Annotated in this window: 51 protein-coding genes; 44 read left to right on the plus strand and 7 right to left on the minus strand. The window is 46.9% G+C overall.

Features of this window, described 5'->3' with window-relative positions; genetic code table 11:
* Positions 1–375 precede the first annotated feature (375 nt).
* The 5 genes from pgtP to ELAC_RS02405 all read left to right on the plus strand — a co-directional run bounded on the left by pgtP (position 376) and on the right by ELAC_RS02405 (position 8,209).
* Positions 376–1,707 (plus strand): MFS transporter, encoded by a 1,332-nt coding sequence (pgtP, locus tag ELAC_RS02385; protein ID WP_098037676.1) that lies wholly within the window; start codon positions 376–378, stop codon positions 1,705–1,707.
* A 22-nt stretch (positions 1,708–1,729) separates the two neighbouring features.
* Positions 1,730–5,494, plus strand: coding sequence for a DNA polymerase III subunit alpha (gene dnaE / locus ELAC_RS02390; protein WP_098037677.1), 3,765 nt, complete (start codon positions 1,730–1,732; stop codon positions 5,492–5,494).
* Positions 5,495–5,726: 232 nt separating this feature from the next.
* Entirely contained in the window at positions 5,727–6,791 is a 1,065-nt protein-coding gene (gene bamD / locus ELAC_RS02395) for an outer membrane protein assembly factor BamD (RefSeq protein WP_158227784.1), read from the plus strand.
* A 10-nt stretch (positions 6,792–6,801) separates the two neighbouring features.
* Positions 6,802–7,434 (plus strand): hypothetical protein, encoded by a 633-nt coding sequence (locus tag ELAC_RS02400; protein ID WP_098037679.1) that lies wholly within the window; start codon positions 6,802–6,804, stop codon positions 7,432–7,434.
* Between the two features lie 325 nt (positions 7,435–7,759).
* On the plus strand, positions 7,760–8,209 hold the full coding sequence (locus tag ELAC_RS02405; protein ID WP_158227785.1) for an ATP-binding protein: 450 nt from the start codon (positions 7,760–7,762) through the stop codon (positions 8,207–8,209).
* Positions 8,210–8,228: 19 nt separating this feature from the next.
* Here the strand turns inward: ELAC_RS02405 and ELAC_RS02410 are convergent, their stop codons facing one another.
* Positions 8,229–8,657: a hypothetical protein gene (locus ELAC_RS02410; RefSeq protein ID WP_098037681.1), complete on the minus strand. Its 429-nt coding sequence runs from the start codon at positions 8,655–8,657 to the stop codon at positions 8,229–8,231.
* Positions 8,658–9,011: 354 nt separating this feature from the next.
* Here ELAC_RS02410 and ELAC_RS02415 point away from each other — a divergent pair, with 354 nt between their 5' ends.
* On the plus strand, positions 9,012–10,376 hold the full coding sequence (locus ELAC_RS02415; RefSeq protein WP_098037682.1) for a D-alanyl-D-alanine carboxypeptidase family protein: 1,365 nt from the start codon (positions 9,012–9,014) through the stop codon (positions 10,374–10,376).
* On the opposite strand, the gene rsmA is transcribed toward ELAC_RS02415, so the two are convergent.
* Positions 10,317–11,192, minus strand: coding sequence for a 16S rRNA (adenine(1518)-N(6)/adenine(1519)-N(6))-dimethyltransferase RsmA (gene rsmA, locus ELAC_RS02420; protein ID WP_098037683.1), 876 nt, complete (start codon positions 11,190–11,192; stop codon positions 10,317–10,319). The genes ELAC_RS02415 and rsmA overlap by 60 nt on opposite strands.
* Before the next feature lie 550 nt (positions 11,193–11,742).
* Between rsmA and ELAC_RS02425 the strand changes: the two genes are divergently transcribed.
* Positions 11,743–13,521 carry a hypothetical protein gene (locus ELAC_RS02425; RefSeq protein ID WP_098037684.1) on the plus strand — a complete coding sequence of 593 codons (1,779 nt, stop codon included), beginning with the start codon at positions 11,743–11,745 and terminating at the stop codon, positions 13,519–13,521.
* A 214-nt stretch (positions 13,522–13,735) separates the two neighbouring features.
* Here the strand turns inward: ELAC_RS02425 and ELAC_RS02430 are convergent, their stop codons facing one another.
* From ELAC_RS02430 to ELAC_RS02440, 3 genes are all read right to left on the minus strand, one after another.
* Positions 13,736–15,382, minus strand: a complete 1,647-nt coding sequence (locus ELAC_RS02430) for a hypothetical protein (RefSeq protein ID WP_143406416.1) — start codon at positions 15,380–15,382, stop codon at positions 13,736–13,738.
* 219 nt (positions 15,383–15,601) lie between these two features.
* Positions 15,602–16,669 (minus strand): peptidylprolyl isomerase, encoded by a 1,068-nt coding sequence (locus ELAC_RS02435; protein ID WP_098037686.1) that lies wholly within the window; start codon positions 16,667–16,669, stop codon positions 15,602–15,604.
* A gap of 118 nt (positions 16,670–16,787) precedes the next feature.
* The gene (locus ELAC_RS02440; RefSeq protein ID WP_239414328.1) at positions 16,788–18,050 is read right to left on the minus strand and encodes an RsmB/NOP family class I SAM-dependent RNA methyltransferase; all 1,263 of its coding nucleotides are present in this window, start codon (positions 18,048–18,050) and stop codon (positions 16,788–16,790) included.
* Positions 18,051–18,338: 288 nt separating this feature from the next.
* On the opposite strand from ELAC_RS02440, the gene ELAC_RS02445 reads away from it, so the two are divergent.
* The 35 genes from ELAC_RS02445 (at position 18,339) to ELAC_RS02615 (ending at position 43,414) form a co-directional block, all read left to right on the plus strand.
* Positions 18,339–19,298 (plus strand): macro domain-containing protein, encoded by a 960-nt coding sequence (locus ELAC_RS02445; protein WP_098037687.1) that lies wholly within the window; start codon positions 18,339–18,341, stop codon positions 19,296–19,298.
* An 82-nt stretch (positions 19,299–19,380) separates the two neighbouring features.
* Entirely contained in the window at positions 19,381–19,815 is a 435-nt protein-coding gene (locus tag ELAC_RS02450) for a DoxX family protein (protein ID WP_098037688.1), read from the plus strand.
* A 4-nt stretch (positions 19,816–19,819) separates the two neighbouring features.
* Positions 19,820–21,514 (plus strand): apolipoprotein N-acyltransferase, encoded by a 1,695-nt coding sequence (gene lnt / locus ELAC_RS02455; protein ID WP_158227786.1) that lies wholly within the window; start codon positions 19,820–19,822, stop codon positions 21,512–21,514.
* Positions 21,515–21,999: 485 nt separating this feature from the next.
* Positions 22,000–22,890 (plus strand): UDP-3-O-acyl-N-acetylglucosamine deacetylase, encoded by an 891-nt coding sequence (gene lpxC, locus ELAC_RS02460; protein WP_098037690.1) that lies wholly within the window; start codon positions 22,000–22,002, stop codon positions 22,888–22,890.
* Positions 22,891–22,963: 73 nt separating this feature from the next.
* Positions 22,964–23,425, plus strand: coding sequence for a 3-hydroxyacyl-ACP dehydratase FabZ (fabZ, locus tag ELAC_RS02465; RefSeq protein ID WP_098037691.1), 462 nt, complete (start codon positions 22,964–22,966; stop codon positions 23,423–23,425).
* A gap of 22 nt (positions 23,426–23,447) precedes the next feature.
* Positions 23,448–24,287, plus strand: a complete 840-nt coding sequence (lpxA, locus tag ELAC_RS02470; RefSeq protein ID WP_098037692.1) for an acyl-ACP--UDP-N-acetylglucosamine O-acyltransferase — start codon at positions 23,448–23,450, stop codon at positions 24,285–24,287.
* A gap of 15 nt (positions 24,288–24,302) precedes the next feature.
* Positions 24,303–25,247 carry a methionyl-tRNA formyltransferase gene (gene fmt / locus ELAC_RS02475; protein ID WP_098037693.1) on the plus strand — a complete coding sequence of 315 codons (945 nt, stop codon included), beginning with the start codon at positions 24,303–24,305 and terminating at the stop codon, positions 25,245–25,247.
* Between the two features lie 195 nt (positions 25,248–25,442).
* Positions 25,443–26,153, plus strand: a complete 711-nt coding sequence (locus tag ELAC_RS02480) for a hypothetical protein (protein WP_098037694.1) — start codon at positions 25,443–25,445, stop codon at positions 26,151–26,153.
* 27 nt (positions 26,154–26,180) lie between these two features.
* A complete protein-coding gene (locus tag ELAC_RS02485; RefSeq protein WP_098037695.1) occupies positions 26,181–27,224 on the plus strand; it encodes a hypothetical protein in 1,044 nt (347 codons plus the stop codon).
* Positions 27,225–27,305: 81 nt separating this feature from the next.
* The gene (locus ELAC_RS02490) at positions 27,306–27,842 is read left to right on the plus strand and encodes an SLBB domain-containing protein (protein ID WP_158227787.1); all 537 of its coding nucleotides are present in this window, start codon (positions 27,306–27,308) and stop codon (positions 27,840–27,842) included.
* A gap of 637 nt (positions 27,843–28,479) precedes the next feature.
* Positions 28,480–29,145: a 50S ribosomal protein L3 gene (gene rplC, locus ELAC_RS02495; protein ID WP_098037697.1), complete on the plus strand. Its 666-nt coding sequence runs from the start codon at positions 28,480–28,482 to the stop codon at positions 29,143–29,145.
* A 26-nt stretch (positions 29,146–29,171) separates the two neighbouring features.
* Positions 29,172–29,888, plus strand: coding sequence for a 50S ribosomal protein L4 (rplD, locus tag ELAC_RS02500; protein ID WP_098037736.1), 717 nt, complete (start codon positions 29,172–29,174; stop codon positions 29,886–29,888).
* A gap of 12 nt (positions 29,889–29,900) precedes the next feature.
* Positions 29,901–30,242, plus strand: coding sequence for a 50S ribosomal protein L23 (rplW, locus tag ELAC_RS02505; RefSeq protein WP_098037698.1), 342 nt, complete (start codon positions 29,901–29,903; stop codon positions 30,240–30,242).
* A 22-nt stretch (positions 30,243–30,264) separates the two neighbouring features.
* Positions 30,265–31,107, plus strand: a complete 843-nt coding sequence (gene rplB, locus ELAC_RS02510; RefSeq protein WP_098037699.1) for a 50S ribosomal protein L2 — start codon at positions 30,265–30,267, stop codon at positions 31,105–31,107.
* A gap of 2 nt (positions 31,108–31,109) precedes the next feature.
* Positions 31,110–31,400 carry a 30S ribosomal protein S19 gene (gene rpsS, locus ELAC_RS02515; protein ID WP_098037700.1) on the plus strand — a complete coding sequence of 97 codons (291 nt, stop codon included), beginning with the start codon at positions 31,110–31,112 and terminating at the stop codon, positions 31,398–31,400.
* 10 nt (positions 31,401–31,410) lie between these two features.
* Positions 31,411–31,746, plus strand: coding sequence for a 50S ribosomal protein L22 (gene rplV / locus ELAC_RS02520; RefSeq protein WP_098037701.1), 336 nt, complete (start codon positions 31,411–31,413; stop codon positions 31,744–31,746).
* 10 nt (positions 31,747–31,756) lie between these two features.
* Entirely contained in the window at positions 31,757–32,404 is a 648-nt protein-coding gene (rpsC, locus tag ELAC_RS02525; protein ID WP_098037702.1) for a 30S ribosomal protein S3, read from the plus strand.
* A 5-nt stretch (positions 32,405–32,409) separates the two neighbouring features.
* On the plus strand, positions 32,410–32,826 hold the full coding sequence (gene rplP, locus ELAC_RS02530) for a 50S ribosomal protein L16 (protein ID WP_098037737.1): 417 nt from the start codon (positions 32,410–32,412) through the stop codon (positions 32,824–32,826).
* A gap of 9 nt (positions 32,827–32,835) precedes the next feature.
* The gene (gene rpmC, locus ELAC_RS02535; RefSeq protein ID WP_098037703.1) at positions 32,836–33,039 is read left to right on the plus strand and encodes a 50S ribosomal protein L29; all 204 of its coding nucleotides are present in this window, start codon (positions 32,836–32,838) and stop codon (positions 33,037–33,039) included.
* Positions 33,040–33,055: 16 nt separating this feature from the next.
* Positions 33,056–33,304, plus strand: coding sequence for a 30S ribosomal protein S17 (rpsQ, locus tag ELAC_RS02540; RefSeq protein ID WP_098037704.1), 249 nt, complete (start codon positions 33,056–33,058; stop codon positions 33,302–33,304).
* 53 nt (positions 33,305–33,357) lie between these two features.
* On the plus strand, positions 33,358–33,726 hold the full coding sequence (rplN, locus tag ELAC_RS02545; RefSeq protein WP_098037705.1) for a 50S ribosomal protein L14: 369 nt from the start codon (positions 33,358–33,360) through the stop codon (positions 33,724–33,726).
* The gene (rplX, locus tag ELAC_RS02550) at positions 33,727–34,083 is read left to right on the plus strand and encodes a 50S ribosomal protein L24 (protein WP_098037706.1); all 357 of its coding nucleotides are present in this window, start codon (positions 33,727–33,729) and stop codon (positions 34,081–34,083) included.
* Between the two features lie 12 nt (positions 34,084–34,095).
* Positions 34,096–34,653, plus strand: coding sequence for a 50S ribosomal protein L5 (gene rplE / locus ELAC_RS02555; protein ID WP_098037707.1), 558 nt, complete (start codon positions 34,096–34,098; stop codon positions 34,651–34,653).
* Between the two features lie 19 nt (positions 34,654–34,672).
* Positions 34,673–35,074, plus strand: coding sequence for a 30S ribosomal protein S8 (gene rpsH, locus ELAC_RS02560; RefSeq protein ID WP_098037708.1), 402 nt, complete (start codon positions 34,673–34,675; stop codon positions 35,072–35,074).
* 17 nt (positions 35,075–35,091) lie between these two features.
* The gene (gene rplF, locus ELAC_RS02565; RefSeq protein WP_098037709.1) at positions 35,092–35,631 is read left to right on the plus strand and encodes a 50S ribosomal protein L6; all 540 of its coding nucleotides are present in this window, start codon (positions 35,092–35,094) and stop codon (positions 35,629–35,631) included.
* Between the two features lie 24 nt (positions 35,632–35,655).
* The gene (gene rplR / locus ELAC_RS02570; RefSeq protein WP_098037710.1) at positions 35,656–36,027 is read left to right on the plus strand and encodes a 50S ribosomal protein L18; all 372 of its coding nucleotides are present in this window, start codon (positions 35,656–35,658) and stop codon (positions 36,025–36,027) included.
* A gap of 17 nt (positions 36,028–36,044) precedes the next feature.
* Positions 36,045–36,635 (plus strand): 30S ribosomal protein S5, encoded by a 591-nt coding sequence (rpsE, locus tag ELAC_RS02575; RefSeq protein ID WP_098037711.1) that lies wholly within the window; start codon positions 36,045–36,047, stop codon positions 36,633–36,635.
* Entirely contained in the window at positions 36,632–37,087 is a 456-nt protein-coding gene (gene rplO, locus ELAC_RS02580; protein ID WP_098037712.1) for a 50S ribosomal protein L15, read from the plus strand. The genes rpsE and rplO overlap by 4 nt, the downstream gene beginning before the upstream one ends.
* 31 nt (positions 37,088–37,118) lie before the next feature.
* The gene (gene secY, locus ELAC_RS02585) at positions 37,119–38,489 is read left to right on the plus strand and encodes a preprotein translocase subunit SecY (protein WP_098037713.1); all 1,371 of its coding nucleotides are present in this window, start codon (positions 37,119–37,121) and stop codon (positions 38,487–38,489) included.
* 67 nt (positions 38,490–38,556) lie between these two features.
* Entirely contained in the window at positions 38,557–38,925 is a 369-nt protein-coding gene (gene rpsM, locus ELAC_RS02590) for a 30S ribosomal protein S13 (RefSeq protein WP_098037714.1), read from the plus strand.
* 21 nt (positions 38,926–38,946) lie between these two features.
* Positions 38,947–39,366: a 30S ribosomal protein S11 gene (rpsK, locus tag ELAC_RS02595; RefSeq protein ID WP_098037715.1), complete on the plus strand. Its 420-nt coding sequence runs from the start codon at positions 38,947–38,949 to the stop codon at positions 39,364–39,366.
* 49 nt (positions 39,367–39,415) lie between these two features.
* Positions 39,416–40,543: a DNA-directed RNA polymerase subunit alpha gene (locus tag ELAC_RS02600; protein ID WP_098037716.1), complete on the plus strand. Its 1,128-nt coding sequence runs from the start codon at positions 39,416–39,418 to the stop codon at positions 40,541–40,543.
* A gap of 37 nt (positions 40,544–40,580) precedes the next feature.
* Positions 40,581–41,009 (plus strand): 50S ribosomal protein L17, encoded by a 429-nt coding sequence (gene rplQ, locus ELAC_RS02605; RefSeq protein WP_098037717.1) that lies wholly within the window; start codon positions 40,581–40,583, stop codon positions 41,007–41,009.
* Between the two features lie 185 nt (positions 41,010–41,194).
* Positions 41,195–42,220 (plus strand): type I glyceraldehyde-3-phosphate dehydrogenase, encoded by a 1,026-nt coding sequence (gap, locus tag ELAC_RS02610; protein WP_098037718.1) that lies wholly within the window; start codon positions 41,195–41,197, stop codon positions 42,218–42,220.
* 186 nt (positions 42,221–42,406) lie between these two features.
* Positions 42,407–43,414: a hypothetical protein gene (locus ELAC_RS02615; RefSeq protein WP_098037719.1), complete on the plus strand. Its 1,008-nt coding sequence runs from the start codon at positions 42,407–42,409 to the stop codon at positions 43,412–43,414.
* Between the two features lie 58 nt (positions 43,415–43,472).
* On the opposite strand, the gene ELAC_RS02620 is transcribed toward ELAC_RS02615, so the two are convergent.
* Positions 43,473–45,056: a coiled-coil domain-containing protein gene (locus ELAC_RS02620; RefSeq protein ID WP_098037720.1), complete on the minus strand. Its 1,584-nt coding sequence runs from the start codon at positions 45,054–45,056 to the stop codon at positions 43,473–43,475.
* Between the two features lie 205 nt (positions 45,057–45,261).
* Here ELAC_RS02620 and ELAC_RS02625 point away from each other — a divergent pair, with 205 nt between their 5' ends.
* Together ELAC_RS02625 and ELAC_RS02635 are read left to right on the plus strand one after the other, a co-directional pair.
* Positions 45,262–45,642, plus strand: a complete 381-nt coding sequence (locus ELAC_RS02625) for a hypothetical protein (protein WP_098037721.1) — start codon at positions 45,262–45,264, stop codon at positions 45,640–45,642.
* 385 nt (positions 45,643–46,027) lie between these two features.
* Positions 46,028–46,417 (plus strand): hypothetical protein, encoded by a 390-nt coding sequence (locus ELAC_RS02635; RefSeq protein ID WP_098037723.1) that lies wholly within the window; start codon positions 46,028–46,030, stop codon positions 46,415–46,417.
* Positions 46,418–46,473: 56 nt separating this feature from the next.
* On the opposite strand, the gene ELAC_RS02640 is transcribed toward ELAC_RS02635, so the two are convergent.
* On the minus strand, positions 46,474–46,851 hold the full coding sequence (locus tag ELAC_RS02640) for a hypothetical protein (RefSeq protein ID WP_098037724.1): 378 nt from the start codon (positions 46,849–46,851) through the stop codon (positions 46,474–46,476).
* Positions 46,852–47,171 lie beyond the last annotated feature (320 nt).

Genomic DNA, 47,171 nt, shown 5'->3' on the forward strand with positions numbered 1-47,171 from the left:
AATGGTCGATCAAAGAAGAATCTTTAAAAGAAGCTTGAATGAAAGGCTTTTAAAAATTTTTTATGTGTGAAATCTATCTGCCGATTCTGTAAAATGCCAAGCGGCGGCAATTAGATGTGTCGATGGATTGAAACTGCTGCTGGCTATGGAAACCGGGCCATCGTTGTAGGAGGCGGCATGAACCTTGTTTGTTGCCGCTCCGGAGTGCCTTAGATATGATCCTTTCTCGGGTGGAGTATGCTCGCGCAAGGAAAAAAGGCAAATTGAGTAATGTTTTCCAAAAAATCGACGAAGTCACGTCCGGTAAAGGCTCTTCACATTCAGAGAGCGCCTTTTTCCACAGTTTCTTCAATCGGGAAGTTATAGGAGTCGTCAATGACATCAATACTTAACGTTTTCAAGCCGGATCCCTATCTGCCGGAGATCCAGGATGAGAACAAAGTCAAATCGATGTATCAATACTGGAGGATTCGCATCCTCTATTCAATGTTCATTGGCTATGCTCTTTACTATTTCACGCGGAAAAGTTTTATTTTTGCCCAGCCTGGAATTATCGAAGATCTCCATTTTACTAAAGGGCAGCTTGGCTACATCAGCTCTGTTTTTTCCATTTCCTATGGGCTCAGCAAATTTTTAAGCGGTATTTTGTCCGACAGATCCAATCCCCGTTACTTTATGGCGTTTGGGCTTTTCATGACGGGTGTTGCCAATATCTTTTTTGGCCTCTCCTCGTCGTTCATTGTTTTCGCCATCTTCTGGGGTCTTAACGGCTGGTTCCAGGGTTTTGGCTGGCCGCCCTGCGCCCGCTTTCTCACACACTGGTACTCGCAGTCGGAAAGGGGATCGTGGTGGTCGACCTGGAACGTTTCGCACAATGTCGGTGCTTTCATGATCCCTTGGGTTGTAGGCGGCGCTTTGCAGTATCTCGACTGGAGATATGCCATGTACATACCCGGCGTCATCTGTATCGCCGGCAGCCTGTTTTTGATAAATCGCTTGAGGGACACTCCCCAATCGCTTGGGTTGCCTCCGATTGAAAAATTCAGGCAAGACTGGGTCGGTGCAAGCAAGTCTGAGGTCGAACACGAGCATGAACTGTCGACCCGCGAGATCCTAATGGATCACGTTCTTAGAAATCCCTACATCTGGCTGCTTGCGGCATCCTATTTCTTTGTCTATGTTGTCCGTACCGGAGTTAACGACTGGTCGGCTATCTACCTGATCGAAGAGAAAGGGTACACGAAACTCGGCGCTAATGGAACAGTGTCCCTGTTTGAAGTGGGGGGATTTGTCGGCAGCTTAGCTGCTGGGTGGTCTTCCGATTACCTGTTCAAAGCGATGCGAGGGCCGGTCAACGTGATTTTTGCGGTGCTGGTTCTTTTATCAATTCTTCTTTTCTGGTACGCTCCTACCAGCGTGCCCTACATCGATTCGGTTTCCATATTCCTGCTTGGAGTGACGATTTTCGGCCCTCAGATGCTGATCGGGGTGCATGCCGCTGAACTTGCTCATAAAAAGGCAGCAGCGACGTCGACAGGTTTTATCGGCCTGATGGCGTACATTGGTGCCGCGACTGCCGGAGGCCCCCTGGGCTCGATCATCGAGTCGTTCGGATGGGAATCTTTCTTCATCTGTATGGCCGGCTGCAGCGCGATTTCCATTTTCTTCCTGCTTCCTCTGTGGGGCGTAAGGGAAGTAAAACATTAATCGAAAGTAAAAGAGCCAAAACATGTCTGCTCCTTCCCTCTGGGTACCCTTGCGCGTACACTCGCAATACTCCATCCTGGACGCATCGTCCTCTGCCAAGGAGATTGCTAAAAAGGCGGCGAAAAATGGATTTTCCCACGTCGCACTGACCGACCATGCCAATCTTTACGGAGCGGTTGAATTCTACAAAGAGTGTAAAGAACAGAAGATTGCCGCGATCATCGGCTGCGATTTTTATGAAGCGCCTCTTCAGAGAGGGCTTAAGAAAATGGATCCGACGGGCAGGGCGGCTTTTTCCCTGGTTCTCTTGGCCAAGGACAATAAAGGCTACAGGAACCTCTGCAAGCTAAGTTCTCTGGGGTTTTTAGAAGGATTCTATTACTGCCCCCGCATTGATCGTGAGGCCATTTCAGAATACAAAGAAGGGCTGATTTGCCTTGTGGGGGGCATGGACTCAAGGCTTGCCTACGAGTATTTCTCTGGAACGCCTGAATCGTTCAAGGCAGCTGCACTTTGGTATCTGGAGCTTTTTGGAGAAGACTTGTTCTTCGAAGTCCAACGCCACCGCATGAGGGAAGAAGATATTGCCAGAGACGGCCTGAGGGAAGAGGCGTGGGTTCTCAAGCAGCATCTGGATTTTGTCGAAAAGCAGGAACGATTGAACAAGGCCATCGTAGATCTTGCAAAAGAGCTCAATGTTCCCGTTGTTGCCACCAATGACAGCCACTACATGGAGCGCGCCGACTGGAAAGCCCATGAGATTCTCATCAACGTCCAGTCAGGTGAGCCGTGCGAGATCTGGGAAAGAGACTCTCTTGGAAACCCCAAGTGGCGCGTTCCCAATCCCAAGAGAAAGACCTACCCTTCCCACGAGTTCTACTTCAAGTCCGCCGAAGAGATGGCAGCCCTTTTCTCCGATATGCCTGAAGCTCTTCAAAACACACTGGAAGTGGCTAAACGGTGCAAGGTGGAGATTGATTTAAAAACGAAGCACTACCCTGTCTACTTGCCCCCGGCGCTGGAAGGCAAGTCGCCGACCGATGAAGAGCGTGCCCGCGAGGTGGAAAAGTTTTTATGGGACCTTTGCCGGGAAGGAATCAAGAACCGTTACACACCCGAGAGGCTTGCCAAAGTTGCGGAGGTCTGTCCAGGAAAGGATCCTTTGCAGGTCGTGGAAGACAGGCTTAAGCTTGAAATGAGCATCATTGCCCCCAAGGGGATGTGTGACTATCTTTTGATCGTATGGGACTTTATCAACTGGGCAAAGCGAAACGGTATTCCGGTAGGCCCTGGAAGGGGATCGGGTGCCGGTTCCATCGTTCTTTACCTGATCGGTATCACCGATATCGAGCCCCTCCGGTTTCATTTGTTCTTCGAAAGGTTTATCAATCCCGAGAGGATATCCTATCCTGATATCGACGTCGATATCTGCATGGATCGCAGGGATGAGGTAATCCAGTACACGCTGAATAAATACGGCAAGGAGAACGTAGCGCAGATTATAACCTTCGGCACGATGAAAGCTAAGATGGTTATCAAGGATGTCGGAAGGGTTCTTAGCGTTCCCCTGCAAAAGGTCAACGAGATTGCTAAACTGATTCCTGAGGATATCGGGATCACTCTGGAGGGAGCTCTTGAGAAAGATCCGGAGCTTGCCAAATTATGCGAAGAGGATGAAGAGGCCAGAAAGATCATAGACCTCGGTCGTAAGCTGGAAGGGTCCATTAGGAACACGGGCATCCATGCCGCCGGACTTATCATCAGCGGCGAGCCTTTAACGGAGTTTATTCCGGTCTGCATGAGCAAAGACACGGACATGCCCGTTACCCAGTTTTCCATGAAGCCGGTCGAGCAGGTGGGTATGCTCAAGATCGACTTTTTGGGCCTCAAGACCTTGACGGCGATCGTACACACGGTCGATTCGATCCGGGAGAGCCGCGGCATTGACATCGACTGGGTTAACCTCCCACTCGAGGATAAACCTACCTTTGACCTCCTTAACCAAGGAAAGACACTCGGTATATTCCAGCTTGAATCGGGTGGCATGCAGGATCTGGCAAGACAGTTGCATTTGGACAAATTTGAAGAGATCATCGCTGTCGGCGCCCTTTATCGCCCCGGTCCCATGGACATGATTCCTTCTTTCATCAATAGAAAGCACGGCCGCGAACCTATCGAATATGACCATGAGTGGATGAAAGATATCCTGGCAGAGACATATGGTATTATGGTCTACCAAGAGCAGGTCATGCAAATTGCCCAGAAGCTTGCCAGCTACAGCCTTGGCGAAGGGGACGTCTTAAGGCGCGCCATGGGTAAAAAAGACCGCGACGAGATGAACAAGCAGAGGGAGAAGTTTAAGCAAGGCGCTCTAAAGAATGGAATTGCCGAAGATTTGGCGATGAGCATTTTCGATAAGATGGAGAAATTTGCCTCATACGGGTTCAATAAGTCCCATGCGGCTGCCTACGGCTATTTGTCTTACGCGACGGCCTATTTCAAGGCCAACTATCCAAGAGAGTGGATGGCATCGCTCCTGACGTGCGACAGCGACGACATCTCGAAAGTCGCCAAGTTTATCGGTGAGTGCCAGTCGATGCACATTCCTTTGCTTCCGCCCGATATCAATGAAGCAGGTAAAACATTTGCTGCTACATCTTCTGCAATCCGCTTTGCCATGAACGGTATCAAGGGAGTGGGTGAGGGGGCAGTTCTTGCCATTATCGAAGAGAGAAAAAAGCGGGGGCCATACAAGTCCCTTTATGACTTTATCAAGAGGATCGACAAACGCACCGTTGGAAAGAAGGTGATAGAGCATCTCGTTGAAGCGGGGGCTTTTGATTTTACACGCTGGTCCCGCGACGAACTGAAGGTGTCGATTGAGGCTATGTTCGAGGCGGCTCTTTCGGAAGAGAAGGATGATAAATCCGGTATCATGACCTTTTTCACGATGATGGGTGAGACCAAGGAGAAGCAGTTTGAAAAACCTCCTAAAGTATCGGTGCATTCCTCTCCGCTGGACAGACTTTTTAAGGAAAAGGAACTTTTGGGCTTCTTTTTATCTGGCCATCCTCTCGATCTCTACCGAGACTTTTTGACGCAGCTTTCTTGCGTTCCTCTCGACAAGATCGAAGGGCTTGATCCTGATTCGGTCATTCGTACAGCGTTTTTAGTGGAAGAGGCGGATGTCAGAATTTCCAGGAGCCAGAAAAAATTTGCGATCCTTAAAATTAGCGACGGCCTGATGCACTACGAGGTACCTGTTTGGTCGGACCTCTATGAGGAAAAGCACTTGCTGCTCAAGAAAAACCAGCTTCTTTATGCTGTTTTGCATATTGAAAAGAATGACGGTGCTTTGAAAATCGGCTGCCGGTGGCTTGATGATCTGACCAAAGCGGATGAATCGATGGTCCACCGCTGCGACCAGGCTTTTGACAAGGCCAAGCAGTTCATCAAAAACTTAAAACAGCGGCAAGCTGCCGAGGCCGGGAAGCCAAAAAAAGAAGGAGCTCCTGCTAAAGTGAAAGAGAAAGAGCCGCCTAAAGTCAAGAATGTCAAAATTTCATTTGAGGCTAAAAAAGCCAGGCTTAGTGATATTCTTAAAATCAAAGAGACCTTTGCCGCTTTCCGTGGAGATACTCCCGTTGTGATCCAATTTTTCTCCGGAGATAAAAATCTGGCGAAGATCGAAATCGACTCATCCTGGGGTGTCTCTCCCTCCAATGCACTGATTTCAGCTTTAAAAAGCGTGACGCCTGTTTTTAAAGTCGAAGAGGAGAGGGTCTAGAGTCAATGCTATACCGTAAGTGTGTCATAGAGACAATTCCGGTATAGCGTTTTGCCCAATATACTTATATTACCCCAAAAATTGAATCGAAAAGCGGCTCGAAAGAACTTGCAAATCGACAGAAATTTAACTCAGAGGATGTCTCCTAAGCTTCAATGAGTTTTTTAAGTACAACTAATTTTCCTGTTTCGAGATAATGCACGCAAACAGTTGCCCTCATAAAGGATTTCAGATGATTCGCCGTTTTTCGCTAAAAGCCCTGTTTCTCTTTCTGGCTCTCGGTTCCATTCAACCGGTCTTCGGAGGTTATGTGCTTATCGATGGCACTCTCTACCACTCCGATGAGATTCCTTCCTTCTCCGAAGAAAAGCACTATGAGTTAGCGACAAACGCATTCTATTCCTGTGACTTTGAAGAGGCCGCAAAACAGTTCAGGATTCTTGCTATCAACTGGCCTGGATGCACTTATGGCCAGGACGCCTGGTTTTTCGCAGCGGTATCCTACTATGAGACTTGTGATCTGGATTTTTCCAACTGCGCACTCACAGCTTATCTGCGTTGCCAGACGGCACCACGCTATTTTGAAGAGGCTGTGTATTATAAGTTGCTGATCGCAGACCGGCTTGCCGCAGGCGAGATGATCCATCCGATCGAGAGCACGAAGCTTCCCAAGTGCATTCCTGCCAAAGGCTTGGCTATGGAAATTTACGATGAAGTGATCTCGCTGATGCCGACCAGTGAACTTGCAGCGCACGCGATGTTTAGGAAAGGATGTTTGGAGTGGTCCTTTGGACAGTACCGGGAAGCGATTGCTACCTACCAGTCGTTGATCAGGAAGTTTCCAAAACATGAATTGGCGCCGGATGCGTACCTGAACATGCTGAGAGTCTATCTGGCAGAAAGTCGGATCGAGTATCAGAACCCGGACATCTTGTCGTTTGCCGACATTACATTACGTAAATTCAGACAGGACTTTCCTAAGGATGAACGCATCGACGAAGGAGAGGTTGTTGTCGCCACGATTTATGAAGTTTTCGCATCAGGCATCTATAATATCGGTGAGTTCTACTTGAGAACTAAGCACCCAAGAGCAGCTGTTATTTATTACCAGATGGTGATCGCGAAGTTTCCGACGACCAAAATGGCGGAGCGGGCGATGTGCCGATTGCAAAATATCTGTCCTGAAGGACTGGAAACGGTAATCGAACGATGCCGGGCGAGAGCCGCTACTGCAGAAGGAACCTCTCTTCCTGAGGGAAACGGGGAGTTTTTCCACTTTGAAGATTTAGCCGATTGATTGGCAAAGCATGAGAATTTACCGGAACCACCTTGTCGCTTGTCTTGAATCCGAACGCCGGGGGATGGCCTGTTTTTCCTTTAACGCTTTAGTCAGACTTTTTTCTTTTACCTTAATCGCCTTCCTTTCGAACTCTTGTGGATATCAGATGGGGACAGGCGAGACGGTCTCCCCTTACAAAACATTACAAATTCCGCTGGTGAAAGGAGACATTGACGGCTCTTTAACTCAGGAAGTCGTCAAAGAACTCGCCCAGCGAGGTTGTGCGATCAGCCAGACCAGCTCCTGCGGCCTTATTTTACACATCAATCTGTTAGAGATCCGGGATGAAGATATCGGCTTTCGGTATGACCGCAACAAGAAAGGAGAGCTGACACACTCCATTGTTCCGGTGGAAACGCGTGTTTTTGCCAAAGCAGAAGTTTCCCTTGAGGATGGCCGGCAAGGCTGCACCTTGCTTGGACCCGTCCGCATCGAGGCGTGGCACGACTACGACAATGACTATTACTACAGCCAGAATGGAGTCAACGTTTTTTCATTGGGAGAGCTCAGTGATTACGAAACATCCAAGGAGGCTGCGAAACGTCCCCTCTATCGCGCGCTATCAAGAAAGATCGCTGACTATGTCCTTGTCAGCTGGTAGCGGTAGCAGAAACCCCTTTATATCAAACTTGTCTTGAAATATGGCTTTTCTGGAAGCCTTCAGCAGAAAGATTGCAAGTCACCTACTATTAGAAATATGAGATAGCTTGTAATCTGTCAGTCTTGGAGAGCTTCCAGAAAAGCCACAAAGCCAAATTTCGAGACACGTTCGGTATAGCTTGACAAATACAAGTGGTTACCGTTTTTTATAGGTAAGGCCTTGCATCGGATAAAGCGCATTCGATCTATGGCTTATGCCAAAATCTCAAATTTTTGAGACACTTTCGATATATCGCTAAATGGCTGGTTGTCATGGGTTGGGTGTAATGGATAAATCGTTTCCTGCTACGATAGAAAAGCTATATGAGATGCTAGAATATATTCGCTTTTACGCTATCGAGGCAGGTTTTGAGTCAAATACGATCAAGAACATTGAACTGGTAGCTGAAGAGGCGTTAGTTAATGTGATTATCCATGGCTACAAAGACACCGCGGATGGCAATGTGCAGATTGCCGTTGAAAATTTGGCCGATCCAGGGATTCGCATCATCATCAAAGACCAAGGCAAGCCATTCAATCCCCATACTTACATCGTCAAAGATGATGTCCTCATCCCCAAGAATTTGGCGGATGATAACTCCGGTGTCGGGGGATGGGGACTATTTCTCATCTACAAAATGATGGACTCGGTTGAGTACAAAAGAGAGGGGCAGGATAATGTCCTTATCCTTGCCAAGACTGTCAGCTCCGCTCGTAGCGAACCCGGGAATATGTAAGCACCTTGCGCAGATTGATTTAAGGATCTAAGAGCTTCAGATCAGTCAGGACATCCTCGTTTTCCAAAATCTCGTGCAGATACCTTTCTAAAACTTTTAAGACTAGGCGCGATGTATTATAAACCCCGGAGGTTGCGAACGCGACTTCAGGATGGGGAAAGGCTTCCTTATTCAGGGCTATGATGGTGTAAGTGATAGGAACCCCGTCGACCAAGTCGGGAACAATCCAGACAACGAACTGCTCATTGACAAGGGTGATTTTCTCTTGCGACTCGATCACATGAAAATAACGAGTTAACTCGTCGTCTTCCTCTTCATTGTTGACATTCAGTAGATTAAGTCTTTGTAAAAGATCAATGTCGACTTCCGCGATACCTTCGGGTATCCAATCTGTCAGGTTATTCGCTATTTTTTTGAAACACTCTTCAATTGCCTGAATGTCATCCATAATACCTGCTTTGGTTTAAGATTATTTTCATTTAAACCAAAGCAATTTTGATGCCAATTTGTTTTGTTTTTAAATTTTTAATTAAATCTATAACTAATCTGTTGTTTCTTATTTTATTGTTGGTGGAAACTGTTAGTTGGATTTGCTGTGCAAATAGGAAATATGATCTCCTTGTGCGTTTTTCGGTTGAAGGAAGGAGGATGTTAGTGTATTTTTTTCGAGAGCCCTATAGACTAGCGTGCTTTCTGTAGCCTCAACACTATAAGAGACTGCCCGCAAACTCAAATCAGCATGCTTTGCTGCTGAATTTGTCTATAAGTCTTGCAACATAAACAACCAAGCGGTCGCGTAGCAATGAGCGAAAAGCTCTTCCTTTTTTTTACTTATCAAGGAAGCCTGTTAATCTCTCTTTTATTGACCCTCTGCTTTCCCTCGTTTGCGTATGGGGGAAAACTTCAGGTAGCGGTAAACGCGGAATCCGCCATTCTCATCAATGCCGATACGGGCGCCATCCTCTACGAAAAAAATGCCGACCGTCCGCAATACCCCGCCAGTATCACTAAGATTGCAACCTGTCTTTTCGCCTTGCATGCCTTGGGCAATAAGCTTGAGGATGTGGTCAGTGCCGAAAATGATGCAATCGTAACGATCACCAAAGAAGCTAAAAGGCGGTCCGGATACTCTATTCCGGCCTGGTGGCTCGAGGTCAACTCATCCCACATCGGCATCAAGAAAGGGGAGGAGATGCGGCTTGAAGATTTGCTCTATGGCATGATGGTCTCCTCTGGAAATGACGCTGCCAACGTTATTGCTCAATATGTTGGAGGAACAATTCCTTCTTTCCTTGAAGAGATGAATAAATACATTAAAGACTTGGGCTGCAAGACAACAACCTTCTACAACCCGCATGGCCTGCACCATCCAAAGCATGTGACGACGGCACGTGATATGGCAATTATTACGCGGGAAGCTCTCCAAAAGGAAGAGTTTAAAACCATTGTGAAGACGGTCCGTTACACAAGGCCTAAAACCAACAAACAGCAACCGACAGTGCTTGTTCAAACGAACAAACTGCTGCGCAAGGGCAAGTTTTTTTATCCTAAAGCGATTGGAGTGAAAACAGGATATACCTCAGATGCCATGAACACTCTTGTGGCTGCAGCGGAAAATGATGGACGCGTTTTAATTGCTGTACTTTTGAAGACGAAAGAGAGAGATGATCTTTTCAAAGATGCTAAAAAAATGTTCGAAGTGGCTTTTAGCCAGCCTAAGCTTGAAAAGGTGCTGATCCGCAGCGGGGCACAAAAGCAGAAGATAAAAGTTCCGGGGGGAGCAAAGCCTTTGACAGCCCTTGTGGAAAAAGATATCTGCCTGCAGTTTTACCCGGCCGAAGAACCGCGTCTCAAATGCCTTTTGCATCTGGATGAGAAGTTAAAAGCTCCTATACACAAGGGTGAGTTGATCGGCGAGATCCGGCTCGTCAATGATGAAGAAAGAGTGGTAAAGACCTATCCTGTGCTCGCGCATGAAGACGTTCCTGAGACCTGGAGCCACTGGCTCAAGGAATCCCTATTCCCCAAGCGCAAAGAGGCTTCTCCGAATGGGGTTAAGCGTCCTGAGGGCATTGCCCGCTGGAAGACGCTTATTTTATTTGTGGTTTTAGGAGGCGGGCTTTTCGGGTTGCTCTTTTTCTACAAGAAGAAGAGAGCTGTAGAATAGAAGAAACTCATCTAACGAGAGCTCTTCCGCTCTTGCACAATCACTAAAGTTCGCTTGTTTTAGAGCTTTTACAACCAAGGCTTTTTCATGCTCCCGTTCCAGGGCTGACCTTAGGGTCTTTCGCCGTTGGTTGAAGGCAAGCCGAACCAAGTGTAAGAACCTTGTCTGCTGTTCTTCGTCTTGAATCGGTGGGTCTTTCGGATGGAAGATAACGATCGCGGAATCCACCTTAGGTTGAGGCATAAAGCAGCTTCTTTTGACCTTGAAACCGTAGCGTACATCGGCAAAGAAGGATAGGAACACGGTAATTGAGCCGTATTCTTTTGTTTTTGGTTTTCCCGCAAACCGCTGCGCAACTTCTTCTTGTACCATGACGACGATACTGGAAAAAGCCTTTCCCATCGCCAGCAGCTTCACGATGATCGGTGTTGTGATGTGATAGGGAAGATTGGAAATGACTTTCAGTGGGCCTTCTACGCCCATCTTCTTAATTTCTGCTGCGATATCCACTTCGAGAATATCTTCGTTGAGGATCGTGAGCCGGCCCTTATCTTGAAAACGCGTCAGCTTGTCGGCAAATCCGCTATCTTTTTCGATAGCAAGCACGGAGGCGCCCTTATCCAGCATAGCTTCTGTCAAGACACCCGGTCCTGGTCCGATTTCTACGATGAAGTCACCGGCTTGGACATCGGCTTCTTCGACTATTTTGCGAATGATATTGCCGTCGATGAGAAAGTTTTGCGAAAGCCCTTTTTTGGGAGCAAGATTTTCTTTGGCGAGAAACGAAAAGAGTTCGTTCGGTCTGTAAATTGGCATCAGTTTATGCTTTTGAAGAGGTTAAGAGGGTGTTACAAGTTAGGATCAGAAGTTTCGTCGCAAAAATTGCCTATAAGGGACTGTCCACAAACTGAAATCGTATGCCTTGTTGCTAAATAGGGCTCTAAGAATCCGTTATGCCGAATTCGGCGATGCTTCCGGTAACAGTTTCACGCAGGTTTCTTTGCGGTGTCTATAATACATCCATGACTCCCTCTCTGCAAGGTAATTTGATGTTGTTTATTAAAAATTTAAATGCAGAAAATGTTACCATAATATCATGGGTAGTTGGTGGTTGTTAAATTTTAGGTCGTGCCAGCAATTAATGAATGGTAATACCAAAAGTGTCTCTCGATTTGGCATGAGGGCTTTGAAAAGCCGCGGGATTGAAAGTTTACAAGTTGCCTTATGTTTCTAATATTTGGTGACTTGTAATCTTTTAATCTTGGGGAGATTTCTCTTTGACCAGAACTAAATTTCGCGACATTTTCGGTGAAATTTGAATTAAATCAACTCTTCCTAACTTGCTGCTTGAATGCGGGAGGTGGATATGACTACTGGAGATTTGGATCCAGACCATGTTGCCTTTAAAATTCAACAACTGGACTCGATTTTAGTTGAATTGTTGAACACCCGACGAGGGAGCGAAGGGCCCCGCCTATTTTTAAAGATAGAAGCGGAGGAAAGTCGTCTCTCGATGACCCATGACACTGCAGAGGCCAGCAGAATCGCTGACGTTGCCCGGTTAATCCACAGAGCGATCCGATCGGCTGTGCGAGAGAATGTGGATCAATCGCTTATCGAAGGCTTAAGAGAGCATTTCCGCAGCTGGAAGAGGGAACAGCAAGAGGTGAAATTTCGGGAGTCGGTGGAGGTGATTTTCGCCGAGCGCAGGGAAATTGCCATCCTGGTAGATGAGAGAGACTACGGCAAAATCCAAGGTAAAAGCGCCACCTTTCATAAAAGGGAGATGGAACGGCTACTCTTCACGGATGCCCCTAAATTCAGCGCCCTAGGGGAAATCATTGAATCCGATAAGCTCTGCCAGGCTTTTGATTTTTTGTTTGGCCTGCATTTTGGCAAAACCACCCATTCGGGCTCTAGAGGAGAGCTTTTAGATGGTGCGGCAAAGAAGCTGGTGTCAGAAGTGTTTTCAAACGTTGTCGCAGAGCTTAAAGAGGAGTGCGACACCGAAGTGAAAAGCGTGGACGAAGCCTTGAGGCGGTTCGAGAGTGTTTTTTTAGACAAGCTAGCTTTGATCAACAACAAAAGGGAGCTGCTTGCGCCCGAAGAGTTTAAGTTCCTCGCCAAGGGATTGCTCATCTCCTCTGCTAGCTCCGACGCACCCGAGATTGATTCGACAACAGGAAATTTCGAGGCTATCGCGCAGCTGGTGAGGCAAGAACGCTGGCGTGAAGGCAAAAAAGAGGTGCGATTTGCCACTCTGGACGTGACGCGGGAAAAAAAAGCCAAAGAGGTTATCAGGAAAATCATTTCGCATCCCCTTGTACAAACTGATTTACGCGCCTTTTTCACGAGAGGCATCCTCAATCGAGAAGAAGGCTTTGCGATGAAGCGCGGCAATCAAAGGGGGGAGAGAGACGATACACCCTTTGCCGCTCGAGAGTTCGCGCATCCTATTCAGGAGGCGCCAATTGACACGGAGAGAGTTGCAACTGACGCTAAGTTAGCCTCTAAGATTCAAGGGGCAGATCCGGCTCCTTCCATCCAGATGGAAACAGAGACTCATTTCCTTGATTCCTCCCATGAAGTAACAACCGCTGCAATCGACCATGGATCGGCAGAGAAGAGAAAATTGGCTCTCGTAGAAGATTTTGACAGACGGTTTGCCCTTTTATTCGGAACGACAAAACACTCGATTACCCGGGGAGAGATTTTGGACGCTTCCTCCAAAAAACTGATGTCGCTCGCTTTCGAGTCGGTGGTAACGGAGTTGATGGAAGAGCGAAAGGGGATTTATCGTGACGATCCGCAGTTTTGGGACGGGATCGCGCAAAAGGTTTTGAAAAAGTTGCTGGAGATGAATAAAAAGAAGCTGCTTGTCGATCCCGCAGGTTTCGAGCGGGTGTCAAAAGGCCTTTCCCGCTCTCTTTCCAGCAATGATGCTCCTGAAATCGACCACTCCACAGGTACGTTCGGCGAACTCTTCAGGTCGTTCAAGAGTGGAAAGTGGACGAATGGGGAAAAAGTGCTTTTGTACTCCACCATGGACTTTAAGCGCCTAAAGAGAGCCATTTTTGCCATTAATCAAATTCTCTCCGATCCCGAGTTTAAGCGTTTTTTTCTTTTGAATTTAGGTTGGAAATGAGGGGGATACATGCCAAACCAAGCCGTTGGCATAGAAGCCTCCCTTCTCAGGGGTATTATCGAAGATCTTTTATGGATTTGCCGGTCCACAAGGGCGCCTTTTGGAGTGCTGTGTAGACCTCTCCAATCACAGGGGCAATCTCCCAAACGACTGTGCTAGCACCGAAACCTGTGTTTTCAGTTTAGTACAGGCTCTAATATGACAGGCATATCTCTTATTTCGAGATATGCGGTATGACCACTTGCTGGAAATAGCTTCTTCTAGTCTCGCCGCTCGGTCCCACCTGCTCATTTAATACTTCAGCTAAGATTTTATCGAAGTCTTTGTTGATGTTGGTCGGGCCTTGCTTCCATTTATCAGGAGCGTAGATACCGCAACTTAAACGCCCCACAATCGCATGAGTGTTACCTTCTGCGACCATCGCATCGAGTGATGAGCGCAGCTTCGTTTTGACACATTCACGAAAGAACTGATAATCGTTCGAAGCTTTTTCATTCATGGTGCGCTGCATGGTTCCCGTAGGGGTTCCGATTGATGGATTGGCATTGATGGAGTCGGCAAAGATGAGTGTGACTTCGTTTTTTTGGCCGGGAATCAGTGTTTTATTGGTTCCGGTTCCAGTGGTAACTCCCAACTGACATTTGTTGAGGGCGTATGCTTGATTATAAGCTGATGCATCCGTAGCATGCCTGAAATCGATTCCTTGATGCGTCATCGTGGAATGACCCGTCGGACCGTCAACCATTCCCCAGACGCCTTTGAAGGAAGCATCGATAAATTGCTTGTGCTTTGACTTGTCGTTGCCGAATTGCGTCATCAAGACATTGGCAATGATGGATTCCTCTTGTGTTTTCGCGTTCAACGTTTTTATGTCACCATGCCCATCCGCTCCGACCTGGCCGCAGGGGAGTCCACTGTTGGCGCAGATCATCACGCCGCACCTGGCGTTAGGACTGAGTTGCTGTATCTTGTTGACCACATTCCCGGCTCCTCCAGGATCGGACATGGTTTCAAACAAGGGGTGTGTTGAAGGATAGGTAGGGGCATTTTGATAGATTTGAGCTCGTGATAAGTCTGTCGGGGCGTAGATCTTAGCTTTTTGAGATTGGGCTGTATTGGCCTGCTGCGCTTGTGGTGCGATGATGCCTTGAAGAGGTGCAAGCGGTGGAGCGCTTTCTGCCATTTTCACAAGGTAGGCGACAGTTTGGAATCCAGAGCCTGCCAGAGACTTTAATTGACCGCTTTGCTGTAGTCCCTGGAGGCGATTTTTGAAATCTTCTAGAGATGACGACTGACTGTATGCATGCTTTATCAGGTTCGGGATATAGCTTTTATCGCCGGTTTGCGTCGTATAGTTCTTTGGGTAGTTTGAGGCGGCTCGATCGAGCGAGGTGAAGAACTGCTTCTGATTATTTTCAGCCTCCTTTGTGGAGGCCTGATTGCTTTTAAGAGTGTCAGCAGCGTTTTGTGGCGGACTCTCCTCTTTGATCACGAGGGGAAGAGGAGGGGGACTTGCTTTTTTGGCCACGGGCAGAGGATTGCCCTTTTCATTGATATGAGGAAACACCTCTTCGACCACTCTCAGTACTTGCCTGCCGGTAAAGAGTTGCCTGACACTTTTAGAGAAAAGGGGAGCGAGCCCCAGTGACCCGATCGTGCAAAGAAGGCCCAGTACAATTCCGCCCATCGTCTGGTGGCGTCTTTCCATTTTGGCGACAACTTTGTAGGAGTGGCCGTTGATCTGGTAGGTTTTATTGGGATTTTTTTCAGAAACCTTGCGCCATCCTTCCTTATTATCTGAGGGGGCAGAAGCCATATCTACGAACTGCCTCTGATCCCAATTGGTTGACTGTATTTTCATATCACGACCTCATTTAAAGGGATGTACACTCTGATTTTTCTAATTATAACACTGAAATTAATAAATTGTTTTAAAAAATAAAGTTTTACTAGGTTTTATTCTTCTGATATTTAAACAAATGTTTGTTAATTTTGTTTAAATTTTTTGTCTGAGGTGTGGAAGGGAATGAGGAGTAACTTGCCCAAATCTTTTTCCGATTTGGGCAAGTCGGGAAGGGGGTTATTTCAGCGAAAAAGGTTCAAATTGCGGAGGGATAGCTGCATCAATTTCGTCCAGATCAATATGAAAGTGTTCTCGCATTTTTTGGAGATATTCGTCGGTTTCTTTGCGATACGAGCCGCTCATCAGCTCATCTTTAATCTTGGATTCCACTTCCCTGAAGGGAACCACTCCGCCGCCTTTTTTTTCCTTCAGGTAGAAAATACGGACAACTTTGGCATTGTCTTGCTTGGACGTTTGAATTTTGGGTGTGCTGAACTCACCGGCTTGAAGAGGGTCTAACGCTTCTTTGTAAGTGGGAGAGATGTCCTTATCGGTGTGCGTCATTTCTTGGGACACTGTGATTTTTCCGGCAGGACTTAGCATTCCTGTAGCCGATACCAGCGAGGCGATCTCGGCCACGGGCTTTTTCTCATCTTTAAGAAAGGCGAGTGCCTTATTGGAAGCCTCCATAGCGTGGGCTTCGCTTGGATCGCGGATGGTGATGACCGAATAGGTGTACTGAGGCGCTATCGGATTTTTTTTGGCATACTCTTCATAAGCCAGTTTAATGACTTGCGGAGTTACGTTGCGGGATGCTTTCGTTCCGACACGTGCCTGAAGCATACGGCGGATGACGATTTCGTCGCGCAAGATCGACTCGGCGTCTTCGAAGCTCATGCTCAATTTGTCTAAGTTGGCATGGATGTTGGGACCAAAAACGGATTCCATCTCCTGGCGGATATCTCCGGTGCTAACTGAAAAACCTACCTCCTTAGCGTCGAGCATAATCAGCTCTTTGTCGATCAGCTCGTAAAGAGTGGCTTTCCAGCTCATTTTATAGAATTGATAGCGCGCTTCGATAGAGGAGGCGTATTGTGGATACTGACGATAGAAGAGAACATCCATTTTCTTCATGAGATCGTAGACAGAGATCGCTTTACCGCTGACGTTGGCAAGTATCCTGTTGTTGACTTCGATATGCGTGGCCGGTTTTGATACCATTAAGGGGGAGCCCTCTTTGGAGAACGCCAGCGCGGGAAATAGGGTTGCCAGTGCGCAAGCAGCTGATAATAAAACCTTTCTCATGGGATGATTCCTTAGTTTATAGAGGCCGATTATAGTATCCCTATCTTTTCTTTACAAAGCGGGTTTTAGTCTCCAGTGAAAAAATAGGCTTGAAGCGACATGCGCTTCAAGCATTCTGCTAGGACTTGGTAGCGGGGCCTGTTCTTTTAAATACAGCTGCAAAGAAGCCATCCATCCCACCGCTTTCCGGAAGAGAGATGAAAAAGGACTCTGCCAGCTTGACAGGGTATTTTGCCAGGAAATGCTCAACTTGCTTCTCGTTTTCCTGATCGAGTATACTGCACGTGGCGTAGACGATATAACCGCCTTCTTTGACAAAGCTTAAGGCTGATTCAAAAATGGTGCGTTGCTCACCGCGCAGTCTGTCGATAAGCGCTTGGTCAATTTTCCATTTCATGTCGGGATTACGTCTCAGCGTGCCAGTGCCTGAGCAGGGGGCATCGACCAGCACCCAATCCATTTTCTTTTTGAGCTTGGAAAGTTTGGGGTCTTCCGCCTGGATGATTTGGGCGTTTTGTACGCCGGCTCGGCGCAGCCTCAGCTTCGCTTCGCTCAAAGCGGAAGGCCTGACATCATGCAGGTAGACTTGTCCTTTGTTTTGCATTCTGGCTGCAATCAAGAGGGTTTTTCCTCCGGAACCGGCGCAGTAGTCCAGCACAGAGTCCCCTTCTTTAGCTCGTACCAGTTCGGCAGCGATCTGGCTAGCTTCATCCTGCACTTCGAAAAGGCCCGCTTTAAACTCGGGCAGAGAGAAAAGATCAATCCTTTTAGCTAAGACGATGCCTAAAGGTGATTTTGATGTAGGTTCTGCGTGCACATGCTCCTGAATTTTTTTCAGCAGCCCTTCCCTTTCGATGCGGAGGGGGTTGGCTCGGATTGTTGTCGGCGCTTCTTCATTTAGCACAGAGGCGATGGAAAAGGCTTTTTCCTCTCCATATTGCTTTTTGAGCAAGTCAAAGAAGAACTCCGGCATGCATGCCCTGACATGCAGGGGTATGTCCTGATCGCTTTTAAGGGCTCCTAAGTCTTCTCTGAAAAAGAGGCGTAGCCTGTCTACCCAAGAGGGGGTTTCATCAAGCAGGTAGTCGATCAGGCTGAGGTGGCGAATGAGGGAGTAAACAGTATTGGCGATGAAGGCGCGGTCTTTGGAGCCTACAGATTTGTTCATCTTAAAGTGGTCGCGCAGCACCTTATCCATGGGGATCCCTTTCAGTTCATAGGTCGAAAGAATGTGCTGCATGTGCTGCATTCTGAAAGGATTTAAACCGGGTGTCTCCTCTTCGATGATCTCATCGTCGGTGGATTCGTGATAGAAAGAATTTTGGGGGGGTCTTTCAGCCCGTTTTTTATGATGATGGCGGTGAGGCAAGCGTCTTTTCATTGGTTAGCTCTTGGTTTGTTGGGCAAAAGTAATGCTCCCATTGCTAGGAATCGGAAGTACTTTAACAGATTGAGCGCTGGAATAACAGTTTAAAATAGGCTGCCGCTGAGAGGAGTTCTGTGATTTCTTCTTATATCAAAAATGTCTCAATCCCGAGGCTTTCTTACATCTAGTAATCAAATTTTGAGTCTTTTTCGGTGTGTGATCTGCAATGTCTTTATAGTTATTTAACATGGTGAAATTTCTGTTTTATATTATTATAAATAGTAATTGGAAGGGAGGTTTGTTATGGCCCCGCTTACAGTCACCGGTTTTTTTAAATATTTTGTTTTTCACCCTGATGATCAGGCGCTGTCTAAAAGCGACCAGCAGAAAGCACTTGTCGGATCAATTGCCTTTGGAGTTCTCACGCTGGGTCTGGGCCACCTGTTTTGCCGGCTGTTTTTGTATGACAGAAAGTTTTCTCGCATCGATAATCCGACCAAATCCTCCCTTCTTTTCAACGCAGCGGTTCTCCAGAAAAATGTAGAGAAGGACAGAGCGCTTGTCCCCGTGGTTAAAAGGGGCAACAATTCCCTCGTGACGACGGAGGTAAAGCAACCTCAGCAAAAGGAAAAGATACTTCCGAAGCAAGAGACGGTGATCCAGCCAAAGAAGTTGACAGAGGCTAAATTCGGGGAGGTCTCAGTCAAAGTGACCGGTTCGGGAGATCTTTGCAAGGATAAGGCGGATGCGGTTGTCAACGCTGCTAATGAAGGGTTGAAAGTGGATCGATTCTGCGGCGGGGTTTGCAAGGCGATCTTTCAGAGTGGAGGGACAGAAATCCACAAGGAGTGCCAGGCGTATTTGAAAAATATCGGGAAAAAAGAGGTGGAAGCAGGTCACGCGATGATATCCGGCCCGGGCAATATGACAAATACCAAAAAAATAATACATGCCGTTGGTCCAAGATGGTCGGACAAAGATACCCCTAAAGTTAAAGAGAAAAAAAAGCTCGCCCTCTATGACTCCTATTACAACAGCTTGCTGAGGGCGCATGAAAATGGCCTCACAAGCATATTATTTCCGTCCATCGGTACGGGCATATTCAAGTTTCCCATGGAGCTTGCCGGTCCAATTGCCATCAAGGCATTTAAGGACTTTGCAGCGAACTACCCTCATTCGCCTTTGAAAGACATTACTCTGATTGCCTGGGGAGAGGCTTTTGACACATATGGCCCTGAGTTGATCAGGCAAGCTAAGTCTTGAGAGCGGACAGTCGCTCGTAACCTCCTCTTGAGAATAACTGAGAGAAAAGGTACAAGTTGTCTCAAAGGATCAAGGGGGTTTTATGACGTGGCTCGAATCATTTGGAATGCTGATAGGGCGCCTGTTCATCGCCTCCTACTTTCTCCTGGCGGGCACCTCCAAGCTTTCGAGCTTCAAAGAAAGTTTGCTCCTTTATGAGAAACACTCCATTCCCTATCCCGCTCTTTTTCTCAACCTCTCTGCGGCCCTTCTGATAATGGGGGCAATCGGGGTGCTCGTCGGTTATAGAACCAGGATCAGCGCCCTGTTTTTGATTTTAGCTCTGCTGCCGACCACGTTCATTTTTCACAATTTTTGGAGCCAGGAAGGGGATGCATTGATTTTTAGCGCTGTTTTTTTCTTTAAGGACATCGCCATCACCGGAGGACTTTTGTACGTTCTTTCGAGGGGAGCTGGACTTTGCTCGATAGATGCGATCCGCAAAAGACGCATTGCCAAGGCGGGCTTGGAAGGGTAGAGCTGTGCGTTACTTTCTTTTTATTCTCTCTGCCCTGATAGTCTCCTTGGGGAATCCCTCTGCGGTTCCCTTGCTGGGCCCTCTGGCGGCTTCAATCGGCTACTCTCTGTTTTTTTTCCTTATTGTTGATGAAGAAAGTAATAAAAAGCGTTTTCTCCTTGGCACACTGTGGTTCGCTTTTGTCTCCTGGATTCAGTATACCTGGGTTTTATCCCACCCCTATTTATACATCTACCCGCTCTATTTTTTGGTCGGCCTTGTCGTTGGAGCGGAGATGGGGTTGCTGTCTCTTTTTGTGAATCGGAAAACCCTTGGAAAGGCAAGCGGAATACTTGCTCTAGCTGGCTTTTGGGTGTTTCTGGAGTGGATACGTCTTTTCTGGCTTGCCGGTCTCTCTTTCAACCCTACGGGAATGGCTCTCGCATCGACGCTGGCTTCCCTGCAGGCAGCCTCTATTGGGGGTGTCTATCTGCTTTCTTTTTTCGTGATGGCGACCAATTGCGCGTTTCTTGCCCTGATCAAAGACAAGTCACTATCTCGCGTCCTGTTTTTTCTTTGCTTACTCGCTTTTCCCTATCTGTATGGATTGACCGCTCTTAGATACCACGAGGGGGAAATGGCGAGTTCTCCGGATCGCAAAGTTGTGCACGCTCTCTTGGTGCAGACCGCGTTCGAGGTGGAGGAGGATAAGGGGTTTCTTCATTTGACCCTGCCTCAAAAGGTGGCATTGGTGACCAAGGAGTGGGAGGAGATAGCCCGCCTTGTAAAGAGCGGGGTGACTAAGGATCTTGACTTGATTGTTCTGCCTGAAAGCGTGATTCCTTTCGCTTCCGGCTCTTGTCTTTTTCCCAAAGAGATTGCCTGTGAAACTTTGAGCTCGATGTTTGAGGTTCCGTTCGGTTCGGCTCAAGTGCGGAAAGAGAAGGGGTTGGCGAAAGATTACCAGATAGACAGCGGTATTTGCACCTTCGTTTGCAACGGCTATTTTGCGCAGGGTATTGCCAATCAGGCAAACGCAGCGGTCCTCATAGGCATGGAGCACATAGAAGAAGTTCAGGGCGAAAGAGCTTTTTTTAGCTCTGCTCTCCTTTATCACCCTGAAGGGGAAAACACCGCTGCAACAGAGCCATACAGATATGATAAACAGGTATTGGTTCCAATGGCGGAGTACATCCCGTTTGGATGGTTAAGGGAGGCGGCGGAACATTATGGGGTATTTGGGTCTTTTACACCGGGGTGTGGTGCTAAGTTGTTTGTTATTAATAAAATAAACTTCGGTGTGAGCATTTGCTATGATGAAACGTTCGGATCCATTGTGCGGCAGATTCGCTCGTCGGGGGCTGAGGTTTTAGTCAATTTGACCAACGATGGCTGGTATCCGGATTCTTCCTTGCCGAGGCAGCACTTTGATCTTGCTGTCCTTCGAGCCGTGGAGAATGGGGCGCCCGTACTGCGTGCTTGTAATACAGGAATCACTTGCGCCATCGATAGTCTGGGCAGGCCAGTCGCTATTTTAGGGGAAACAGGGAGTGAGCAGCAAAATTTAAGGGCGGCTCTGCCTGTCACTCTTCCAGTCTATACATACGATACTTTGTACACTAAAACAGGGGATGCACTGATCCTATTGATCAGTTTGGCGGCCATAGGTTTCTTCAGTCTTCAATTTTTTATTTCAAGTGCACGAAATAAAGAACGATAATTCTTTTATTGATAGAGTCGGCATTTCTTTGTGATTTTATCAACTCCTGTAGTGGTAAGTTTTGTTTTTTAGGTGTACTGGAGATGTCTTCTTGCTTCTTGATATCAAACCAGCTTTACTGTAGTCTTTACCGAAAGGCGGATTAATACCGAAAACAACTTGCCAATCAGCTCTTTACCTCAAACGTAAAGGCCCCTTAGAGAGGGTCCGCAAACTGAAATGGTACGATTTGTTTGCGCCATAGAGTTGTAAGATTCGAAAAGAATTTCAGTATATTAATCCAATATTCTGAAGATTTTTTCGAAGCTTATAACCCTATGGGCAGCAAAGCATACTGATTTGAGTTCGAGGAAAGTCTCGTAGGGCTAAATGCTGTGTTCTTTCATGTCGATCGCCGTGATTTGTGGCTGGGAACGAAGCGTTGCTTATTTGAGTTTTAGTGAAATTATTGGACTTTTTTTATACTCTTTCCGGATTTGATGTAGATGATAGAAGCGATCACGATCCAAAAATCGGCACAGCCTCAGCGCACTCTTAAAAAAGAGGTGCACTTTTCCGGGATCGGAATTCACACAGGAAGGCTAGTCTCCATACGATTCGTCCCCGCCGCTGCTGGGAAAGGAATTGTGTTTAAAAGAGTTGACTTGCCGGGACAGCCCGAGATACCGGCGCTCGTTGAATATGCTGCCGAAACTGCGCGTAGCACTTCCATCGGCTTGGATTCCATCCGCATTCACACGGTAGAGCATGTTTTGGCGGCGATCCACGCCAACAGGATTCATAATCTCACGATTGAGCTGACCAATATCGAACCTCCTGTAGGCAACGGCAGCTCCGATGTGTTTGTCGAGATGATCGAGCAGGCGGGAATTGAGGAGTTGGACAGTCCTGAATTTTGCCTATCAGTCCAACAACCGATCTATCACTCGGAAAAAGATATTCACGTAGTGGCGCTTCCGGGCTCCGGATTCAAGGTGAGCTATACTCTCGATTACCCTGAGACACCTGCGATCAAGTCCCAGTATCGCTCATTCGATATTACTGCCGAATCCTTCAAAAAGGAGATCGCTTCCTGCCGCACATTCGCTTTGTATGAGGAAGTGGCGACGTTAATGGATAGGGGGCTTATCAAGGGCGGAAGCCTGGATAATGCCGTCATGATTAAAGGAGATGCCATTTTCAGCAAGGGAGGGCTTTTTTTTCCGGACGAGATGGTAAGGCATAAAATTTTAGATCTGATAGGCGATTTGACGTTGGTGGGGTATCCGATCAACGCCCACATTATTGCCATCCGTTCGGGGCACGCAGCTAATGTGGCTCTGGCTAAAAAATTAATAGGTTCCCTGCGAGAGGTTCAAAGCGGGATCAGCCGATAGTGAAGATCGTTAAATCCGTTTCTTCATTGGAGGCGCCTTTGGATATGGGTCATTTGTTGTAAGTGAGGTATGCATGAGTCAGTTTTCGATGCCCATGAGTATAAAAGATATCGCGAAAGTTTTGCCGCATCGGTATCCGTTTCTTCTGATCGATCGTATCATCCGCTGCGACCTTGAAAAAGGAGAGGTGGAAGCGATTAAGAATCTCACCATTAACGAAGCTTTTTTTCAGGGGCATTTCCCGGGAGCGCCGATCATGCCTGGGGTTTTGATTCTCGAAGCTTTAGCGCAAGCGGGTGGAGTCTTAGTTTACCAGCGTGCCAACCCCGATGTGCCGAAGATTGCGGTGCTGCTCAATATCAACGGTGCTAAATTCAGGAGCCCGGCAAAGCCCGGAGATCAACTGAGGCTTGTTTGCAAAGGGTTGCATTTTAGCGGTAAAGGCGGCAAGGTTCAGGCGACCGCATATGTCGAAGATAAAATCGCCGTTGAAGCCGAAATCGGCTTCGCCTTAGTCGAAGAGAAACTGATATAATCATCCATTTTCAGGATCAACAATGAGTCAACGCAACATTCATCCTACAGCGATCATAGAGCCCGGAGCCATTCTTGGACAGGGTGTCACGATTGAGCCTTATGCTATCATTAAAGAAAATGTGGTTTTAAGGGACAATGTCACAATCAAAGCGCACGTCTATATCGACGGCCATACAACGATTGGAGAGGGGACAACTATCTATCCTTCGGCATCGATTGGAACGAAAACACAGGATCTGAAGTTCAAGGGTGAAAAAACCTTTGTCAGAATCGGTAAACACTGCGAAATCCGCGAGTTCGTTACCATCAACTCCTCGACGCAGGAAAATTCTGTGGTGGAAGTGGGAGATAACTGCCTTTTGATGGCATATTGCCACGTTGCCCACAACTGCCGTGTAGGAAACAGAGTCATCATGAGCAACGGCGCTACCCTTGCGGGACATGTTGATGTCGGTGACAATGCCATTATCGGTGGAATTACACCCATCCATCAGTTTGTCTCCATAGGCCGCAATTCCATGGTGGGCGGCATGAGCCGGATCACGCACGATATTCCGCCATTTACACTGGGCGGAGGGATTCCATTCAAATATGGGGGTCTGAACATCATCGGTCTCAAGAGGGCTGGGTATTCCCTCCAAGTAAGGCAGGAGCTCTCGCGTGCGTTTAAGCTGGTGTTCCGCTCCAGGTTAAAACTCGAAGAGTCGCTTGCCCGCTGTGAAGAAGAGCTTGAACCATTGGATGAGGTCGTTCACTTCATTCAGTTCTGTAAAGCTTCCAAGCGCGGACTGATGGGGCAGCAGGGGATCACCCGAGAGCAGGGAGATCAGTTAGAGCCGCAGACAGCTATGCAATCTTAAACGGAAGGTAGTTTAGTGCGCGTCGTTTTCTTTGGTACCCCCGATATCGCTGCTTTTGTTTTGCGTCATCTGCAGGCGCAGGGAGTAGAGGTGGTAGCCGTTGTCAGCAAGCCCGATAAGCCGAAAGGCCGTTCGATGAAGCTTCAGCCGACACCTGTCAGGGTAGCTGCTGAAGAGCTTAATTTACCCCTTTTGCAACCGGAAAAAGCGTCAGATCCTCAATTTATAGAAGCTCTTAAAGAGCTGAAGCCCGACCTCTTTGCAGTTGTCGCTTATGGTGAGATTGTCAAGCAAGCAGTGTTGGACATTCCCGCGGTGGCCGCGATCAACATGCATGCCAGCTTGCTGCCGGAATACCGCGGCGCAGCGCCTATGCAGAGAGCTCTTCTGGACGGGAAGGAGGAAACCGGCGTAACCATCATGCATATGGTGAGGAAAATGGATGCCGGACCGATAATTGCCCAAGAGAAAATACCGGTACCCTCCGATATGAACTTAGGTCAATTGGAGAAGGTGATGGGCGAAGTGGGCGCTAAGCTTCTTGCGGATGTGATTAAACAATTCGAAATGGGCGCTCCGGCCTCTTCTGAGCAAGAGGAATCGAGTGCGACGCTGGCTCCCAAAATTGAGGGAGCGGAATGTCGGCTCGACTTTTCCAAGAGTGCAGCATGCCTGCATAATCTGATCCGTGCCCTGAGCCCTGAGCCGGGTGCCTTTTTCTTCGCGCAGATCCGGGGTGAGCAGTTCGTCGTCAAGGTGTACCGCTCTGCTGTGATTAAAGAGGAGGGAGAGCCTGGGACTGTTGTTCTCCCCGGTAAAGGAAGAGTTTTGATCCGCTGCGGGCGCAATACCCTCGAAATTTTAGAGCTCCAGACTGCAGGGCGTAAACGCCTGCCTGCCAAAGAATGGGTTTCCGGCCTTATGGGCGGAAGCTTCGAGATTATCTCCGACGCGCTTTAACCCCCCCCCTCCTTTGTTTCTCGTCTGTTGTATGAATTAATTTTTAATTTATACGTCGTTTGCTTCTTTCATTTGTTTTAATGGTTGTTGTGGGCTTGAATTTTTCAAATTCAAGCCTAGTAGCCTATCCGGATTGTCTTTACTAAAACTTTATAGTTGTGCTATAATAAGATTCTTTAAAATTAGAGGTTAACGATGACAACGATAACTGCAGGGTATCCCCAAGTCTATCAGCCTGGGTTTGGCGAGAAGGTTTTAGAGGGTGCTCAAGCGATCAAGAAGGATGGTAACGCTTTTTATTCAGCCTTGAAGTTTAGCAACTATGCGTTCATGGGTGCTGAATATGCGTTGGGAAACAAGCAGCCATTTACCTATACGCTCCAAAAAATTGGTGGCGGTCTCTCGATTATAGACGCGATGGATCTTTTCAGTTCCCTGCACTATTGGATTAATGGCGATTTCAAGAACGACACTTTTTTTGGCGTAGGAGCTAACGCCTCGCTGACCGTCGCAGCAGTAGGCGGATTCGTTCTTTGGCTTGGCGAGCTTGGCTTTTTAGCTCTTGGAGAGATTGCTGCATTGATTGGTAATACGCCCGTCATAGGAGGCGCATTTCAGGCGCTTGCAGAAGTGGGGCTTGGCAATATGGTCGGCGGTCTTGCGGCGGTGGGTTTTGGCTTTTTAGCGGCAGACGCGGTTAAAAACATTATCGACGCAGATAACGGAGCTAAGAGGACCAAAGCGATCTTTGACCTGATCAGTTCGGTTGCTTATGTTGCTCTCTATACGCTGCTTTTAATTCCAGGCATTTGCGTGCCGGCGATTGCGGCGTTGGGAGTTGTGGCTTCGGGGTTCGGTTTAACGAGCTTCCTTTATAAGCACTTTAATCAGAAAGAATTTGTTTAACAGAATATCAATTTATAAGAGGTACATATGTCAGTTGTGCTTAAGCCGTTTGAGTGGATCACTGGATTTGGCAGCGATGTGAAGAAGAGCACGGGAACACTCGATTCTTTCAGCAAAGTGGTTTCCAATGGATGGAAAGCTATCGAGGTTGGTGCACAGGTTTCCAATCCTGCAATCAAAAATGTCATGAAGCAGTTTGGCGCGTTTTCCGGTTTGGTTGGCGCTTTGAATATCGTCGACAGAGGATATGAGTGGTTTTCCCCAAAGAAAAGAGAAGATTGGACATGGCAGAAATATGTTAGCCAGAGCGCTTTGACAGTAAGTCACGGCCTTGAGTTCTCCAGCTTTCTCCATAATGCAGGTGCGATCAACTTAGGTTCTTTCATATCACCGATCGCTCCAGGGGTAGTACCGTTGGAAGTTGTGAAAAACACTTTCTACATCCCAGCATCGTTCTTTGGGATTTGGCACTCCGCCATCTCGATGGGCAAGCAAGATGCAAAAGTGGCTTCCTTGGAAGGCAAGGTGCAGAAGTGGACTGACAGAATGCAGTCTGCTGCAGCTGACAAAGATAAGTTTTTGGACGAAGTTGCAAGGGCGAAATTGCAGGTTTTAGGAGATGAAATCGGCAATATCAAAAGTAGAGCGGATGCTGATGGCAATCTGGATGATGCCGACACGAGATTGGTAGCAAAACTGGAAAACCGCCAAAGAAGATGGACTGTTTATGTCGAGCAGCTTGAAAATGGCGAAGAAAGCGCAACGTTGAACGGTGACTGTCAGAAGAAAATCGACGGCTACAACGCAAACGTTGATATCGAAAAGCAGAACAGCGGCAAAGTCAAGACGAAAGAGTGGCTTGGCATCGCAAACAACGTAGGTAAGCTTGTGCTTGGTATTTTGGGCCTTGTTGCCTTGTTCGTAGGTTTTGCGGCCTCCACTGTGTTTGTCGCTTCATTCGCAGCCGGCTGGTTTGCAACCCATACGCTTAACTTGGCGAAGAGCCTTTATGAGGAAAGAAATAGGCCACAGTCCTATCGTAAACCTCACTTAGATCCAGTCGCCGTCTAAGGTAAAAGCGCTTCTCTGTGAAGTAAAAACCCGTTTCGGATATAGTCCGGAATGGGTTTTTTTATTTTTAGGGTAATGAATATGAAAACAGATGTTGATAAAACGCTTCTTTGGAAAAGAGAGTGGACCGCCCTGTCGGTATTTGCTGCATTCATCATGGCAGTGATCGCTATTTCATATGTCGAAGAGAGGGAAAAATCCGCCTGGCTGCTTGAAACAGATGGAGCGGCAATTAATGTTTATGTAGAGGGTGCTGTGGACTCTCCGGGGATTCATCGCTTAGCGACGGGTGCAAAGCTGGCAGAGGTGCTGCAAGAGGCTGGAGTAAAGCCCGAAGGCAGGGTGGATGGCTGGAACTTGGCAAGGGTAGTCGCAGATGGTGAGCGTATCGTTGTTAAAGAGCGTAAAATGATCTCGATCGTTCTGATTTACCCTGGTGGGAAAAGAAAAAGCAAGGCGGTGCCCAAAGGAATGAGAGTGGCTGACCTCACCCGACATCTTGCGCTGGAGGAGTATGTAGTGGTCTGGGGCGAAAAAAAAAGAAAGCAGTTGAGAGAGGGTGATGAGGTCGTGCTTAAGCGGATTGCAATGCAGCAGGAAGTGGAAAAGGAGCTGTAAACTACCGAGAATTTGTTACTAAAGTTCAGTATGGCTGCATTGAGAGCATTGCCCGTTTGAAAGATTGCCGGCCGGCTCGAAATTACAATATTTGGTGACTTGCACTTTTTCGATCGTGAGCAATTTTCCTTTTCTCGAAACCAAATTTCCGTGGCGCATGCGCTATAGCGCGATTTCGTAAATTTCATCCTAGAGTGCTTGTGGCCTAGACTTTAGACTAGTTGAAGCGCTTTGCTCGTAGGGGACTAGCAACAAGAAACAATGGCTGCGGCTATCGTTGATTATAAATCAAGAAGTTTATGATTTATCAACTTAAGAATTAGCGGATTAAAAGAGGCGAGTGGATTGTAATGCCTGTCTCGCCGGTAGTCGGCCTGTGGTTTTGCAGGTGGCACAGGTTGAATAGGTTAACAAAGCATCTCTCAAAAAGTTGTCAGGGATATTCTCTCTGATTTTCTCTTGTGATAAATAACTTAGTCTGTTAAGCTGTACCTTTCGACAAAAAAAATGCTCATTTTTTTGGGCATCTTCCCTTATGAAACCGCTGGCAAGAGCGTGCTTCGTGCGCAACTTGACACACGGTACAAAGGTAATTTCGAAAACAAAATCTCACAGATGTGAATATTAGGGATTTCATATGACACTCAAATTGATGGGACGAAAGCGTGGAATGGTCCAGCTTTTTGATAAAGACGGCAATGCTGTGCCATGCACTGCAATTGAATTTTCAAAAAATATCGTCGTCCAAGTGAAGAATGAAGAGACGGATGGATATTCTGCGGTTCAGCTCGGCTATGAAGAAGTCGTAGCTAACGATCCGCGCCGCAAAGAGGCGAGAACAAAGAAGCCTCTGCGAGGTCATTTTAAAAAACACGGTGTAGAAGCGAGAAAACACCTGAAAGAAACCCGTGTTGAAGACAGTTCTGCCTATCAGTCAGGACAAGAAATTGGAGTGGAAGCATTCCAAGGCCTGACTCATGTCGATGTGACAGGCACATCGAAAGGAAAAGGTTTCCAGGGTGTAATGAAGAAGCATAACTATGCTGGGGGACCTGCATCCCACGGTGCTTCGCAGTTTCACCGTTCAAGGGGATCTCAGGGTATGAGATCTACACCCGGCCGTTGTATACCGGGTATAGGTCAAGCGAGCCATATGGGCGATATTCAAGTCACATTGCAGAATCTGAGGATTGTAGAGATCCTTCCTGAAGAGCAAGTTTTGCTCGTCGAGGGAGCGGTTCCTGGTCCGACTGATGCTCTTGTGTATGTGACGCAAGCCAAGAAGAAAAACAAGGCAGCCTAATTCGCAACAGTTGAATGGAGAAAAACGTGTCAACGCTAAAGAAATTTAAGTTGGACGGCCAAGAGGTAGGCACTGTTAACATCAGTCCTCAGCTTGCAGAAGCCGAAGCCAACACGCAGATGATTAAAGACTACATCGTGGCAATTCGCGAAAACCAGCGCCAGTGGTCCGCAAGCACCAAAGGTCGCTCCGAAGTAGTGCACACAACCAAGAAGCCGTACAAGCAGAAAGGAACAGGGAACGCGAGACAAGGTTCTTTGGTTTCCCCACAGTTCCGAGGCGGCGGTATCGTGCATGGTCCTAAGCCGAAGTTCGACCAGCACGTCCGAATTAACAAGAAAGAAAAGAAAGCAGCAATCCGCGCTTTGATCGGTGAAAAAATCAGAAGCGGTAACCTTCATGTTGTAGACAGCTTTAACCTGGATGCTCCTAAGACAAAAACTGTCGCAGGTTTCCTGGGTAAGATGAACACAACAGGCCGCGTCCTCTTCTTGGGCGAAGGCGAGTGGGCTGAGTTCGAAGCTGAAAGCGAAAAAATCCGCGTCAGCGTTCGCTGTGAAAAGCACGACAATTTTATCAAGAGCATGAGGAATATCCCAAAAGCTCGTTTTTCTCTTGCGCAAAATATCAGCGGATATGATGTCATCGTCGCAAAAGATCTTTATATGACAGAAGCAGCTTTGAAAGAAATCGAAGCATGGCTCTGTCAAGATGACGAGAAATCAAGCTCGAAAAAAGGGTAGGGGATTTAAACTATGGCAACGAGAAAAAACGATCCTTTTGCGATTATTAAGCATCTCCATGTAACGGAGAAGTCCAAAGTGCTGCAAGAACTTAAAAATGCAAGCAGCAATCCGTCCGTAAAAAGGTGCGAGTCACCCAAGTACGTCTTTATTGTAGATAAGACTGCCAACAAGCAAGAGATCAAGCAAGCGGTAGAAGAGATCTACAAAGAGAAAAATATTAAAGTGATGAAGGTCAACACAATCCAAGTGAAGAGCAAAGCCAGAAGAGTGCGCGGCCGCGAAGGCATGACAGCGTCATTCAAGAAGGCGGTTGTCACCCTGGATGTGGGCGACAGCATTGAAGTGGTATAACTGCTGAAGTAAGGAAAAACGTATGTTGAAGAAATTTCGACCCATTACCCCTGGTACAAGGCAGTTAGTATTGCCACAAAACGAGACTCTCACCAAAAAACCAGGCAGAAGAGTCACTGTCGATCCGTGCAAGAGCTTGTTGGTTCCTAAAACGCGCACCAACGGACGAAACAATCATGGCCACATCACCTGCCGTCACAAGGGCGGAGGCCATAAGAGAAAATATAGAATTATCGACTTCGCAAGGACAAAAGAAAATATCCCTGCAAAAGTTGCTTCCATCGAATACGATCCAAACAGATCGAGCTATATCGCGCTTCTCCACTATGTTGATGGCGAAAAGAGATATATCATCGCTCCAGAAGGTCTTAAAGTTGGCGATACAGTTCAGACGAGCAGCGAGCCTCCATTTGCGGTAGGTATCTGCATGCGCCTGAAAGATATGCCACTGGGTTCGATCATCCATAACATCGAGATGCGTCCAGAGCAAGGCGCCAGATTGGTCAGATCCGCAGGTCTCTCAGCCCAGTTGATGGCGAGAAGCGGCGGCTACGCAACGATCAGGATGCCCTCCGGTGAAGTCCGTCTCATCAACGAAGAGTGCAGAGCGACGTTTGGACAGGTTTCCAATTCCGAGCATAATCTCCGCGTTGAAGGTAAAGCGGGACGTATGCGCTGGAAAGGTGTCCGTCCGACAGTTCGTGGTACAGTCATGAACCCGGTCGATCACCCGCACGGCGGCGGCGAAGGTAAGAGCAAGGGTAACCATCCGCAGACTCCCTGGTCTCAGTACACGAGAGGATTCAAGACAAGATCCCTCAAGAAGTCAAGCAAACTTATCATTAAAGATCGAAGGAAGAAGTAACGATGGGAAGATCGCTAAAGAAAGGTCCCTTTGTTGACCATCACCTGCTCAAGAAAGTGGAAGTAATGAACGAAAAGGGTGACAAAAAGCCCATTAAGACGTGGTCCAGAAGATCGATGATCATTCCCGAAATGATTGGACATACGTTCGATGTGCACAACGGTAAAAAATTCATTACCGTTTACGTGACAGACAACATGGTCGGTCACAGGCTCGGTGAATTTTCACCTACCCGAATTTTTAAAGGGCACCCAATTAAGAAGCAAGAGGGCGCCTCCTCTTCAGCTAAATAGGCGGTAAATCATGACTTCTGCAAAAGCAATAACAAAATACGTAAGAATTAGCCCAAGAAAAATCAGGTTAGCTGCCGGGCTGATCAGGAACCTTCCGGTTGAAGAGGCTTCTTTTCAGCTGCAAGTTGCAAACAGCAAAGGCGGCAAGCTGCTTAAAAAAACTTTGGATAGCGCCGTGGCGAATGCTGAAACACAGCATGACTTGAAGCGCGAAGAAATGAAAGTGATTGAAGTGCGTGTTGATGAAGGCCCTCGTATTAAGAGAGCAAGACCGCGCAGCCGTGGCTCCCGTCACCCCATCCAAAAGAAAACAAGCCACCTGACCGTTGTCGTAGGAAAAGAATAAGGAGAACGCAGTGGGACAAAAAGTCAATCCGATCGGTTTACGCTTAATCCGAAACAAAAATTGGCGCTCAAAGTGGTTTGCTAACAAGCAAGAGTTCGGTGCTCTTCTGATAGAAGACCATAAACTGCGCGAATACCTGAAGAAAAAACCTGCTTGTCAGGGTGCTTCTAACATCGTCATCAAAAGAATGAGCGGTAAGATCGAAGTTACGATCTGCACGGCAAGACCTGGTCTTGTCATTGGCAAAAAAGGTTCAGAAATTGACATTCTGAAAGCTGAACTCTCCAAGCTGACTGGAAAGGAAGTTTGGGTTGAAGTTGAAGAAATCAAGAGACCTGACCTCGATGCGAAGATCGTTGCAGACGGTATCGCGAAGCAGCTCGAAAGAAGGATCCCCTTCCGAAGAGCGATGAAGAAAGCAATCCAGCAGTCGAGAGACGCAGGCGCATTGGGAATTAAAGTCCAGTGTTCCGGACGACTTGGAGGCGCTGAGATCGCTAGAACTGAGTGGTACAAAGAGGGAAGCATTCCTCTCCACACACTAAGAGCCGATATCGATTTTGCAAGAGGAAGAGCTGAAACGACATACGGAAGCATCGGTGTCAAAGTTTGGATCAACCGAGGCGAAGACGACCGTATCAAGAAGGAGGTTGCATAGCCATGGTGATGATGCCAAAAAAAACTAAGCACCGCAAGGCGCAGAAAGGCCAAAGAAGAGGTCTTAGCAAAGGCGGTAATTTTATCGAATTCGGCGAATTCGGCATCCAGGCACTCGACAGAGGCTGGCTGACAGGTCAGCAAATCGAGGCTTGCAGGGTAGCTATCAACAGACACTTCCAGCGTAAAGGGAAGGTCTGGATCAGAGTATTCCCTGACAAACCTGTTTCCAAAAAACCTGCTGAAGTCAGGATGGGAAAAGGTAAAGGTAACGTCGACCATTGGGTAGCCGTTATCAGGCCCGGAAGAGTCCTGTTTGAAGTCGCGAACGTTCCTAAGGAAGAAGCGCAAGACGCTCTCCGCAGAGCCGCTGCCAAGCTGGGAATCAAGACGCGCTTTGTAGAACGAGTAGAAGTAGTTTAAGAGGTTGAAATGTTAAAAGCTAAAGATCTCAGAGATAAGTCGCTTGATGAGCTGAAAGCCGATGTGATCGATATGAGAAAAGAACTCTTTGCATGGGTTAACGATGCAAAGCAATCGAAAAAAATTGATCAGCCAAGCTTTGCGAAAAATAAACGCAGAGAGATAGCAAGAGTCCTTACGGTGATCCGTGAAAAGGAACTCGAAATTAGGTAAGGTGAAAGAGGTCATCATGGATTCTACTCGGGATAATAAAAGAAAAGTTAAACAAGGGATCGTCATCTCTAACAAGATGCAAAAGACGGTCGTGGTATCGGTTGAGAGGGTAACGCGCCATCCTCGTTATGAGAAAGTAATTACGCTCAGAAAGAAGTATTACGCTCATCATGAAGGCAGCCCCCTTGAGATCGGCCAGAAAGTGACAATACAAGAAACGCGCCCCCTGTCAAAGCTAAAGCGCTGGCGAGTAGTGGCTGAATAGCCCTGACAACTCTTTGACAAGACGCTAAAAGAAAATGATCGGAGTTTAAAGATATGATTCAACAAGAATCGATACTCGAAGTCGCCGACAACACGGGTGCAAAGCGTGTGAAGTGCTTCAAAGTATTAGGCGGCTCGAAGAGACGCTACGCTCAAGTAGGCGATGTGATTGTCTGTTCCGTAAAGGCAGCAACACCAGACGGGAGCGTAAAAAAAGGCGAAGTCGTGAAATGCGTAATCATTAGAACGACAACATACATCAAGCGTAAAGACGGATCAAAAATCAGATTTGATTCCAACAGCTGCGTATTGATTGACGATAAACAAAACCCGCGTGGTACGCGTATTTTTGGACCTGTCGCTAGGGAAGTTAAGGACAAGGGCTATCTAAAAATTGCGTCTTTGGCGCCGGAGGTTATCTAAATGAAAGCTGCAGAAACGACACGAACAAAAAAAATCCGCGTAGGTGATTTGGTTGTAGCTATCGCTGGCAACAACAAAGGCCAAACGGGAAAAGTTCTGAAAGTATTAGGGGACAAAGCGATCGTCCAGGGCTTCAACATTAAAAAGAAGCATGTAAGAAAATCGCAACAAAATCCCCAGGGAAAAATTTTAGAATTGGAAAAGCCGGTGCATCTTTCCAATCTTCAAGTCTCTGACGAAGAAGGAAAGCCGCTGAAGCTGAAAGCACGATTGAACGATAATACCGACAAAGAATTAGTATATCGCGATGGCAAAGATGTAAAAGTCTATCGTTCAGTTAAAAAACACAACATTTAAACGAGATAAAAGATGTCGCGTCTAAAGAAAAGATATGAAAGTCAAATAAAAAGCGCGCTGAACGAAAAGTATCAGTACGCTAATCCGATGATGATCCCCAAGATGGACAAGGTCGTCATCAGCATGGGTATCGCCGAGGCGTCCAAGGACAAGAATGCGGTGCAAGACTGTCTTAATGAAATGACGATGATTTCCGGGCAGAAGCCCATTTTGATCAAATCGACTAAATCGATCTCCAACTTCAAGTTGAGAGAAGGACAGCCGATTGGTATCAAAGTGACGCTGCGTGGAAAGCGTCTTTATGATTTCATGGACAGGTTTTTCAACGTTGTTTGCCCCCGTATTAAAGACTTTAGGGGCTTTAACCCGAAGGGCGACGGCAAAGGCAACTATTCGCTGGGTATTGATGACCAGCAGATCTTTCCTGAAGTCGACTTAGACGAAGTGAAGAGAACACAAGGGATGAACATCACCTTTGTTACCACTGCCAAAACCGATGATGAATGCATCGAGTTGTTGAGATGGCTTGGTCTTCCATTTAAAAACTTGCCCGTCGTAGTACCAGCATAAGATATAAGGAGAGAGTCTCATGGCATTAAGCGATCCAATAGCTGATTTTCTGACAAGAGTTAGAAACGGTAGTACAGCAGAAAGACGCTATGTTGACGTAAGCTGGAGCAAAATGAACGAAAACCTTTGTGAGATCTTCAAAGCCCAAGGGTTCATTGACAACTTCATCGTACGTAAAGAAAGCGAAACACGCGGTACAATTAGAGTATTCCTGAAATATTCCGAACAGAGAAAACCTGTTATTAAAGGACTGGAAAGAATTTCCAAACCCGGTCTCAGGAAATACGTCAAGTCCGACGAAATCCCCAACTTCTATGGCGGATACGGACTGGCAATCGTATCGACTTCCCAAGGCGTAATGCCCGGTTTGGAAGCGAAACAGCGCCGCATTGGCGGTGAACTATTGTGCAAGATTTGGTAATTGAGGGGAGAAGCGCAATGTCGAGAAAAGGTAAACAGCCAATCGCTCTGCCGAAAGGCGTTGAAATTAAGATCAGCCCCGCTGAGTTTTCTGCAAAAGGTCCTAAAGGGACTTTGAAGAAAGATGTACCTGAGTACATCAAAATCAAGCAAGAAGGCACCGAACTGCACGTAGAAGCAGATGAAAACATGACAGAACAGTCAGCTCACCACGGCCTGTGGAGAGCCATCATCAACAACATGGTGCATGGCGTATCTCAAGGCTTCGAGAGAAAGCTGGAAATGGTCGGCGTCGGTTACAGAGCTGCTCTGAAAGGTAAGATGATCGACATCCAGGTCGGCAACTCCCACCCAACTGTCCTACCTATACCGGAAGGAATCACTGTGACTGTCGAAAAGAACACAATGATTACCATCACAGGTGCGGACAAACAAAAAGTGGGTCAGTTCGCTGCGGACATCAGGTCGAAGAAGCCACCTGAACCATATCAGGGCAAGGGAATTAAATATTCAGACGAATACGTCAGAAGAAAGCAAGGTAAGGCTTCTGGCAAGTAAAAAGGATACAACTAGGCAACCCCTATGAAAAATAGTCAGTCAAATAAAGTTCGGATCCAAAAAAAGCGTGCAATGCGCATCCGCAAAAAGTTGAGAGGATCATCTGAATTCCCCAGAATGTGCGTCGTCAAGACAAACAAGCACATTATGGTTCAGATCATCGATGATGAATCTCATAAAACCCTTTGCAGCGCGTCCACTCTAAGCAAAGAGCTTAAGGGGACCGAGTTTGCCAAGAAATCCAAGGCCTCCGCTGCGAAATTAGGCGAAGTTATCGCCAAAGCCGCACAGGGCCTGAACATTAAGAAAGTAAAGTTTGACCGTGGACAATTTAAATACCACGGCATATTGGCAGAGCTTGCGGATGCAGCAAGAAATGCTGGGTTACAGATTTAACAATCCGGGTTAAAAGCATGGCAAAACAGAACGACACATCTAAAAGAGAAAGAGGCCCATCCGACGCGCCACGAAGAGAACGATCGGCTGCCGATTCACCAAGAAGAGGCCGATCCGAATCCGAAGGGTCAAAAAGGGACAAGGTGCAGAGCGATGTAGTAGAAAAAGTTCTACATATCAACCGCTGCTCCAAGACCGTTAAGGGGGGTAAAAAGTTTAGCTTTTCCGCCCTGATTTTGGCCGGCGACGGTAATGGTAAAGTAGGTTACGGATTTGCGAAAGCAAACGAACTTACCGATGCCATTAGAAAAGGCGGCGAGCTCGCTCGCAAAAATATGCGTTCTTTCCCAATGGAGGGAACAACTATACCACACGAGATCGTTGTTAAATTTGACGGCGTATCTGTGCTTATGAAGCCTGTCGCGAAGGGCGGAGGCATGATCGCTGGTTCGAAACTGCGCGATGTGCTGGAACTTGCAGGCATCAAAGACGTGATGGCTAAGAACTTAAGCGGAAGCAATCCCGTCAACATGGTCAAAGCAATCTTCAGGGCATTGGATAAACTCCAAACCAGAGATTCGATCAAAAAGGTGAGGAGCAAGGCATGATTACTTTAAGCAATTTAGGCAACTTTTCCAGAGGCCGCAAAAAAAGAAGAAGAGTCGGTAGGGGCATTGGCTCCGGAGCCGGCAAAACCTGCGGACGCGGCACTAAGGGTGAAGGCGCAAGATCGGGAACTAAGACCAGGCTTACTTATGAAGGCGGTCAGTTCAGAGCCTTTATGAAATACCCTGAAAGAGGATTTAGCAACGCTCAGTTCGAACAGAAGTTCGATGTTGTCAACCTTAAGCAGATCGATGATATGTATCATGCTGGCGAAACGGTGAATATCGATTCGTTAAAGGAGAAAGGATTCTTAAGCGGAAACGTGAGAGCTCTGAAAATTTTGGGCACAGGCGAGCTGACAAAGAAAGTGACGATCGAAGCGCACGCTTTCTCGCAGACAGCCAAATCCAAACTAGCAGAAGCTAAAATCGAATTTCGAGAGCTTGGCAAATAACTGATACGGAAAAAGAAGGAGCCGAAAGCTCATGTTCGCTGCCCTGAACCGAGTATTTCAAGTCCCTGAGTTAAAGCAGAAGATTTTATTTACATTACTGATGCTGAGCATTTGCCGAATAGGCGGCTTTGTACCAGTACCAGGAATTGATGGCGATGTCGCTCTATCCTACTTTAAGCAGGCAATGGGCGGCGGACAAAACATCTTTCAGATGATCGACATTTTTTCCGGCGGTGCATTTTCTCAAATGACTGTTGTAGCATTAGGTGTGGTGCCGAATATTTCGGCATCCATTATCACGCAGCTCCTTGTAGCTACGTGGCCATCGCTGCAGAGGGAAGTGAGGGAAAATCCTGAAGCCGGTAAACGAAAAGTCGGTAGAGTTACCAGAATTCTGACTGTAATTCTTTCTGTTTTACAGTCGGGACTTTTTGCTAAGTACGCATTGCAAATGAATATCGCAAAACCTGGGATTATCACAGGAGAGTTGCTTGATATTCAGATGTTTGGAACCCCATGGCTCTATTACCTCGTTGTAATAGCTACCATGACGACTGGAACTATGTTCTTAATGTGGGTTGGTGAGCAGATCACCGAGCGTGGAATAGGCAATGGGATGAGCTTGATCATCACAATTGGTATCCTTTCCCAGCTGCCTTCCTCTTTCGGGATGATTATGCAGCAGCTCAACCTGGATTCGCAAGAGACAGGACAGATGAATTTCGCCTCTGTTCTCCTGCTTTTGGGTGTGTTCGTGCTTGTCACGATAGCGACGATCCTGATTACACAGGGCCATCGGCGCATACCACTGCAGCATGCCAGACGCGTCATTGGTAGAAGGGAAACCCAAGGTTCGGCTTCGTACATTCCGTTACAGGTTAACTATGCACGAGTTATACCGGTCATCTTCGCCTCCTCCCTACTCATGTTTCCTGCGACTTTGGGAACATTCGTAGGCTCTGGCAACTGGCTGGGTACAGCGGCAAGTTACTTGATGCCGGGAACTGAGCTCTATTATGTGCTCTATATTTCGCTCATTGTCTTCTTTACCTTCTTCTGGACGGCGACACAATTTCATCCCGACCAGATCGCTTCGGACATGAAGAAGAATGGCGCGTTTATACCTGGGATCAGACAGGGTAGGCCCACACAGGAGTACCTTGAAGCAACGATGAACAGAGTGACGCTGATAGGGGCCATATTCCTTGCGCTGATTGCCATATTGCCGGCGATCGTACAGAGGCTCTTAGGTGTTCCTCAGTCGATCAGTTACTTCTTCGGTGGAACATCCCTCCTGATTTTAGTCGGGGTCGTATTAGATACCATGAAGCAAGTCGAGTCGCATCTTCTGATGAAGAGATACGAAGGCTTTATGAAGAGAGGCAGGATCAGGGGCCGTTAATACCTTGATAGTATATAAACACTGTGCTAAATTATTTCTATTCTTGAAAAATTTTTAGGAGAATTAGATGCCTAGAGTTATTGGTATTGACATACCTGACAAAAAACGATTGGAGATCGCCCTGACCTACATCTACGGAATCGGACGCTCCGTATCCAACGACATCATCGCCCGTCTCAAGTTGAATCCTGGTATGAGAGCTCATGAGCTTACCCAGGACGACATCGCTAAGATCAACACCTTGCTCCAAAACGAGTACGTTGTTGAGGGTGATTTGAGACGACAAGTACAAAACAACATTAAGCGCTTGGTAAGTATTCACGCCTACAGAGGATCCAGGCACCGTGCCGGATTACCCGTTAGAGGACAGCGGACTCGCACCAATTCCCGCACCAGGAAGGGTAAGAGAAGAACCATCGCCAACAAGAAAAAATAATTAAAGAGGAGTTAGAATACCTTGGCCAAGCAACAACAATCGCAAAATCAGGCTCCTAAAAAGAGTGTGAAGCCAAAAAAGAAATCCCATCAGCACGTTCCAGTTGGAGTTGCCCACGTAAAGGCATCTTTCAACAACACGATCGTAGCTATCGCTGATCCTTCCGGCAAAGTTGTCACATGGTCCTCCGCAGGAAGAGTGAACTTTTCCGGTTCCAGAAAATCTTCCGCATTCGCGGCAACTGTAGCAGCACAGGATGCAGGCAAAAAAGCCGCAGACCTCGGTATGAAAGAAGTTGAAGTGGTGTTGAGAGGCGCAGGTGCCGGTAGAGAATCAGCTGTAAGAGGCTTGCAATCTGCTGGTTTGATAATCACCGCTATCAGAGATAGGACTCCTGTTCCGCACAACGGATGCAGAGCGAGAAAGAGAAGAAGAGTCTAATTAGCCTCAAACCACCGATATTGGGAAGAAAGTCAGCAGGAGTTGCATCATGTCATTAAAGTACGGCAAATTTGAATTGCCAACAAATATCATTTTGGAAGAGGAAAATTCGAGCAGGACCTTCGGTAGGTTCATTGCAGAGCCTTTTGAAAGAGGTTTCGGCCATACGATTGGAAATGCCATGAGACGCATGATGCTCTCCTCGATCGAAGCTCCGGCGATCATCGCGGTGCGCATTCAGGGAGTGCCCCACGAGTACATGGCGATCGAAGGTGTGATCGAGGACATGACTAATATCGTCTTGAACCTTAAAAGCGCTTTGCTTCGCAAGCTGCCATCCACTGAAGAAGCTAATTCCAAAGAGCAGAGAATCATCACTTCCACTATCGAAGTGACGCAGGAAATGCTGGATGCCCATAAAGGCCAGGTTTCCATTAAGCTTGGAGACATCATCAAGGCGGGTAACTTTGAAGTTGTCAACCCTCAGCTGCACCTGTTCTATGTCACAAAGCCTATGAAAAAGCAGATAGATGTACGTGTTGCTTTCGGCAGGGGATATGTTCCTTCCGAGCGCCATAACATCCTCGACAAGGCTTCTGACGACATCCTGATCGACGCTTGCTACTCACCAGTTCGCTTAGTCAGCTACTACGTTGAGAACACTCGTGTTGGACAGGATACAGACTTTGACAAGCTGATCATGGATGTTACCACTGACGGCCGTATCACACCCAGGGAAGCTGTTAGCTTCGCAGCGCAAATCGCGACTCACCACTTTGAAGTCTTCAATAAAATGAAGACCATCGAAGTGTCGTTCGAAGATGGCGAGGACATGGCAGACACTGACGACGAAGAGATTCTCGAGAAACTCTCATACAACATTGATGAGATCGAGCTATCTGTTCGTTCCACCAACTGCCTGCAGGGTGCAAATATCGAGACGATCGCCGAATTGGTAATCATTCCCGAAAGAAAAATGCTGGAGTTTAGAAACTTCGGAAAAAAATCCCTCAACGAAATCAAAGCGAAGCTACAAGAAATGGGACTGTCGCTTGGCATGGACTTGAAGCGTTTCGACATAACGCTCGAGAATGTCAAAGACAAAGTTAAGGCGCTCCGCGAAGAGGTCAAGAGGAAGAAGAATGGCGCACGCGAAAAAGAGAACGCCAACGCTTAAGTAACAAAACGTTTTATATAGAATTATAGGGTTTACAATGAGGCACTTAAAACAAAGTAAAAAGCTGGGACGTACCACGCAGCATAGACGCTGCATGTTCGCGAATATGCTCAAGTCCCTGATTGAAAATGAGCGAATCACAACTACAGTCCCGAAAGCTAAACAGCTTAAGCGTTATGCAGATAAGATGATCACTCTGGCAAAGAAAAACACGTTGGCCACGAGAAGAAAGGCGATTGCCGAGTTGATGATCCAGTACAACGCGCTGACTCCAAAAGAGGCAAGAGAAGCTAAAGCAGGTAACACAGCGGCTTACAACACAGACCGTAAAGTTATCGATAAGCTCTTCAGCCAGTTGGGCGTACGTTTCGCTGACAGACAGGGCGGCTACACACGTATCGTGCGTACAGCTAACCGTCCCGGCGACAATGCTGAAACCTGCATCATCGAATATCTTCCTAACTAACTTTCTATCAAAGGCTTCCCCGAACAGTCGGGGAAGCTTTTTCTGAAAATTCCCTCTCTTGAGCATGATCCGAAGCTCCCATCCAAACCCTCACAAACCTTCTTTTTTTTTTTCACCGGCACTGGTGGGTTGCCTGAAATGAAATCAGCATGTAATATCAAGCTTCCGAAACAAAGGTGACAGATATGCCGATTAATATAGCGATCAATGGATTTGGTAGAATCGGAAGGCTTTTTTTAAGAGCGGCCATCAAGGATAAGAATTTCAGAATCGTTGCGGTGAATGATATCGTTGAGGCCCCGCACTTGGCCTATCTGTTCAAATATGATTCGACACATGGCAGATTTAACGGAGTTGTCACAGCCGACGAGAAAACGTTGGTTGTCGATGGGGAAAAGATACAGGTTTTCAATGAGAAAAATCCCGAGCTTTTACCTTGGAAAGAGCTTGGTGTAGACTATGTAGTAGAGTCGACGGGTATATTTACCTCCCCAGAAGGGGCGGGTAAGCATTTGACGGCAGGAGCCAAGAGAGTGCTTATTTCAGCGCCGGCAAAGGGAGATATCCCAACTTACGTTATGGGTGTTAATCATGAACAGTACAATCCCGAGACGGATCGTATTGTTTCGAATGCTTCATGCACAACCAATTGTTTAGCGCCAATCACAAAGGTGCTTTTGGATACCTTCGGAATCGAAGAAGGTTTAATGACAACAGTTCACTCAGTAACTGCCTCACAGCCGACAGTGGACGGCCCCTCCAAGAAAGATTGGAGAGGCGGCAGAGGCGCTCCGCAGAATATTATACCGAGTACGACCGGAGCGGCAAAGGCAGTTGCCCTATGTATACCAGAAGTCAAGGGAAAATTGACTGGAATGGCTTTCCGTATTCCCACGGCGGATGTCTCCGTTGTGGATCTAACCGTTCGTTTAAGCAAGGATACAACCTATGAGGAAATTTGCAAGGCGATGAAGGCCTATGCTGATGGACCTATGAAGGGAATACTCGCTTACACGGACGAGCCAGTTGTATCGACCGATTTTATCGGAGATACTCACTCGTCAATTTTCGACAGTACGGCAGGAATCGCTCTAAACAAGAGATTTTACAAGCTTGTAGCTTGGTATGATAACGAGGCAGGCTATGCCTGGCGCGTTAAGGATCTCTTGGCCTATATGGCGTCCAAAGAGCGACAACTTGCGGTAAAGTAGCAAACTGGGTCTCTTGTTTAGAGTCTCATTTTGACGTTTTTTGAAAGAAGGGCTGGAGCTTGCTTGGGTTGATACCTGCAAGTCGACAGTGCTCATTTACAGTTTTCTTTCAGGCAAATTTGAATATTAATCCTCCATGTCTACGTGGAGAATAGCAACCTAATTTTAAAACAGGAACGGTGTCCAGTGGAATTTACACGCCAGCCAATTATTGAGACAGTCATATCAGCCAAGGAGGGGTTTAAACTCGTCGTTCGCAGCAGCAAGGGAGCAGGTCAGGAAGAGTATTTTGTCGATGCTGTAGAAGTAGTCTCCTTTGGCAATTCATTCTTTTTTCGCTCATCGGAAAAGCCTAAGGCTTTTTTAGTGCCAGCTACAGATTATGAAATATTGGAAGTCCGCGAAGCGCGCATGGTCTTAAAAAATGTCGGTTTAGACAAGGCTATTAAGATCGGTGGTGGCAAAGAGGCCCTCATGAAAGCTGTTCGAGAGCCTGAGAGAGTTCAGGAAGAGCCTGCTGCCGAAGGCGCTCACCAGCAAGACAGACAGTCAGATCGAAAGAGAGACCGTCGCCGTGGTTTACGAAGAAGACGTGATCGTGAAGAGCGCGATGAGAGAGAAGAGCTGCCGAAAGAGGGGCTTGAAGAGGCTCTGCCGGGTGAAGAACCTAAAGAGGAGTTTGTCGAGCTTACAGAAGAAGCGCAAAAAATCGAGATCCCAGAGCCGAAAAAGCTGGGAAGAAGAGGACGCCAGGCGGCGATGGAGCTGTCTTCCAATGTTCTGAAGAGCTTACTCACACCTCCACCGAATCTTATTTCCGATACCATCGAGAAGTATCGTGATGATGATCTATTCAAAGGGGTATTCATCTCCAAGGAGAACGAAGAAAAGCAGGAAGAGGGAGTGCCTCAGGAACAGGCTGAAGAGCCCATGGAACTGCCGCTGTCCTACCAACCGACCGAATATCAGATGTCGAGCGAGGAAGAAGAGGAAATTTACCGACAGCGCGTCGTTGCCAAAGAGCACGAGAGCGAAAATTACATCGAAGGGATTGAAGAAGGTCCAAGCGCAGTTGTTGAGAGCTTCACGCATGAGACTACTCTCTTTCAAGAGCAGACGTATCCTCTGATGAGCCACTACGCGGAAGAACCGGTACAAGAGCCGTCAGAAGAAGAAACTGAGAACCGACAGTAAATTTTTCTTTTGGGGCTTGCTGATAGGGGCTTAGTCCTCTTGCAGCAAGCCTTTTTTATTACTGATTGGTGTGCAGGCGCTGAGCGCTGCCTGTCCCTCCAAGCACTTCAACCCCGACTGCCTGGCGTATATCCTGATAAAAGCCAATGAGCGTTTTCTGCAGGTCTCGTATCTGCGGATCTGATTTGCCGGCCGGTAGGGAATCGATCTGACGGATGACCGAGACAACCATCCGGAGGGTTTCTTTTTTTACAGGCATTTTAAGGGGTGTCCCTACTTCATCGATCATCTTTTGCGTAGCATTGATCGCTTTTTGCTTGTTCCCCTGCGAGACGAGGGTGTCGCTCGCGGCATCTTTTTTGATCTCCGTCGTTTCAATTTCCTTCATTCTTCTGTCTTCTTGGACAGATGAGAGGATCTTCTGGAGAGACTCTTCCAGCTTCTCTTTGTCTTTTTCGATGCGGCTGCGCATTTGCTGATACTGTAGCTCCGTGACGATGCGATCCTGTCCATCTTGTGCCTTCAAAAGCTCTTCTTTTTTGCCTGCCTCTGCTTTGTCGCGCGCCGCTTTATCGTCCCTGGCGCTTCGATCAACCCTTCCTCGCTCGCCCGCTTTTGATGCATCTTCGTTGATTTCCTTATCGCGGCCTTCCTCATGCAAGGTAGGGTACAGACTTTTCAGGACTTCATGTAAATCATTAACTGTCATTTCATGTAGCGACCTACCGCCGATAAAGGTAGTTTTCATAGCCTCTTCATGGCTCATACCGCTATCTATTTTTTCCTGGAGTTCATTTTTGGCTGCGCGTAATGCATCCAACTGTGCTTTCGTAGCGGCATTATTGGGGTCAACTGTGAGCTCTGACTGCAATTTGTTAATATGCGCGTTGATCTGTGCGAGCTTTTGCTTGTACGCTTCCTTATGGGCCGCACTATCATCAATATTACTTCCTACAGGTGATGCCGTTTCTTTGGATTTGGAACTGATCTGGGCTGCAAGTGTTGAGTGCTTGTCTTGGCTTAATGTTAGTTTGTCATCGGTCTCTCTGACTAGTTGAGCGGTATTTTGAAGATTCTCTGCTTCTTGACGACCTACCTGTTTTTCCGTTGCTATATTTGCTTCAGTTTGAGACAGCTCATTCTCATCGGCGCTATAGGCCGTTGCTTTTGCTTCTCTTTTTTGATCAACTTGTGCCTCATGGCTTGCCATCTCCTGCAGCATCGCTTCTATTTCGTCCGGAGAGAGTTCGTCGAAATTTAAATCTGCCAGCATCTCTTCTTCAGCGCTTAACTTTGAGGCAGCCTGGCCGGATTGAATGGTATGCGCCATGACGTCAGCCGCTAGATTTGGCAGGTGGTTATTTTCATTGGATTCCTGATTTAATAGTAATGTCTCTGATAGCGCCCCAGGTAAGGTACCTTCACTTCCTGGGCTTAGAATTTTGGCCTGAAAGTTCAGTGCTGGCACTGGTCCCTCAGGTTGTTCCTGAGGATGTGCGATTTCACCTGGGATTGCCTCCCTAATTTTGTGATCTAGGCCGTTCTTGGCACCATTTTGTGTTGTTTTTTCATTTTTGCTCTGGGTGATCGCGTCTGTCGAGAGAGGATTGGAATGATTAATTTGGTTAGATTCAATAGACATAGCAACTCCCTGCTAAGAAAATATTGCATCCTCATCTATTACTATTATCTTATTATTTTTGATTTTTGTGTTTCATTTTTGATAAAAATTTTTTTTATTTTTGTTGAATAACCTTGACTTTTTAGTATCTTGTTATTAAAAAATGACATGTATCTTTTGATCTGAAAATTTTACAAATTACACCTTCAACATTAAAGGAGTTTCTATGCAACCAGCTCAAAGTCTTCCAAGTCAAGGAAGTTCGGTAGATTCCTATCTAGCGCATGTAGACGCATTAATCGAGCATGGGGATAGCTTCCTCGAACAGACAAAGAAGATCTCGGACCTAAAAAGCGAGAAGAAAGTAATTGCTGAACGGGCGGTTAAATTAGATGCCGAAATTAATTCAAGTGCTCAGAAAATCGAACAGATTCAGCAAAAGAGGGAGACCTTAGAATCGACACGAGCAGAGTGCAAGCAGGAGATTGCAGCACTTGAAGCTGAGAAACAAGCGATTGCTTTAAAAAGGCAGGCTCTTCTCGCTGCCTTAGCAAAGAAAAAAGCTCAGCAGCAGGGCTCTAACTCTTCTGTAACATCTACACAGTAAGTATCTTATCTAATAGTAAAGGTCTCTTGAAGGGGCCTTTACTTCACAAAACGGCTTTAACACCCTCCCTTAGAGGCTAAAAATAAGCCTAGTCCAAAATACACCAAGCTCGAGATGCGATAAAATATCGGAGGCTGATTCTGAATGAAAAGAATTTGATCGATTCGGGAAAGGGTAAGAGCGCTCCTTCTTTAATTAGCATCGTACTGTATTCTCACCTACTAGTATTTTATTGTTTTTCTTTGATTTCTTTGTGATTATTTGTAATGCTTTTTTTGATTTCGGAAAATTATATTGACTTTTTAGTCTTTTGGCATTAAAAATAGATTTGTAAATTTTCGGTCTGGTGTTATAAATTAAATTTTTCAAAATCATAGGAGTTTCCATGCAACCTACACAAACCTTTCACTCTGACCACTCTAAAGGGACAATAGTAGATCCTCTTTTAGCGAAGGCAGATGAAGTTTTAGCCATTTCAGACGCGATGTTCGAGCAAAGTCAGAAGATTAGCGAGTTGCAGGGGGAAAAGAAAGTTCTGGAAGCTCAGAGGGTTAAGTTAGAGAGCGCTGCAACTGCAAGAGCTCAAAGAGTTGAGCAGCTCGAGCAGAAGAAAACGACTTTAGAATCGAAACAAGCAGAGCGTAAGCAAGAGATTGAAGCTCTTGACGCTGAGAAACAAGCGATTGCTTTAAAAAGGCAGGCTCTTCTCGCTGCCTTAGCAAAGAAAAAAGCTCAGCAGCAGGGCTCTAACTCTTCTGTAACATCTACACAGTAAGTATCTTATCTAATAGTAAAGGTCTCTTGAAGGGGCCTTTACTTCATAAAATGGCTTTAACGCCATCCCTTGTAGGCCAAAAATAAGCCCAATCCAAAATACACCAAGCTCAAGATGCGATAAAACATCGGGGGCTGATTCTGAATGAATGAAAAGAATTTGATCGATTCGGGAAAGGCTAAGAGCGCTCCTCCTTTAGCTAAGCTCCACCAGCCAAGAATCGTGATGATCACCGGCCAGCCCCATACCCACTCATTATGCAGGCTGATGATCACAGCGCCGATCAAAACCGCGAGTAGGCCGCCAAGAAAAAGAAAGTTCTCATCGTGAGCAATTTTTCCATACAAATTCTTGAAGCGGTCGGGATTGAGAAAAAAGGCTGCGGCGATCACCAGAAAATAAAGACCGAAAACTTTAGCTAGAATCAAAGACATAGCCACTCCTCTCGCACTGTTAATGAATTGTTATTGTCAGGCTTATACCGCAAGTGTCTCAAAATCTCAAATTGAGAGTCTCAAGCGTAGAAACGAGAAAGAATGTCCGCGTCAGACTTTATCGAAATAATCCCAGGCGAGCATTTGCTTAAGATATCCTGAGGGCTACATATCCACCTTTAAACAGTCAGGAAATTATTGACTTGTCGGTGCACTTTGGCTAACATCGCCAACTTTTTATTGGAAAGTGCTCATGACTTGGCGAACGACTCTTTTTGCATTTTTACTCTCTTTTTCTTTATTGAGTGCCAGTCAAGAAG

This window comes from Estrella lausannensis (genome assembly GCF_900000175.1).
In the GTDB taxonomy this organism is placed as follows: domain Bacteria; phylum Chlamydiota; class Chlamydiia; order Chlamydiales; family Criblamydiaceae; genus Estrella; species Estrella lausannensis.

Excerpts from the sequence above, each read along its gene's own strand:
- pgtP (WP_098037676.1), top strand. The coding sequence starts at position 376 with ATGACATCAATACTTAACGTTTTCAAGCCGGATCCCTATCTGCCGGAG.
- dnaE (WP_098037677.1), top strand. The coding sequence starts at position 1,730 with ATGTCTGCTCCTTCCCTCTGGGTACCCTTGCGCGTACACTCGCAATAC.
- bamD (WP_158227784.1), top strand. The coding sequence starts at position 5,727 with ATGATTCGCCGTTTTTCGCTAAAAGCCCTGTTTCTCTTTCTGGCTCTC.
- ELAC_RS02400 (WP_098037679.1), top strand. The coding sequence starts at position 6,802 with ATGAGAATTTACCGGAACCACCTTGTCGCTTGTCTTGAATCCGAACGC.
- ELAC_RS02405 (WP_158227785.1), top strand. The coding sequence starts at position 7,760 with ATGGATAAATCGTTTCCTGCTACGATAGAAAAGCTATATGAGATGCTA.
- ELAC_RS02410 (WP_098037681.1), bottom strand. The coding sequence starts at position 8,657 with ATGGATGACATTCAGGCAATTGAAGAGTGTTTCAAAAAAATAGCGAAT.
- ELAC_RS02415 (WP_098037682.1), top strand. The coding sequence starts at position 9,012 with ATGAGCGAAAAGCTCTTCCTTTTTTTTACTTATCAAGGAAGCCTGTTA.
- rsmA (WP_098037683.1), bottom strand. The coding sequence starts at position 11,192 with ATGCCAATTTACAGACCGAACGAACTCTTTTCGTTTCTCGCCAAAGAA.
- ELAC_RS02425 (WP_098037684.1), top strand. The coding sequence starts at position 11,743 with ATGACTACTGGAGATTTGGATCCAGACCATGTTGCCTTTAAAATTCAA.
- ELAC_RS02430 (WP_143406416.1), bottom strand. The coding sequence starts at position 15,382 with ATGAAAATACAGTCAACCAATTGGGATCAGAGGCAGTTCGTAGATATG.
- ELAC_RS02435 (WP_098037686.1), bottom strand. The coding sequence starts at position 16,669 with ATGAGAAAGGTTTTATTATCAGCTGCTTGCGCACTGGCAACCCTATTT.
- ELAC_RS02440 (WP_239414328.1), bottom strand. The coding sequence starts at position 18,050 with ATGAAAAGACGCTTGCCTCACCGCCATCATCATAAAAAACGGGCTGAA.
- ELAC_RS02445 (WP_098037687.1), top strand. The coding sequence starts at position 18,339 with ATGGCCCCGCTTACAGTCACCGGTTTTTTTAAATATTTTGTTTTTCAC.
- ELAC_RS02450 (WP_098037688.1), top strand. The coding sequence starts at position 19,381 with ATGACGTGGCTCGAATCATTTGGAATGCTGATAGGGCGCCTGTTCATC.
- lpxC (WP_098037690.1), top strand. The coding sequence starts at position 22,000 with ATGATAGAAGCGATCACGATCCAAAAATCGGCACAGCCTCAGCGCACT.
- fabZ (WP_098037691.1), top strand. The coding sequence starts at position 22,964 with ATGAGTCAGTTTTCGATGCCCATGAGTATAAAAGATATCGCGAAAGTT.
- lpxA (WP_098037692.1), top strand. The coding sequence starts at position 23,448 with ATGAGTCAACGCAACATTCATCCTACAGCGATCATAGAGCCCGGAGCC.
- ELAC_RS02480 (WP_098037694.1), top strand. The coding sequence starts at position 25,443 with ATGACAACGATAACTGCAGGGTATCCCCAAGTCTATCAGCCTGGGTTT.
- ELAC_RS02485 (WP_098037695.1), top strand. The coding sequence starts at position 26,181 with ATGTCAGTTGTGCTTAAGCCGTTTGAGTGGATCACTGGATTTGGCAGC.
- ELAC_RS02490 (WP_158227787.1), top strand. The coding sequence starts at position 27,306 with ATGAAAACAGATGTTGATAAAACGCTTCTTTGGAAAAGAGAGTGGACC.
- rplC (WP_098037697.1), top strand. The coding sequence starts at position 28,480 with ATGACACTCAAATTGATGGGACGAAAGCGTGGAATGGTCCAGCTTTTT.
- rplW (WP_098037698.1), top strand. The coding sequence starts at position 29,901 with ATGGCAACGAGAAAAAACGATCCTTTTGCGATTATTAAGCATCTCCAT.
- rplB (WP_098037699.1), top strand. The coding sequence starts at position 30,265 with ATGTTGAAGAAATTTCGACCCATTACCCCTGGTACAAGGCAGTTAGTA.
- rpsS (WP_098037700.1), top strand. The coding sequence starts at position 31,110 with ATGGGAAGATCGCTAAAGAAAGGTCCCTTTGTTGACCATCACCTGCTC.
- rplV (WP_098037701.1), top strand. The coding sequence starts at position 31,411 with ATGACTTCTGCAAAAGCAATAACAAAATACGTAAGAATTAGCCCAAGA.
- rpmC (WP_098037703.1), top strand. The coding sequence starts at position 32,836 with ATGTTAAAAGCTAAAGATCTCAGAGATAAGTCGCTTGATGAGCTGAAA.
- rpsQ (WP_098037704.1), top strand. The coding sequence starts at position 33,056 with ATGGATTCTACTCGGGATAATAAAAGAAAAGTTAAACAAGGGATCGTC.
- rplN (WP_098037705.1), top strand. The coding sequence starts at position 33,358 with ATGATTCAACAAGAATCGATACTCGAAGTCGCCGACAACACGGGTGCA.
- rplX (WP_098037706.1), top strand. The coding sequence starts at position 33,727 with ATGAAAGCTGCAGAAACGACACGAACAAAAAAAATCCGCGTAGGTGAT.
- rplE (WP_098037707.1), top strand. The coding sequence starts at position 34,096 with ATGTCGCGTCTAAAGAAAAGATATGAAAGTCAAATAAAAAGCGCGCTG.
- rpsH (WP_098037708.1), top strand. The coding sequence starts at position 34,673 with ATGGCATTAAGCGATCCAATAGCTGATTTTCTGACAAGAGTTAGAAAC.
- rplF (WP_098037709.1), top strand. The coding sequence starts at position 35,092 with ATGTCGAGAAAAGGTAAACAGCCAATCGCTCTGCCGAAAGGCGTTGAA.
- rplR (WP_098037710.1), top strand. The coding sequence starts at position 35,656 with ATGAAAAATAGTCAGTCAAATAAAGTTCGGATCCAAAAAAAGCGTGCA.
- rpsE (WP_098037711.1), top strand. The coding sequence starts at position 36,045 with ATGGCAAAACAGAACGACACATCTAAAAGAGAAAGAGGCCCATCCGAC.
- rplO (WP_098037712.1), top strand. The coding sequence starts at position 36,632 with ATGATTACTTTAAGCAATTTAGGCAACTTTTCCAGAGGCCGCAAAAAA.
- secY (WP_098037713.1), top strand. The coding sequence starts at position 37,119 with ATGTTCGCTGCCCTGAACCGAGTATTTCAAGTCCCTGAGTTAAAGCAG.
- rpsM (WP_098037714.1), top strand. The coding sequence starts at position 38,557 with ATGCCTAGAGTTATTGGTATTGACATACCTGACAAAAAACGATTGGAG.
- ELAC_RS02600 (WP_098037716.1), top strand. The coding sequence starts at position 39,416 with ATGTCATTAAAGTACGGCAAATTTGAATTGCCAACAAATATCATTTTG.
- rplQ (WP_098037717.1), top strand. The coding sequence starts at position 40,581 with ATGAGGCACTTAAAACAAAGTAAAAAGCTGGGACGTACCACGCAGCAT.
- gap (WP_098037718.1), top strand. The coding sequence starts at position 41,195 with ATGCCGATTAATATAGCGATCAATGGATTTGGTAGAATCGGAAGGCTT.
- ELAC_RS02620 (WP_098037720.1), bottom strand. The coding sequence starts at position 45,056 with ATGTCTATTGAATCTAACCAAATTAATCATTCCAATCCTCTCTCGACA.
- ELAC_RS02625 (WP_098037721.1), top strand. The coding sequence starts at position 45,262 with ATGCAACCAGCTCAAAGTCTTCCAAGTCAAGGAAGTTCGGTAGATTCC.
- ELAC_RS02635 (WP_098037723.1), top strand. The coding sequence starts at position 46,028 with ATGCAACCTACACAAACCTTTCACTCTGACCACTCTAAAGGGACAATA.
- ELAC_RS02640 (WP_098037724.1), bottom strand. The coding sequence starts at position 46,851 with ATGTCTTTGATTCTAGCTAAAGTTTTCGGTCTTTATTTTCTGGTGATC.